Here is a 56,747-nt window from a genome sequence, read left to right on the forward strand (position 1 = left end):
CACTAAACCCCGCTACCGGCACGGTGGGCAGGGGTAATCGCCTATAATCGGCCGGTTCTAGAAACATCCAGGATTCGGCCGATGATCAACGATATCAAGCAAGATGCGCAGGCGCGCATGACCAAGAGCATTGAAGCTCTGCGCCATACCCTCACCACCATCCGCACGGGCCGCGCTTCGCCGGCCCTGCTGGACGGCATCAAGGTCAAGGCCTACGGTACCGACACCCCCTGAACCAGGTGGCCAGCATCAGCGTGTCGGAAGGCCGCTCGCTGGTGATCACCCTGTTCGACAAGAACATGATCAAGGAAGTGGAAAAGGCGATCTACGCCTCCGACATCGGCATCACCCCCACCACCATGGGCACCGTGATCCGCCTGAACCTGCCGCCGCTCACCGAGGAGCGCCGCAAGGAACTGGCCAAGTCGGTCAGCAAGGAAGGCGAGGAAACCAAGATCGCCATCCGCAACATCCGCCGCGATGCCAACCAGGAAGTGGCCAAGCTGCTCAAGGACAAGGCGATCACCGAGGATGATGACCGCCGCAGCCAGGAAGACATCCAGAAGCTGACCGACAAGGCGATCAAGGACGTCGACGAAGTGGTCAAGCTCAAAGAACAGGAACTGATGGCGGTCTGAGGCGTGTCCTCCGTCCCGCATAGCGACACAGCCACCGTGGCCGTGCCGGGGCACATTGCCATCATCATGGATGGCAATGGGCGCTGGGCGCAGCAACGGCGGCGGCCGCGCATGATCGGCCACCGTGCCGGCGCGCGCGCGGTCAACCGCACCATCGATTTCTGCCTTGAACGTGGCGTCGGCGCACTGACCCTGTTCGCGTTCTCCAGTGAAAACTGGGGGCGCCCGCAGGACGAGGTGGATTCGCTGATGAAGCTGTTCCTCGGCGCCCTGGACCGCGAAGTGGATGAACTCCACCGGCGTGGCGTGCGTGTGCGCTTCATCGGCGACCGCAGCCGCTTTGCCGGCGGCATCGCCCAGCGCATGGACAAGGCCGAGCAGCGTACCGCCGGCAATACCGCGATGACTTTGAGCATCGCCGCCAGCTACGGTGGCCGCCAGGATATCGCCATGGCCGCTCGCGCCTTGGCCGAACAGGTCGCTGCCGGCACCCTGCTGCCCGAGCAGATCGACGAACAGGCCCTGGGCCAGCACGTCGCCCTGGCTGACATGCCGCCGCCGGACCTGTTCATCCGCACCGGTGGCGATACCCGCATCAGCAATTTCCTGTTGTGGCAGCTGGCCTACAGCGAGCTGTGGTTCACTGATGTGCTGTGGCCGGATGTTGACGCGGCCGTCCTTCAACAGGCGCTGGACGACTATGCCGGGCGCGAACGCCGCTTTGGTCTGACCAGTGCCCAGATCGCCGCCAACGCGGCCCAGAGCGCACACTCATGACCAAAACCCGTGTGATCGCAGCGTTGATCATGGCCCCCGTGGCGATCTGCGCCATCCTGTTCCTGCCCTCGCAATGGCTTGCCGCCGCTGCCGCGCTGGTGTTCCTGACCGGGCTGTGGGAATGGCTCAGGCTCACCGGCGTCGTTGGCCTGCCGCGCACCGTGCTGGTGGTGCTGAACCTGCTGCTGATGGTGCTGATGGTCTGGGCATCGGCCGGCAGCATGGTGCTGTTCCAGCTGGCGGCGCTGGTCGGCGTCGGCTTCTGGCTGCTGGCGCTGCTGTGGCTGCGCTTTTTCGACTTCGGTGCGCATGATGAAAGCAGCGCACGCATGCTGAAGCTGGCTGCCAGCACCCTGGCGATCATCCCGGCCTGGGCATCACTGGTGCTGATTCATGCCAGCGAACCGAACGGCCACCTGTGGCTGCTGACCGCGCTGACCTTGGTCTGGGCGGCGGATTCGGGCGCCTATTTCGCGGGGCGCACCTTCGGCAAGCACAAGCTGGCGCCACGCATCAGCCCCAACAAGACCATTGAAGGCCTGCTCGGCGGGCTGGTTGCCGGCCTGCTCACTGCCGCGCTGTTCGGCTGGTTTGCCGGGGTGCAGCTGTCGCAGCTGGGCTGGCTGATGCTGGTCGCGGTGGTCGCCGTACTGGCATCGGTGCTGGGCGATCTGTTTGAAAGCCTGCTCAAGCGCCATGCCGGTGCCAAGGACTCGGGCCACATCATTCCCGGCCACGGCGGCGTGCTGGACCGCATCGACGGCGTACTCGCCGCCCTGCCGGTATTCGCGCTGGGCAAGGAAATCTTCGGTTTCTGACCATGTCCTCCTCTTGCTTACGTCAGGTCGCCATTCTTGGCGCCACCGGCTCCATCGGCACTTCGGCGCTGGATGTGATCGCCCGCCACCCGCAGCAGATGCGCGCCAGCGTGCTGGCCGCGGGCAGCAATGTGGATGCGCTGTTGGCGCTGTGCCACCAGCACCGGCCCGACCATGCCGCCATCGCCGACCCCGCGCTGTTTGCGCGCCTGCGTGATGGGCTGAAGGACGCAGGCCTGGCAACCCAGGCCCACGCCGGCCACGACGCGATCGATGCGCTGGCCGCCAGCGACCACTGCGACACCGTGATTGCCGCCATCGTCGGCGCCGCCGGCCTGTCCTCGACCCTGGCCGCCGCCCGTGCCGGCAAGCGCCTGCTGCTGGCCAACAAGGAATCGCTGGTCCTGGCCGGCGAACTGTTGACCCGCGAGGCGGCCAACGCCGGCGCCGAGATCATTCCGATCGACAGCGAACACAACGCCATCTTCCAATGCCTGCGCTCACGCGACGCGCGGCTGGAAGCCGGCGTGCGCCGCATCATCCTGACCGCCTCCGGCGGCCCCTTCCGCGGGCGCAGTCGCGCAGAGCTGGAAGCGGTGACCGTGGCGCAGGCCGTTGCCCACCCGAAGTGGTCAATGGGACCGAAGATCTCGGTTGATTCGGCGACGTTGATGAACAAAGGCCTGGAAGTCATCGAGGCCCACCATCTGTTCAACGTGCCTGGTTCGCGCATCGATGTGCTCGTGCACCCGCAGAGCCTGGTGCATTCGCTGGTGGAGTTCATCGACGGCTCAACCCTGGCCCAGCTGGGCCTGCCGGACATGCGCACCACCCTGGCCGTTGGCCTGGGCTGGCCACAGCGGATCGAATCCGGCGTGGCCGGGCTGGACCTGCTCAGCCAGGGCCGGCTGGATTTCGAAGCCCCGGACATGGATGCCTTCCCCTGCCTGCGCCTGGCCTGGCAGGCGATGGAGGCTGGCGGCAGCGCCCCGGCCATCCTCAATGCCGCCAATGAAGTGGCCGTTTCAGCGTTTCTTCAGGGGCGCATAGGCTTTCTGTCGATCCCGGCGCTGGTGGAGCACACCTTGTCCACCCTGCCTTACGTGGCGGCCGATACACTGGACGCCCTGCTGGCAGCCGATGCCCAGGCCCGCCATATCACCGAAACCGCCATTGCCCACCTGCCGAATGTCTGAGCCCACCCTACAACCGAGCTGCGCCCATGGCTGACTTTTTGGGGTCCGTGTGGTGGATGATCGTCAGCCTCGGCGTGCTGGTGACCTTTCATGAATTCGGCCACTACTGGGTTGCCCGCCGCTGCGGGGTAAAGGTATTGCGCTTCTCGGTGGGCTTCGGCAAGCCGCTGTGGAGCCGCCGCAACCGCAACGGCACCGAATTCGCCATCGCCGCCATCCCGCTGGGTGGCTACGTGAAGATGCTCGACGAGCGCGAGGTCGAGGTCCCGGCCGGTGAACGCGCGCTCGCCTTCAACAACAAGACCGTCTGGCAGCGCATCGCCATCGTCGCTGCCGGCCCGATCGCCAACCTGATCCTGTGCATCGCCCTGCTCTGGGCGATGTTCGTGATTGGCCGCCAGGACTACTCGGCCACGATCGGCCGCACCACCGGCATGGCCGCGCAGGCCGGCTTTGTTACCGGCGACCGCATCCTGGCGGTCGAAGACCGCAGCGTCGACACCTGGGCCGAGGCCAGCATGGCCATCACCACCGCCGCCATGGACCGTCAGGACGCGCATGTGCGCGTGCGCGACGCGCTCGACAACGAGCGCACCCGGGTGCTGCCGCTGTCGCAGCTGCCGGCTGGCTTCGATGAACGCCAAGTGGCGGTGCAGGCCGGTTTCATCTGGCAATTCTGGCTGCAACCGGCGCGGGTCGACTCGGTGTCGCCGGATTCGGCCGCTGCCAACCTGTTGCAGCCGGGTGATCTGATCCTGGCCGTAGACGGCCAGCGCGTGGACAGCGCCGACCAGGTAACGCCCCTGATCCAGACGCTTGGCCAGCGCGGCGGCCCCGGTATGGTCGAGGTGGACCGAGGCGGCGACCGGCTTGCGCTGGAACTGACCCCACAGACCGGGCAAGGCCCGGATGGCAAGCCGCGCTGGCTGATCGGGGTTGGTTTCGCCACCGGTCAGACCCCCGCCTACGACGCCCGCCAGCAATACGGCGTGCTGGCCGCGCTGCCCGCAGCGGTGCGCGAAACCGGCAAATTGGCCAGCGATTCGCTGGGTATGATGCGGCGCATGCTCACCGGCGCGGCCTCGGTCAAGAACATTTCCGGGCCCATCACCATTGCCCGGGTGGCCAACGCCTCGGCTGAACGCGGGGTGGACTGGTTCCTGTATTTCCTGGCTTTGCTGTCGCTGAGCCTGTGCATCATCAACCTGTTGCCCATCCCCGTCTTGGACGGCGGGCACCTGCTGTATTACCTTATCGAGTTGGTCAAGGGCAGCCCGCTTAGCGAGCGTGCCATGGCTGCCGGCCAATACATCGGTCTGGCGCTGTTGGCCGGGTTGATGGGACTGGCGTTCTACAACGACATTCTCAGCCTGGTCCCGCGATGAACTTTTTCCCGTTGTCGTCGTCTTACGCCGGCACCCACGCATTATCGAAATCGACTCCAACCGGACGTGATATGACGCGACTTCCCAATCGCCGCTTGCTGGCCCTCGCACTTGCTGCTGGTCTGGCCCTGCCTGTGCTTGCACAGGCGGCCGAGCCCTTTACCGCCAGCGACATCCGCGTGGACGGCCTGCAGCGCATTTCCTCCGGCACCGTATTCACCTACCTGCCGGTGGAACGCGGCGACGTGGTTGACGACGCCAAGGTCGGCGACACCATCCGTGCGCTGTACAAGACCGGCTTCTTCGAAGACGTGCAGCTGGACCGCCAGGGCGACATCCTCGTCGTCACCGTCAAGGAACGCCCGGCGATCAACAAGTTGACCGTCACCGGCAACAAGGACATCAAGAGCGAGCAGCTGCTCAAGGGCCTGAGCGACATCGGCCTGAGCGAAGGCGGCACCTTTGACCGCCTGAGCCTGGACCGGGTGACCCAGGAGCTGCGCCGCCAGTACAACGACCGCGGCAAATACAACGTGGAAATCACCCCGACGGTGAGCCCGCTGGACCGCAACCGCGTCGACGTTGCCATCGCCGTCAAGGAAGGCAAGGCGGCCAAGATCCGCCACGTCAACCTGATCGGCACCGAGAAGTTCCCGGCCAAGGACATCCTGGACCTGTGGGAATCCAAGGAGCACAACTGGGCCTCGTGGTACCGCCGCGACGACCAGTACTCCAAGGAAAAGCTGTCCGGCGACCTGGAAAAGCTCAACTCCTGGTACCTGGACCGCGGCTATGTCGATTTCAGCATCGACTCCACCCAGGTCTCGATCAGCCCGGACAAGCGTGACATGTTCGTCACCGCCGGCGTGACCGAGGGCGAGCAATACAAGATTTCCGACATCAAGGTCACCGGCGACACCGTGCTGCCGCAGGAAGACGTCGAGAAGATGGTCATCCAGAAGGCCGGCGATACGTTCTCGCGCGCGTTGCTGGAATTCAGCGCCGACGGCATCACCAACAGCCTGTCCAACGTTGGCTATGCCTTCGCCAAGGTCAACCCGATCCCGACCAGCAACCGCGCCGACCGTACCGTGGCGGTGAACATGCAGGTCGTGCCGGGCCCGCGCGTATCCGTGCGCCGCATCGTGTTCAAGGGCAACTCGCGCACCAGCGACGAGGTCTTGCGCCGTGAAATGCGCCAGTTCGAGAACAGCTGGTACTCGCAGGCTGCGATTGACCGCTCCAAGATCCGTCTGCAGCGCCTGGGCTACTTCGAGTCGGTCGACGTCGAAACCCAGCCGGTCACTGGCAGCAACGACCAGGTCGACGTGGTCTACAACGTCAAGGAAACCACCTCGGGCAGCTTCGTGTTCGGCCTGGGCTATTCGCAGTCCTACGGCATGACCACCTCGGTGCAGCTGTCGCAGAACAACTTCCTCGGCGGCGGCAACCGCGTGTCGGTGGAAGCATCGCGCAGCAGCTACCTGCAGCGCTATGGCTTCAGCTACACCAACCCCTACTTCACCGACGACGGCGTTTCGCTGGGCTACAACCTGTCCTGGCGCGAGCTAGATTACTCGGACTTCAACACCGCCCAGTACAACAGCACCAACGGTTCGGCGCAGGTCGTGTTCGGCATTCCGATTACCGAAAACGACGCGTTCTCGCTGATGTTCGGCATCGACAGCAACCAGATCACCACGTATCAGGGCTATACGCCGAAGGCGATCATCGATTACATCGACGCGGTCGGCACGCGCACCTTCCACTCTTGGCGTTCGGAGCTGGGCTGGGCACGCGATACCCGCAACGACTACTTCATGCCGACCCGCGGCACCTACCAGCGCCTCGGCCTGGAAACCACCCTGCCGGGTTCGACGGTGGAGTACTACAAGCTCAGCTACCAGTTCTCCAAGTACTGGCCGATCATCCCGTCGCTGGTCATCAATACGCGCCTGGAACTGGGTTACGGCGATTCGTACGGCAGCGACAAGGTCCGTGACATCTGCTGGAACGACATCCCGGGCACCCCGGGCACGCCTGCCAACGGCACTACCCCGGCCGTACCGGGCACGGCTCCCACCACCCAGGTGGTGGATTGCGGCACCAACCCGACCGCCAACCATCGTCAGGTCCGCGCGACCGGCCTGCCGTTCTTCGAGAACTTCTACGCCGGCGGCACCAATTCGGTGCGCGGCTTTGAAGACAACACCCTGGGCCCGCGCTCGGAAATCATCGGCGGCTATTACAACGGCCAGCCGCTGGGTGGTTCGGTGAAGACGGTCGGCTCGATCGAAGCCTACTTCCCGAAGCTGTTCGACAGCCCGTCTGCACGCGTTTCGGCGTTCTTCGACTTCGGTAACGTCTACGACGGCACCAAGAACTTCAAGGCCAACGAACTGCGCGCCTCGGCTGGTGTAGCCCTGTTGTGGCGTGCCCCGGTCGGCCCGATCTCGATCAGCTATGCCTTCCCGCTGAAGAAGGAAGATGGCGATGAGATCGAGCGCCTGCAGTTCACCTTTGGTGGTCAGTTCTGACGAACTGACCCGCTGATCCGGGGCTTAGCCCCGGGTACCGAAGATTGCGCCTTGGCGCAATCTTCGGGCGCGCCCTGGTCTACCGGCTTCAACCTGCAAGTCCCCCGCGCCTGTCGGCGCGCCCCCTTTACCAAGGGGGCTCTTCACCAGAATTACTGCATCAACCTGCCCCGGGACGCGATTCACTCCCGGGGTTTGCTTTTACCGGGCCTGCGTCTGCGCTTCGCGGAACGAGACCTTCCCGTCAAAGCCATCCCGTCCCCTCGGAACACCTGCACTTCGGGCTCCTCGCCCACCCCGCTGTCCTTGCCTGGCAAGGGTGATAACGTCCGCCCGCATGACCGCCATCGGCGCACACGGTAAACTTGCTGCGTGAATACTCCTACCTATACCGCTCAGGAACTTGCCGACCGCTTCGGCCTGCAGGTACACGGTGACCCGTCGGTTGCCATCCATGGCGTTGCCACGCTGGCCCATGCCGGCCCCGGGCAACTGACCTTCCTGGCCAATCCGCGCTACCGGGCACAGCTGGCCGACAGCCACGCCTCCATCGTGCTGCTGCGTGCAGACGATGCCGAGGCTGCGCCGGGTACCGCGTTGGTCGCCAAGGACCCCTACACCACCTTCGCCAAGATCGGTGCGCTGTTCGAGACGGTGCCGCTGCGCGAACCCGGCATCCACCCCAGCGCGGCCATCGACGCCAGCGCCACGGTGGCCGCCAGCGCGCATATCGGCCCGCATGTCTGCATCGGCGCGCGCAGCGTGATTGGTGAAGGCTGCATCATCGGCGCCGGCAGCATCATCGGTGACGACTGCGTGGTCGAGGCCGGCAGCGAACTGCTGGCCCGCGTCACCCTGGTGGCCCGGGTCAAGCTGGGCAAGCGGGTGCGCATCCATCCCGGCGCCGTGCTCGGTGCCGAGGGCTTCGGCCTGGCCATGGACAACGGCCACTGGATCAAGGTGGCGCAGCTGGGCGGCGTGCGCATCGGCGACGATTGCGAGATCGGCGCCAATACCTGCATCGACCGCGGCGCACTGGAAGACACCACGCTGGACGAAGACGTGCGCGTGGACAACCTGGTGCAGATCGCACACAACGTACAGATCGGCGCGCACAGCGCCATCGCCGGCTCCACCGGCATTGCCGGCAGCGCCAAGATCGGCCGTTACTGCCTGCTCGGCGGCGCGGTCGGCGTGGTCGGCCACCTGGAAATCTGCGACCACGTCGTGATCACCGGCAAATCGGTGGTCCGCAACTCAATCACCGAACCTGGCGAATATTCGTCCGGCACCCCATTGACCGACAACCGCACGTGGCGCAAAAACGCCGCGCGCTTCAAGCAGCTCGATGCACTTGCACGTCGCATCCTGGCTGTGAGCAAGGAGAAGGAATGAACGCACCACTGCAGATGCCCGTCGACGTCAACACCATCCAGACGTTGATCCCGCACCGTTATCCTTTCCTGCTGGTCGACAAGGTCGTCGAGCTTGATGTGGAAGCCAAGCGCATCGTCGCGCACAAGAACGTCACCATCAACGAGCCTTATTTCCAGGGCCATTTCCCCGGCCAGCCGATCATGCCGGGCGTGCTGATCATCGAAGCCCTGGCCCAGGCCGGTGGCGTGCTGACCCAGCTCAGCCTGGGCCGCGATGCGCAGTCCAAGCTGTTCTACCTGGTCAAGGTGGACAACGTGCGCTTCATGAAGCAGGTCGTGCCCGGTGACGTGCTGGAACTGCACGTGCAGGTCAAGCGCATGATCCGCAACATGGCGGTCTACTACGGCGAGGCCAAGGTGGACGGCGAAATCGTTGCACATGCCGAAGTGCTGTGCGCCGGCACCCGCGAATAACCAGGCTGGAGCAACCGATGAGCGACAGCGCCCCTCTGATTCACCCGACAGCAGTCATCGATCCTTCGGCCAAACTGGGCCAAGGCGTGCGCGTGGGTGCATTCACCCTGATCGGCGCCGATGTTGAAATCGGCGACGGTACCGAAGTGGGCCCGCATTGCAGCATCCATGGTCCGACCCGGATCGGCCGCGACAACCGTTTCATCGGCCATGTCGCTGTCGGTGGCGAGCCGCAGGACAAGAAGTTCGCCGGTGAGCGCACCGAGCTGGTGATCGGCGACCGCAATGTATTCCGCGAGTTTGTCACCCTCAGCCGCGGTACCGCTGGCGGCGGTGGTGTCACCAGCATCGGCAACGACAACTGGATGCTGGCCTACGTGCATGTCGCCCATGACTGCCATGTGGCCGATCACTGCGTGTTCTCCAACAACACCACGCTGGCCGGGCATGTGTCGGTCGGCAACTGGGTGATCATCAGCGGCTTCGCCGGTGCGCACCAGTTCTGCCGCATTGGCGACCATGCCTTCCTCGGCATGGGTGCACTGGTCACCGGCGACATCCCACCCTTCACCATGGTCGGCATCGACGGCCACGGCCGTCCGCGCGGCATCAACAGCGAAGGCCTGAAGCGTCGCGGTTTCGATGCCGAACGGATCAGCGCGATCAAGCGCGCCTACCGCACCATCTACGTGGCCGGCGTGCCGCTGGCCGAAGCCAAGCTGGCACTTGCCGAACAGGCGCAGAGCAGCGATGACGTCAAGCAGATGCTGGACTTCATCGAGCACGGCGAGCGCCCGCTGCAGCGATGACAACGGCCGCAACCCGCAATGCGGACGGCGCGCGTGGCCGCAGGCCACGCATCGCACTGGTGGCGGGTGAAGCCTCCGGCGACCTGCTTGGCGCGGGCCTGATCAAGGCCTTGCGTGCACGCTACCCCGATGCCGAATTTGCCGGCATCGGCGGCGATGCGATGCGCAACGCCGGCTGCGAAACCTGGTTCGATGCCAGCGAACTGGCGCTGATGGGTTTGGCCGAGATCCTGCGCCACCTGCCGCGTCTGTTGAAACTGCGCAAGGCCTTCCGCCAGCGCGTGCTCGACTGGCAACCGGATGTATTCATCGGCATCGACGCACCGGATTTCAATCTGGGCGTGGAGAAGTGGCTCAAGCAACGCGGCCTGCGCACCGTGCATTACGTCAGCCCGTCGGTCTGGGCCTGGCGCGAGAAGCGTGCGGAGAAGATCGGCGCCAGCGCCGACATGGTGCTGTGCCTGTTCCCGATGGAACCACCGATCTATGCCCGTCACGGCATTGATGCACGCTTCGTCGGTCACCCGATGGCCGACGAGATCCCCTTGCACAGCGACCGCGAGCAGGCGCGTCAGGCCTTGGGCATTCCCGAACAGGCCAAGCTGCTTGCGGTGCTGCCCGGCAGCCGGCTTGGCGAAGTAAGCCGGCTCGGCCCGCCGTTCTTCGCCGCGGCCTGGCAATTGTGCGAGCACGACCGCAACCTGCACATCGTCGTACCGGCGGCCAATGCCAAGTGCAAGGCGATGATCACCGAGCAGATCCGCGCTGCAGCCCTGCCCAGCGCGCGCGTCCACCTGCTCGATGGCAAGGCACGCGAAGCGATGACCGCCGCCGATGTGGTGATGCTGGCCTCCGGCACCGCCACCCTGGAAACCATGCTGGTCAAACGCCCCATGGTGGTGGGTTACCGGGTGGCCGAACTCACCTACCGTATCGTCAAGGCGCTGGGCCTGATCAAGGTCAACCGCTACGCCCTGCCCAATGTACTGGCCGGCAAGGATTTGGCGCCGGAGCTGATCCAGCACGACTGCACCCCGGACAAACTTGCCGCAGCAGTGAGCCACTGGTTCGAACATCCCGAGCTTGTCAGCGGCCTGCAGGCGGACTATCGCCAACTGCACCAGCAGCTGCGCCAGGATGCTTCGGCACGTGCTGCCGTTGCCATCGCCAGCCTGTTGCAGCCTGCGAACCGGCCCGCCAAGGAACCTGCACCGTGAAGCGCACGCGCCCGACGCCGGGTGAGCCGCTGACCGAGCAAGCCTCACTGTTTTCCACTGCAGCAGTCGCCGAACCCGAATTGCGCCTGCATGCCGGCGTCGATGAAGCCGGTCGCGGACCGCTGGCCGGCCCCGTCGCCGTAGCGGCGGTGGTATTCGATCCGCAGCGGCCGCGCCTCAATGGCCTGGATGACTCCAAGGCGCTGACCGCACTGCGCCGCGAGCAGCTCTACGACCGCATCATCGAGCGCGCCCTGGCCTACAAGATCATCATGGTCGACGTGGCCGAGATCGACAGCCTCAACATCTTCCAAGCCACCATGCAGGGTATGCGCCTGGCGGTGGAAGGCGTGGCGCACGTGGCGCGGTTCGCCCGCATCGACGGCAACAAGATTCCCAAGGGCCTGCCCTGCCCGGCCGAGGCGCTGGTCGGCGGCGACGCCCTGGACCGCAGCATCATGGCCGCCTCCATCCTGGCCAAGGTCAGCCGCGACCGTTACATGCTGGAACTGCACCAGCAGCATCCCGCCTACGGCTTCGACCAGCACAAGGGCTATGGCACGCCCCTGCATATGGCGGCACTGCGGGCACATGGCCCGTGCCCGCAGCACCGCCGCAGTTTCGCCCCGGTGCGAGCCTGCTTCGAGGCCTCCTGAGCCAGCCACTGCCGCTCAACGCGGCATGATCTTGATACCCGGATCCAGATGCCGTGAGCCGATCCGCACGTCGTAATCGATGCGACTCTCGCGGCTCACCTCCTTGGCGATGATCTGCACTTCCTGGCGCCTTCCCAAGCGTTGGGACCGGAAATCCTTCGGCGGTCCATCCGCTGCTCCGCGCTGATGTGCAGGATCGACCGGAGACTCGGCGAACGCCAGTTCGAACGGATCCAGCACGTCCTGCGCGGTACGCCACAGCACCACGGTTCCGCTGCGCACCACGCACAGCTCGGGTCGGATGACCGGGCCGTTGGCGCCGGCTGCCACATCGACGTAAACCACTTTGACAATCCGCACCGGCACGCTGTCTGTGCACTGCACAGGTTCGCCCGGTGATGTTGTCGGCAGCGTGCAGCAAGCCGCGACACCCACGGAAAGAACAACACCGACCCACAGTCTGTAGTTCATGACGACAACTCCTCGATGAGGTCCGCCGCCCCGGACAGGAAAACCCCGCTCACTCCCGCCGCCCCCCATTGCCCACCATGGCAAAGCGCTGCAACGACAGCAGTGCATCGATGCGCTGCTGCGGAATACCCTGTTTCAATGCGGTTTGAACGCAGCCCTGCGCACCCGGCCGGTCGCCGAGCAGGGTCAGTGTCTGCGCGCACCACAGTGCGACCTCGGCCGCCTGCGTGCCCAGCGCGCGTGCAGCCTGCAGATCAGCAAGCGCGCGGCCACGCTCGCCCAGGTTGGCGCGGTACCAGGACAGCAACGCCAACGCATAGGCATCGTCGCGGCGTACATCCACATACTGCTGCGCCAGATGGGCTGCGCGCAGATACGGCGCCTGCGCCTGCGCGGCGGTAGCCGGCGCTGCGGCCAGCGCGTCGGCCAGGTTGCCCCAGTGCAGATAGTCTTCCGGTTCCAGCACCGTTGCCTGCTGGAACAGTTCGGCAGCGAGCGCATATTCGCCCTGATCGAATTTCATCGAGCCCAGGTTGGTCAACGCACCGGCATTGGGTTCGATCGACAGCGACATGTTGAACGCGTGCCCTGCCTGCGCGGTGTCGCCCTGCGCAAGATACAACCCGCCCAGGCTTCCCCATAGCCGGCTGTCTTCGGGCTGCAGCACGGTGGCGGTGACAAAGGCCTCGATCGCCTTGGGCACATCACCGCGCAGCCAATGGTGGTAGCCGAGCAGGCGATAGATCTGCGCATCGCTGGGCCGCGCCGCGATCGCGTGCTGGAACGCCTGCAGCGCCTTCGCCTCCTGGCCGAGCGCGGCATAGGTGCGGGCCTGCCCGACCAAGCCATCGGCACGCAGTGCCGGATCATCGATGACCTGCTGGTAAAGCTGCAGCGCTTGTTCGTTCTGGCCACTGACCCGGGCGATTTCCGCCATTGCCAGGCTCACCTCGCGCAGGCCCGGGTCCATTGCCTGCGCGCGTGCGCAGGCCTGGCGTGCGCGGGTAAATGCCTCCGCATCGCTGACCCCTTCCAGCCGCGCGATCTGCGCGCGGCAGATGCCCGCCTGCGCCCGCGCGAAGTGGGGATCAAGCGCCAGCGCCTGGCCGAAAGCCGCCATTGCCCGCGCATTGCCGGCCTCGCCAACCGGGCGTTGCAACAACGCCAGGCCACGCAGATAGGCATCGTAGGCGTTGACGTCGTTGGTCGGCGTAAGCCGCTGCGCGATCCCGGCTGTTTTCCCCGGCAGATGACCCAGCAAGGCGTGCACCACCTTGTTGGCTATCTCGCCCTGCAGCGCGAACACATCGTTGATCTCGCGATCATAGGTTTCCGCCCACAGGGTGAAACCGGTGCTGGTATCGGACAACCGTGCACTGATCCTCACCCGCCCACCCTCGCGTCGCACGCTCGCATCCAGCAAGGTCGCCACTCCCAGTCGCTGCCCGATGCGGCGCACGTCTTCCCCGTCAGCATCACTGCTGGCCGCGGTGGTGAGCTGTCGCGCCGCCACCTTCAGGCCCGGCACGTTGGTCAGCGCATCGTGCATCTCCACCGCCAGCCCATCGGCGAAATAGCGGTCAGCCGCATTGTCGCTGAGGCTGCTGAATGGCATCACCGCGATCGACGCATTTGCCACAACCGGGCTGCGGCTCCACCACCAGACAGCCACGGCCAACAGCAGCAACAGCACTCCGGCGCCGATCAGCAGCGCCCGCGACCGCAGCCACGCCGGCAGCGGCAGCGTGAGCGCCGCCCGCCACCGGTCTGAAAACCAAACGCGGGGCGGCGGTTCGGCCGGGCCGGAAGGCGCCATGGCCTCGTCTTCGAGATCATTTGCGGCAACGAATGGCTCCACCGCGTCTGAACCGGCAAGCGGCGGCGCAGGCAGGGGCTCGGTGACAGCCGGCTCATCCGGCAGCAGCGTGCCGATGAAGCGGTAACCCAGCCCATGCTGGGTCTGGATGTAGCGCGGCGCATGTGCGGGGTCTTCCAGCGCCGAACGCAGCTGCGCGATGGCCCGCGTCAGGACCCCGGGGGTTACATGCCGGTGGCCCCACACCGCATCCAGCAGCTGGTCGCGCACCAGCAATTCATCTGCATGACGCAGCAGCAGCAACAGCACCGCGAACGCCTTAGGCTCCACCGACAGGAACCTGCCGTCACGGCTGAGCGTATGCGCCACCGTGTCCACCACGATGCCGTCAAAACGATAGCGGTGGCGCAACTGACCTGTGTCTCCCGGGTCTTCGACCGCACCCATCGGCAAGCCCTCATGAATTCCTCAGAAACCAGCGCAATGACTGTCTGAAGGCTCCGCCCGCCATCATGACCCATGCTACGCCCAAGCCGATGCTGGCGCTGCGCCCTGCCTTCACGGGCGCACCTTCCCCACAGGAGCCGCATCATGTACGCCATTCCCGCCCCCCGCCTTCCGCTGCCGCAGGTACTGGACCACGCCGCGACCGGCGCCCCGTTGCGCCGCCACCACATCAACGATTACCTGCTGGTGCCCCGTGAAGTGGAGTACTTCAATGGTGTGCTGGCATTGCTCGGCCGCGCCGCGCCGCCGCTGCAGACCGACCAGCTCGCCACTGCCGCCCGCATGCTGAACGACGACACTGCGGACGACGCACCATCAGCGTGCATCCAGCAACGCATCGAACACGCGCAACTGCTGGAACAGCTGCTGCAGGACCGCGACTGGGAACCCAGCCCCCAGGTAAGCCGCGAACTCACGCTGGTGGTGGCCTATCTTCACGCCAGCCGGCAACTGATCCCCGACACCGTCCCCGGCGTAGGCCAACTGGACCTGGCCATCGTGATCGACACGGTCTGGCCGAAGCTGACCGCCGAGGTTGCAAATTTCCTCGATTACCGGCGCCTGCGCCATGTCGAGGCCCAGCGCCAGGGACGCAGCGACGAGGAGATCGACTTCAACCGCAGCCGTTGGCTGGAGCTTCGAGAAATCGAAGCCCGGCTGCATGAGCACCAGCGCAGGGTGCGTGAAAGCAGTTATGCACCTGAACCGCTCACCTACTTCCGCGTCCACTGAAGCCTTACGCTGACAACGCCGCAGCCAGTACCGCCAGGACCATGCCGAGGCAGCGGGGCCGGGGGCTTGAGGGACGCTCCCGGTCGCCCTCGGGGAAAGCCGACGCGCGGCGGATGCCCGCGCCGGCCACCGCCGGGGGCATGTCAAGCCTTGCCCCACCCCGCCCCCGTCGCTACCCTGCATCGGCATAACTCTGGCCCCGCATGTCTACTTCTTCCCGTTTCGTCCATCTCCACGTCCACACCGAATTCTCGATGGTGGACTCCACCATCCGCGTGCCCGCCAAACCGGATCAGGCTGATCCGAAGAAGGCCAAACAGCCCAACCTGCTCAGCCGCTCGGTCGAGATGAAGGCGCCTGCACTGGCGGTCACCGACCTGAACAACCTGTTCGCGCTGGTGAAGTTCTACAAAGCCGCAGAAGGCGTAGGCATCAAGCCCATCGCCGGCGCCGACCTGCTGATCACCGAGGACGGCCAGGACCCCTGGCGCATGACCTTGCTGTGCCGTGACCGCGAAGGCTACCTGAGCCTGTCGCGGCTGCTGACCCGCGCCTGGATGGAAGGCCACCGCAACGAAGGCGGCGTCGCCGTGCATCCGCAGTGGCTCAAGGACGGCTGCAAGAACCTGTTTGCCCTGGCCGGCCGTCACAGCCTGGCCGGGCGCCTGGCCAGCGAAGGCCGCCACGATCTGGCCGAGCAGCAGCTCGCCGACTGGCAGCGCGTATTCGGCGATGGCCTGCACCTGGAACTGACCCGCACCGGTCGCGAAGGCGAGGAAAGTTTCAACCAGTTCGCGCTGATGGCCGCCGGCCAGCGCGGCCTGCCGGTGATTGCCAGCAACGACGTGCGCTTCCTGTCGCCCAATGATTTCGAGGCCCACGAAGCACGCGTCTGTATTTCCACCGGCCGCGTCCTCGACGACCCCAAGCGGCCACGCGAGTACAGCCGCGAGCAATACCTGAAAACGCCGGAACAGATGTGCGAGCTGTTCGCCGACATCCCCGACGCGATCGACAACACGCTGGCGTTGGCCGAGCGCTGCAACGTGGAGATGCGGCTGGGCACCTACTTCCTGCCCAACTACCCGGTGCCGGACGACGAAACGCTGGACACCTGGATCCAGAAGATCTCGCGCGACGGCCTGGAAGAGCGCCTGCAGGTGCACCCGCTGGCTGCCGGCATGACCCGCGAGGATTACAACGCGCGGTTGGAGTTCGAGCTCGACACCATCATCAAGATGGGCTTCCCCGGCTACTTCCTGATCGTTGCCGACTTCATCCAGTGGGGCAAGAACCAGGGCATCCCGATCGGCCCCGGCCGTGGTTCCGGTGCCGGCTCGCTGGTGGCCTGGGCGCTGAAGATCACCGATCTTGACCCGCTGCCCTACAACCTGCTGTTCGAGCGCTTCCTCAACCCCGAACGCGTGTCGATGCCCGACTTCGACATCGACTTCTGCATGGACCGCCGCGACGAGGTGATCGACTACGTCGCGCGCAAATACGGCCGCGAGCGCGTCAGCCAGATCATCACCTACGGCACCATGGCGGCCAAGGCGGTGGTGCGCGATACCGGCCGCGTGCTGGGCTTCCCGTACGGTCTGGTAGATGGCGTTTCCAAGCTGATCCCCAACATCCTCGGCATCCACCTGAAGGATGCGCTGGGCAAGGGCAAGGACGGCGAAAATTCGGAAATGGCCTCGGCCGAGCTGATCCAGCGCTACGAATCCGAAGACGACGTCCGCGACCTGATCGATCTGGCCCTGCAGCTGGAAGACCTGACCCGCAACGCCGGCAAGCATGCCGGTGGCGTGGTGATCGGGCCGGAGCCGCTGAGCGAGTTCTGCCCGCTGTACGCCGAACATGACGAAGGCGGCATCGGCCGCAATCCGGTCACCCAGTTCGACAAGAACGACGTCGAAGAAGTCGGCCTGGTGAAGTTCGACTTCCTCGGCCTGCGCACGCTGACCATCATTGACTGGGCGGTGAAGGCGATCAACAAGCGCCATGAGCGCGCCGGCATTCCACCGGTCGATATCGCCCACATCCCGCTCGACGATGCGCCCACCTACAAGGACATCTTCGCCAACGGCAATACCGGTGCGGTGTTCCAGTTCGAATCCTCGGGCATGCGCCGCCTGCTGAAGGACGCGCGCCCTGACCGCTTCGAAGACCTGATCGCACTGGTGTCGCTGTACCGCCCCGGCCCGATGGACCTGATTCCCTCCTTCAACGCGCGTAAGCACGGCCAGGAAGAAATCATCTACCCCGATCCGCGTACCGAAGCCATCCTGAAAGACACCTACGGCATCATGGTGTACCAGGAGCAGGTGATGCAGATGGCGCAGATCGTCGGCAACTACTCGCTGGGCGGCGCCGATCTGTTGCGCCGCGCGATGGGCAAGAAGGTGCCGGCGGAAATGGCCAAGCACCGCGAGATCTTCCGCGAAGGTGCAGCCACCGGCGGCGTTGATGGCCCCAAGGCCGACGAAATCTTCGACTTGATGGAGAAGTTCGCCGGCTATGGTTTCAACAAGTCGCATGCTGCGGCCTACGCACTGGTCAGTTACCAGACCGCCTGGCTCAAGCGTCACTACCCGGCCGAATTCATGGCTGCGACGCTGTCCTCGGACATGGACAACACCGACAAGGTGGTGGGGTTCCTGGCCGAGGTGAAGAACCTCGGCCTGACCGTGCTGCCACCGCGCGTCAACAACTCCGCGTACATGTTCGAGGCGGCCAACGCCGACACCATCCGCTACGGCCTGGGTGCGATCAAGGGCGTCGGTCAGGGCGCGTGCGAAGCCGTGGTCGAACAGCGTGAGCGCGGTGGCGAATACGCCTCATTGCTGGATTTCTGCGCACGCGTGGAAACGGGCAAGCTCAACCGCCGCACGCTGGAAGCGATGATCAACTGCGGTGCCTTCGATGGCATCGGCAAGAACCGCGCAACCCTGGCGCTGCAGCTGCCCGAGGTAATCAAGGCCACCGAGCAGATCGCGCGCGAAAAGGCCTCCGGGCAGAACTCGCTGTTCGGCGCGCCCGACCCTGTCACCACCGCCAGCCAGCTTGACCTGCCCGAGAGCAAGGAATGGCCGCTGGCGCAGCTGCTCAACGGCGAACGCGAAACGCTGGGCTTCTATCTCAGCGGCCACCCGTTCGACCCCTATGCCGATGACGTCAAGGAGCTGGTCGGCACCGACCTTGGCGGCCTGGACAAGCTGATTGCCCCGGCCTTCCCCTCCAAGGACGGTGAGAAGCGCGCCTGGCGCCAGGAATCCCCGGTGATCCTGGCCGGCATGGTCATTGGTGTACGCCGCAAGGGCGACAGCCAGGTCTTCGTGACCCTGGAAGACGGCAAGGGCCGGGTTGAATGCAGTGCGTTCTCCGATGGTCTGGCCGAGTTTGGCCACTTGATGACCAAGGACCGCATCCTGGTGGTCAAGGGAGGCCTGCGCGAGGACGAGTTCAACGGCGGTTATGCCCTGCGCATGCGCCAGTGCTGGGACTACGAGCAGCTCTGCGCCGACCACGCCTTGCGCCTGTCGATGCGTGTCGACGGCCGTGGCGGCCCGATCTGGCAGCGTATCGACGCCCTGCTGGCTGCCCACCGCCCCGGCCGCACGCCGTTGCGGCTGGACCTGCTGCTCAACGGCAAGCCCGGCAGCATTGCCGGCATGCTGGACCTGGGCAGCAGCGGCTCGGTGCGGGTCACGCCCAAGCTGCTGGACGCCCTGCGTGAAGACCCGGCCGTGCGCCGGGTCAAGGTCAAGTACAGCCCGCCCTGGGCCAACTGATTGTCCGGACGGACGCGTACGGGTTGATACGGCGCGTTCGGCTACACTTCCCCCCTTTCATTGCTGACGGTTTCCGATGAATCCGAATTACCTCGATTTCGAGCAACCCATCGCCGATCTGGAATCCAAGATCAAGGACCTGCGCAGTGCCAGCGCCGGGCCGGCGGTCAATGTCGATGCCGAGGTCAAGGCGTTGGAAGACAAGCTGCGCCTGCGTACTGCCCAGATCTTCCGCAACCTGTCCTCCTGGCAGGTGCTGCAGGTGGCCCGCCACCCGTCGCGCCCGTACCCGCTCGACTACATCCGCATCTTCTGCGACGAATTCCAGGAGCTGGCCGGCGACCGCGCCTTCTCCGACGACAAGGCCATTGTCGGCGGCCTGGCCCGTATCGGCGGCCGTTCGGTGATGCTGATCGGGCATCAGAAAGGCCGCGACACCAAGGAAAAGGTGCGCCGCAACTTCGGCATGCCCAAGCCCGAGGGTTACCGCAAGGCCCTGCGCCTGATGAAGATGGCCGAGCGCTTCGGCCTGCCGGTGCTGACCCTGATCGACACCGCCGGCGCCTGGCCGGGCATCGATGCCGAAGAGCGCGGCCAGTCCGAAGCCATTGCCCGCAACCTGATGGAGATGGCCGAGCTGAAGGTACCGGTGATCTGCACCGTGATCGGCGAAGGCGGTTCCGGCGGCGCGCTGGCGCTGGGCGTCGGTGACCGTACCCTGATGCTGGAATACAGTGTCTACTCGACCATCAGCCCGGAAGGCTGCGCCTCCATCCTGTGGAAGGATGCCGGCAAGGCCAAGGACGCCGCCGAACAGCTCGGCATGACCGCCCCGCGCCTGAAGAGCCTGGGCCTGATCGACAAGGTGATCCGCGAACCGATCGGCGGCGCCCACCGCAACCCGACGCAGATGGGCAAGCGCCTGAAAGCCGTGCTGCTCAACGAGATGGACGCGCTGGAGAAGCTGTCGGTGGACGAACTGCTGGCCAAGCGTTACGCCCGCCTGCGCAGCTACGGTGCCTACGAAGCGGCCTGAGCCGCTTCCACATCGGGGACACAGGGATGAGTCCGATCATTCTGCTTTCGTTGGTGCTGCAGGTTGCCTGCTGCGTACACGTCGTGCGCACCGGGCGGCCGCTGTACTGGATCTTCATCATTCTGGTGTTCTCGTACCTGGCGGTGCTGATCTACTTCATCGCCGAGGTGCTGCCTGAGCTGCGCAACAATCCCAACGCACGCCGCGGCCTGCGCCAGGTGCGCGACCAGATCGATCCGCAGCGGCGCAAGCGTGAGGCTGACCGGCGCCTGCGCGGTTCCGACACCGCCGACAACCGCCGGCGCCTGGCCCAGGAACACCTGGACCGTGGCGAATACGCCGAGGCAGCATCTTTGTACGAAGGTGCGCTGCGCGGACTGTACAGCGAAGACCCCGACCTGATGCTGGGCCTGGCCAAGGCCCAGTACGGCCTGCAGCAGCCGGCACAGGCACGCAGAACACTCGAAGCGCTGATCGCCGCCAATCCCAATTTCCGCTCGCACGACGGCCACCTGCTGTATGCACGCACCGTGGAAGACAGCGCCGACATCGCTGCCGCACTGCACGAATACGAGGCCTTGATCGGCGGTTATCCGGGCGAAGAAGCACGCCTGCGTTATGCCCTGCTGCTCAAGCGTGCCGGACGCGACGATGAGGCTGCCAAGCAGCTGCAGAACATCCTCGACCGTGCCGAAACCTCACCGCGCTATTACCAGCAGGCGCAGCGCGCGTGGATCGACGCTGCGCGCAAGGAATTACGGCAACTGGCGCCGGCGGGCTGAGAATCGAGAAGAAGGCCGGCAATGCCGGCCTCTTCGTTTTCCGGCCAAGAGCCCCCCTCTCCCCAACCCCTCTCCCGCAAGGGGAGAGGGGCTCGAAGCTGCAGTTGCGCAAATTGCTGGCGCATGCAGGGTTCTAAGCCCCTCTCCCCTTGCGGGAGAGGGGTTGGGGAGAGGGGTGCTTCAAGCAGCACCAGAACGAAGTGATTCCGAATACAAGTTCTTTGCGCTTGCTACGCGAATTCCGGCCAGGCATGGCGCAGGCAGTGACCATCAACGGGGCCGACCACAATGATGTGTCCGCTTACCCGGCATTCGCAGAAGCATTACGGGAGCGTAAGGATCACTCACGCCCTCCCCGACCCTACCCGCAAGAGAGGGCAAAGTTTGAGCCCTCCCTTTGGCGCAGCCAAGGGGAGGGTTGGGAGGGGTGCCGTTGCTCTTCGCAGCACCCAAAAAAACTCAGAACGGCTTGGCCAGCACCAAGTAGACAATCGCAATGAACAGCACCAGCGGCAGCTCATTGAACCAGCGCAACGCGCCCGAAGACGGCAAGGCCTTGCCCTTGATCGTGCATTTCAGCCAGCGGCCGGTGAAGATGAAATACACCAGCAGCAACACCACCAAGCCCAGCTTGGCGTGCAGCCAGCCGGCTGCTCCCGGCGCCACCATGGTCGGAAACTCCGGCAGCACCTTGTAGCCCAGCCACAACACCAGTCCAAGAATGAAGGCAATGCCAAACATGACATGGCCGAACCGGTACAGGCGCTTGCCCATCAATTGCAGCCGTTCCACCACCGCTGGCTGGCCTGCGGCCTCGGCGATGTTGACCAGGATCCGCGGCAGGTAGAACACCGCCGCCATCCACGCCACCACGAAAACAAGGTGGAAGGTCTTTACCCAAAAGTAGGACTGCATGCACTGGCTCCAGCGGCGGCGTAGGATGTGCCCCATTTTCGCTCATCCGCACAAGACACGCACATGCAGGACAAGCAGTACGACGCCGACTACTTCCAACGCTGGTACCGCCGCGACGATATCGGTGGCCCGGCGCGGCTGGCGCGCAAGGTGCAACTGGCCGTGGCCGCAGCCGAGTACTACTTGGAACGCCCGATCCGCAGCGCGCTCGACATCGGCGCCGGCGAAGCGGCCTGGCGCGCGCCGCTGCTGAAGCTGCGGCCCAAGCTGCAGTACATGGGCTTTGACAGCAGCGAATATGCAGTGCGCCGCTACGGCCGTACCCGCAACCTGCACCTGGCCACCTTCGGCGACTTCCAGTGGCTGCGGCCCTGCGCGCCGGTGGACCTGCTGGTCTGCTCGGACGTGCTCCATTACGTGCCCAGCCGCGAGCTGCGCCAAGGCCTGCCCGGCCTGGCCGAGCTGTGCAGCGGGGTCGCCTTCCTGGAGCTGTTCACCGCCGAGGACGAGTTCCATGGCGACCATGATGGGTTCCAGCAGCGCCCTGCCCGCTGGTACAAGCGCCAGCTGCGTGAAGTGGGCTTCCGCGCGGTTGGTTCGCACTGCTGGCTGGCGCCGGCATTCAGCGAAGACATCGCCGCACTGGAACGGGCCGACTAAAGGCCAATACCTCGCTTAACGCCTGATCGGCCATAGTGCGTTATGCTGCACAGCATCATATGACTGTACATATTGGGAAATCATGCTTTATCAACTGCATGAATTGACCCGCAACCTGCTCGCGCCCTGGGTTCACCAGGCGCAGGCCAATGCGGCGTTCTTCAATAATTCGGGCCACTGGTGGTCGTCGATGCCGGGCGCTGACCGCTTCGCGGCAATGAACGAGCTGTTCCACCGCCTTGGCAAGGATTACGAGAAGCCCGAGTGGGGCATCCACGAGCTGGAGCTTGACGGCGAAATCGTGCCGATCGCCCAGCTCACCGAGGTCGAGAAGCCGTTCTGCAAACTGCTGCGCTTCAAGCGCCACAGCAACGAAACCTCCAAGGTAGAAGCGCTGCTCGCCCAGCCCATCGTGCTGGTGGTGGCGCCGCTGTCCGGCCACCACGCCACCTTGCTGCGCGACACCGTGCGCACCCTGCTGCGCGACCACCGTGTCTACGTCACCGATTGGGTCGATGCGCGCATGGTGCCGGTGGAACAGGGCGAGTTCGGCCTGGACGACTACATCGAATACGTACAGGAATTCATCCGCCACCTCGGCGCCGACAATGTGCACGTGGTCAGCGTCTGCCAGCCCACCGTGCCGGTGCTGGCCGCAGTGTCGCTGATGGCCAGCCGTGGCGAAGCCACGCCGCGCTCGCTGGTAATGATGGGCGGCCCGATCGATGCCCGCTGCAGCCCCACCGCGGTCAACAACCTTGCCACGCGCAATCCGATGTCGTGGTTCGAGAACAACGTCATCCACACCATCCCGGCGCCGTATCCGGGCCAGGGCCGCCGCGTCTATCCGGGCTTCCTGCAGCACGCCGGTTTCATGTCGATGAACCCCAGCCGCCACCTGATGTCGCACTGGGATTTCTATACCGACCTGGTCAAGGGCGACCTTGACGATGCCAATGCGCATCGCCGTTTCTACGACGAATACAACGCCGTGCTGGACATGCCGGCGCAGTTCTACCTGGACACCATCCGCGTGGTGTTCCAGGAATTCCTGCTGCCGCGCGGCGAGTGGTATGTGCGCGGTGAGCACGTCGATCCGTCGGCCATCCGCGACACCGCCCTGCTGAGCATCGAAGGCGAGCTGGACGATATCGCCGGGCTCGGCCAGACCGAAGCCGCACAGGCACTGTGCACCGGCATCCCGGCCTCGCGCCGCGACCACTTCATCGTTGAAGGTGCCGGCCACTACGGCATTTTCAGCGGCCGCCGCTGGCGCGAAGTGGTCTACCCGAAGATGCGCGACTTCTTCAGTGCGCAGTCCGCACAGCCGGCCGCCAAGAAGCCGAAGAAAGCCAGCAGCAACGTCACCCCGCTGCGCCGCCGCGCCCAGCGCTGACAAGCGTAATGCCGAGCCATGCTCGGCATCAGCCTTACCGGTAACGCCGAAAAAGCCGCCCTCACCCCAGCCCCTCTCCCGCGAGCGGGAGAGGGGCTAGCACCGGTAGTGCCGAGCCATGCTCGGCAGCGGCTTTACCGCGAAGGCCTCTGCCGAGCATGGCTCGGCACTACAAAAAAACAAGGGCGCCAGCGGCGCCCTCGCCTGCTTTCACTCACTGCAGCTGGCTTACAGCCGCACCAGCAACTGCTTGGCCATGGCGCCGTGCAACTTGCCGATGCCGCGCGCCAGATGCAGGGTGCCGAATAGCAGCAGCACACCCACGCCAACCGATACCGGCCACAACCAGAACGCATCGCCGACGTTCACGCCATCGATCCATATCCCGACCGGCAGATTGGTCACCAGTCCCACGACCGGGGCAAATACCAGCGCCAATGACGTCGACAGCAAGGTCGTTGCCAGAGTGAAGTACAGAATGCCCAGCGGCAGCATCAGTACGAAGTACAGCATCGTCAGCAAAGTGCGCCCATCCGAGAACATTGCGCCGATGCGCTGCAGCCAACCCTGGCTGCGATCGGTATAGGCCGGCCGGCGCGGCATGCGCACCCCGAGCATGGTTTCGATGATGCGTCCTTCAACCAGCGACAACACCCGCACCGAGCCCAGGAACAACAGCAGGATCGGGATGCCGATGATCAGGATCAGCAGCGATACCGACAATGACAAACCAGTCACCACCCAGGTGAAGAAGAACGTGCCGGTGGCGAGCGACAACAGCATGTAGAACAGCGCGCCGTAGGTATGCGGGTCCAGCGCCACACCGAAGAAGCGGGCAAACAGGGAACGCGGTGCAGGCGCGCGGACCGGCGCAACCGCGCTCGGCTCGACAGGCGAGGCAATGGCGTCGGCAGCCGCCACTGACACCGCCGGCGCCGGCCGTGCGGCTGGCCGCGGCGTACGCAGTGCGCGGTTCACCGTCACTTCGGTTTCGCGGTAAATCTCGGCAACTTCCTCCGGCGCGCCATAGCTGCCGGCAACCCCGGCAATCACGTCGGCCTCGCTCTTGCCCGGCTGCTCGGCCAGCTCCGAACGCAGGTATTCCTCCGCGTCGTATAGCGCATCCTGGATCATCGCCGGGTCCGCCCCGCTCAAGGCAGCACGCAGTTGCTCCAGGTACTCGGGGATGGTCGTGGGCAGCGGTCGTGCGTTGTATTCGGTGTTCATCACTTGATTCCTTCCAGTACCGACTCGACCGAGTCGCGGGTGGCATTCCAGGCAGCGATCCACTGCCGCAGCGCGGCGCGACCGTCGTCATTGATGCGGTAGTAGCGCCGTGGTGGTCCCGCCACCGATGGCTCCACATGACTTTCCAGCAGGCCGGCACCCTCCAGGTTGCGCAATACCGGGTACAGCGCGCTCTGCTTGCCGCTCAGCACCCCATCGCCGACCCGCTCCAGCTCCTTGGCGATCAGATAGCCGTACAGCGGCTCCGGCGCCTTGGCCAACACCGCCAGCAAGGCCAGCGACACCGTGCCTGTGCTCAATTCCTTCTGGAACTTGCGCAGATGCGCATCCAATTCAGTCATGGCCTTCGCTCCTGCCAACTAGCCTGAAGCAAACACTAGTGTTTAGTTCGCTATAGCGAATGTGCCGGTAGTCACCCTTACCGCCGTCACGGCGCTGGCCGGCACGCCGCGCAATCGCGCAGAATCGGGCTACACCCAACTGGAATGCGCCCGATGACGCTACGCCCCTGCCTGCTCGCGCTGGCCCTGTCGCTGTCCCCGCTGCCGCTGCTGGCCGCTGACGCCCCCGCCAAGTACCGCAGCGCGCAGGAGATCATCGACGCCGCGCCGACCAGCGACTGGCACAGCCCGGCCGCCGAAAACACTGTGTACATGGACCTGGAAGGCGGCCGCGTCATCATCGAACTGGCCCCGCAGTTCGCGCCCGAACACGCTGGCAACATCCGTACCCTGGCCAAGCAACACTTCTGGGATGGCCTGAGCATCTATCGATCGCAGGACAACTTCGTGGTCCAGTTCGGCGACGCCGATGCCGACGATGCGGCCAAGGCAAAGTCGATGGGCGGCGCCAAAACCCACCTGCCGGCGGAATTCCAGCGTCCCGCAGCGGGGCTGGATTTCACTGCGCTGCCCGACCGCGACGGCTGGGCTGCCAGGACCGGGTTTGTGGGTGACTTCGCCGTTGGCAGCGACGGCCAGAACGCCTGGCTGGCGCATTGCTATGGCGCCGTCGGCGCGGGCCGCAACAACGAGGAAGACAGCAGCCTGGGCGCCGAACTCTATGTGGTCACCGGCCAGTCGCCACGCCAGCTGGACCGTAACATCACCCTGGTTGGTCGCGTGCTCAAGGGCATGGAACTGCTCAGCACGATCAAGCGTGGGCCCGAGCCGATGGGCTTTTATGAGGACGCCGCGCAGCGTACGCCGATCAAGGCGATCACCCTGGCCAGCGAATTACCGGAAGCGCAGCGGGTGAAACTGCAGGTGCTGCGCACCGACTCCAAGACCTTCGCCGACGCGGTGGAAGCGCGCCGCAATCGCGTCGACGGTTTCTACAAGCGCGCGGCTGGCCACATCGATCTGTGCAACATCCCGTTGCCGGTGCGGATCATCAAGTAAGCCGGCAACCGCACCTGTAGTGCCGAGCCATGCTCGGCAGGGGCTTGCCCGGTACAGCCCCTTGCCGAGCATGGCTCGGCCCTACACGTGCTTGGCTTGACGTGACTGGATATCCATGCAATTAATTAATTAACGAATTAGTTAATTGATTGACCATGCCCGCTGACCAGATCTTCGAAGCCCTCGCCTCGCGCCCACGCCGGGAGATCTTGGCCTATCTGTCGGCGCAGGAGCTCACCGCCGGAGAGATCGGCCAGCGCTTTGCAATGAGCGCACCGGCCATCTCGCGCCACCTGTCGGTTCTGGCAGCTGCCGGGCTGGTGATCAGCGAGCGTCGCGGCCAGTTCGTTTTCTACCGGCTGACCCCCGACAACCTGGTCAATACACTCAGCCGTTTCGCCTTCGAGGTGTGCCCAACGGCCGGCCCGCTGCAGCGCGAATCCCGCAGCAACGCCAAGCGCAAGACCAAGCCCGCTACCTGATCGAACCGAGGCCCCGCATGGAACGCAGTTGCCGCAGTGAACCCGGTTTTCCTCATGTTTCACTCCACAGCAGCGACGGTCGTCGTGCTGTGGAAGTCACCTTGCTGAGTCCGCTCGACGCCGGTGCCGGTGACGCGGTGGCAAGCACCGCAGGCGCGATGCAGGCGCGGCACCCGCACTTCAATGACGCGCTGGATGAGCCGTCGGCGCGGTTGTCAGCGCCCGATCTTGATGTGGGCGACCCGGCGGCGCTCTATACGTTCTCCGTTGGCAGCAACGGCCATCCCTTCCACCGGCACGCGGCACCGCGCCTGTTCACCGCCATCAGTGGCAGCGGCGGCGCACGCCTGCGCTTCATCGCCGCCGATGCCCGCATGGACAGCGCCGAAGAAACCCTCGCCGGCCTGCAGCACGTCGAGGTGCCCGCTGATTGCCTGTTCACCGTGCGCATGGCTGCCAACACCTGGCACCAGTTCCAGCCACTGCATGGCAATGGCCTTCACCCGGCGCTGTTCGCGGTTTCCTGCCATCCGGACGAAACCGCCGGTGCGCTGGATCCGGCCTTGCATGCGCAGGTGATGCGCGGCGACGCGGATCTGGCCAGCCTCACCGAACTGATGCCGGAAACACTGCTGCAGGCATTGCAGCGCACCCAGCAAAGCGCTGCGATACGCACCACCACGCTCGGCTTCGCGCCTGTTCCGAGGCGCACATGGGTGGCCGCCACCTGCACGCAGCTTCGTCAGCCTGCCGAGCGCCTGCGGCGGGCGCTGCTGCAGCGTTTTCGACGTGACGCCAGTGCGCGGCAAGAACTGCCAGCGTTGTCCACACGAAGCATGCTTGCACTGCCGGACGACTCACTGCTGGCCGCGCAACTGACGCAACATCATCACCAGGACTGTGTGCAACTGCAGATCGATCAGCGCTGGCTCCCGGCCATTGGCACCGAGCAGCTGCTGGTACTGCTGCTGACAGCTTTCATGAACCAACCCGCCAGCAGCATCAGCGGCCTGATGCGGCTGCGCAACCTGCTGGCGCGCCCACTGCGGCTGCGCACATCGCCGCTGGGTTGTCCGGTTTCCTCACTGCTGAACGACACACCCGGGCAACGCTTCGCACAGCGCTTCCCGGTATTGGCCAGCGCGTGCAGCGCAGACACGCAGCAGGTGTTGCTGGGCGCCGATGACCGCCACCTGCAGTTCCGCTCCTGCGTCGCGGTGCGTCGCCAGCACGACCAGATCATTTTCAGCCTGTCCACGCGTGTGCGTTGCCACAATGCGTTCGGGCACCTGTACATGGCAGTCGTTGACCCGGTGCATCGCCACTTCATCGCCCCCAAGATGTTGAGGACCGCAGTGGGAGAGCTGCTGGAGGATGCATTGGCGGGCCGCTCCAGCACCGCGACAGCGGTGGTACCGGGCTAGCTGCAGGCCCGTATCCACAACCGCCATCGTTCAGGCAATGGGACAATGAGGGCAATAATCAGCATCTACCGCCACTGCTGATCTGCAGTTACTTTGATGGCTTATTGCACAGGAATTCGCCATGGCCCAGGTCACCATCGAGTCAACCGCCGACAACTACGCCCATCTCATCAGCAACGGCCTGCACACGCTGCTGGCCGACGAGCCACCGCGCCTGGGTGGCAAGGACGCGGGCATGGCACCGTTCGACCTGTACCTCGCATCGCTGGCCGCATGTACCGCCATTACCCTGCGCATGTATGCAGAGAAAAAAGGCTGGGACCTGGGTCAATTCAACGCCGAGCTTACATCCAGCCGCAATGAAGCCGGTAAGCTGCAGGTGCACCGCATTCTTTCCGCTACCGGCACGCTGAGCAGCGAACAATGGGAGCGTTTGTTGGATGTCGCCAGCCGTACACCGGTTACCAAGGTGATGAGCGAAGGTGCAACCATCACCAGCGAACACCGCCCTCCGAAGAGTTGAGACGCCATGTTTACAATTGTTGTGCTGTGGGACGCCAAGAACGCCGAAGTGACGCAATGGGAAGAAATCCCTGCGTTGATCACCTGGAAGGACAGGGAGCTCTCCCTGCGTGCAGGCCCACGCGAGCGCGTGGATGCGGATGGCAACAGCAGCCAGGTGGCGGTGTATCTGCCTGATGAGCTGAACGAAGAAGAGTTCCAGGAACTGTTCGCCGCGCATGAGAAACGCATTCCGGAGCTGCATCTGCACGGCTGATGCAGGCCTTTGTGGGAGCGGCGTCAGCCGCGAAGCTGACACCCTTTCAGGTCATCGGCTTCGCGGCTGACACCGCTCCCACAAAGCCGAGGATTACTTCTTGCGGCGGCGACGCCACCACAGGCGCAGCAACCACGCCAGCACGCCGCCGACCAGCAGCACCGGCAGCAAGCCGGCGGCGATGCGGATCACATACGCCAGGCTGGTGGTGAAGATTTCACCGAAGTCACCGAACGCCTGGCCGATTTCGCTGCGGTTGCGTTGGCTGTTGGTGGATTCGATGTTGATGGTGACCAGCTGCGTATCGATGCGCCGGTGCTGCTGGGCGGCATCGCGGTTGGCCTGCTGCAAGCCGGCTTCAATCTCGGACAGCCGCTGGGAAATCGTCAACAAATCCGCCACAGCCAGATCGCGACGCTGCTGGTATTCGATCAGCCGCGCGTGCTCGGCCTTCAGCCGGTCCTGCATCAGCTGGGTATCGGCAACCTGCTGCGCCAGGTCCTCGGCCTCGGTATTGCGCGTGGTCACCTCGCCCTTGTCACTGGCCAGCGCAATCAACGGCTCCACGCCCTTGGGCGCGACACGCACCTTGATCAGGCCGCTCGGCGTATCGCCGCCCTGCTGGGAGACATTGAGCACCGCACAGTCGCCGTACTTCGCGCTCTGGCAGGCATCGGCCACCGCTTTCACCCGGGGGGCGATGTCCTTGCCCGGCAGCTGCAGCTGCACGGTGTGCTCGTAGGCCAGGAAGGCGCCCTCCGGCGACTGCACCGCATCGGCGGCAACGGCCGCGCTTTCGGCCGACATCTCATGCTTGGCGCAGCCTGCCAGCGCCAGCAACGCGCCCAGTGCCAAGGCCAAGGTCCTTCCGTGCAATTGCTTCATGCTTCCCTGAATCCGGTATGGGGTGGCGGCAGCATAACGACATGGCTGAATACGAAGGCTAAATTTTTGTGCAGGGCGCTGTAGCCCGGGTAAGCGCAGCGCACCCGGGGTTGTAGTTCCTCTGCCGGGCCACTTCCCCGGGTGCGCTGCGCTTACCCGGGCTACACGTATTGGGCCGACTTTGCGGTGGCTGCGTCCACCTGGCGCAGCTTCGGCGCTGCCAACCGCCCAGGTCGGCAAGCTGCCACCAACCAACGGCATGTGCGGCACCGGCCCGCTCCGCCTATGCTCGTCGATTCCCTCAGTAACAGGATCACCGATGCGCAAGCACCTGCTCGCCGCCGCCCTGCTCGCCAGCCTCGCCGGCTGCCAGAGCGGCGAGGCCCCGACCGCTCCGTCCACTTCCGCCGAGCAGGCCGGCCAAGGCCAGGCCGACGCCCAGTTCGCCGAGCTGTCGAAGAAGGCACTGGACACCTGGATGCAGCTATCCCCGGTCAGCGCCACCCAGATCGGCGACCACCGCTACGACAGCCGGCTCGATGACCTCAGCGCCGCCGGCCAGCAGAAGAGCCTGGAGGCCAGCAAGGCCCTGCTCGCCGAACTGGACAAGCTCGATGTCAGCAAGCTCGGCCGCGAGAACCAGGTGGACGCCGCCATCCTGCGCAACCAGCTGCAGTCGGACATCTGGTCCAACGAAACCATGCAGTCCTGGAAGTGGGACCCACAGGTCTACAACGGCTTGGCCGGCAGTGCCATCTACGGCTTGATGGCGCGCGAGTTCGCGCCGCTGCCCGAGCGCCTGAAATCGGCCACCGCACGCATCGAGCAGATCCCGCAGATCTTCGCCGCGGCCCGCGCCAACCTCGACCCGGCACGCGTACCGAAGATCCATGCCGAGACCGTTGCCAAGCAGAACCGCGGCATCCTCAGCCTGGTTGAAACCTTCATCGTGCCCAACATCGGCCAGCTTGAAGCCGCTGACCAGGAACGCCTGAAGACCGCCATCGCCAACCTCACCAAGGCGGTGGAAGAGCAGCAGACCTGGCTGGACAAGACCCTGGTGCCCAACGCCAAGGGCGAGTTCCGCATCGGCGCGGAAAAGTACGACCAGAAGCTCAAGTTCTCGCTCAACTCCTCGCTGTCGCGCGCCGAGATCGGCGAGCGCGCCCGCGCCGAACTGAGCCGCGTGCGCAAGGACATGTACGGCATCGCCCAGGTGGTGCTGAAGGACAAGCCGGGCGCGCCGGAAATGCCGGCCAACCCGACCGATGACCAGCAGCAGAAGGCCATCGAAGCCGCGCTGGAACTGGCCTATGCCGACAAGCCGGCCCGCGACAAGGTGGTTGACGACGCCAAGTCGGCGCTGGACCAGTCCACCGAATTCGTGCGCAAGCACGACCTGATGACCCTGCCCGACGCGCCGGTCGACATCATCCTGATGCCGGAATTCCAGCGTGGCGTGGCCGTGGCCTATTGCGACTCGCCGGGTCCGTTGGACAAGAACCTGAAGACCTTCTACGCGGTCTCGCCGATTCCGGACGACTGGAACGACAAGCAGGTGGATTCCTTCCTGCGCGAATACAACAGCCGCATGATCCACCTGTTGTCCATCCACGAGGGCACTCCGGGCCACTACCTGGAAGGCTGGCACTCGGGCAAGTTCCCGTCCACGTTGCGTGCCGTATTGCGCTCTGGTCTGTTTGCCGAAGGCTGGGCGGTCTACACCGAGCGCATGATGCAGGAACAGGGCTACCTGGATAACGACCCGCTGTTCCACCTGGTGCAGCTGAAGTTCTATCTGCGCACCATTGCCAACGCCATCCTCGACCAGGGTGTGCACGTGGACAACTGGAGCCGCGAGCAGGCCATGCAGCTGATGACCCACGATGCCTTCCAGCAGGAAAGCGAAGCCTCGGGCAAGTGGGTGCGCGCGCAGCTCACCTCGGCCCAGCTGCCGACCTACTTCGTCGGTGCGCAGGAGCACTTCGACACCCGCAAGGCGGTGCAGGACAAGCAGGGCGCCAACTTCAACCTGAAGGCCTACCACGACCAGATCCTGTCCTACGGCGCGCCGCCGGTGCGCTTCGCACGCCAGCTGATGCTGGAGCAGCCGATCGAGTAAGCAACGGCGATTCTGTAAGCGAAGAGCCCGGGCATGTCCCGGGCTTTTCTCTACCCCATCGTTCACCGCAAGCAGGGGATGCCACCACGCAAACGGTCACAGTGAGACATCGCTGGTACTTGTCGCCCCGTTCATACCGCTACAAGATTGCGACATACCGTTCATTGATACGGGAAACACCTCACAACAGCGACAGGGCTGGCAGACATTTGCCACACCCACTTTGGTAAATCAACACGCTGTCCAACCAATGGCCGCACATGGCGAAACTAACCAACGACCTTCCGATGCACGCCGACCATCTTGCCTACTTCAAGATCCTGCTGGAGGGCCGGGCTGACATTTCATGGAACGCGTGGTTCAAGCGCAACGAAGCGGATCTGGCTGCGCGAATGCCGCGTGCCGATTTTCTACGCTTGAAATTCAACAAACTGGACGAAGCCGAACGCTTGCTGCGGCTGGCCGGCATCGACCCTGTCATCTCGCCGCTGGCGAAACGCGAGCGGTACTATGCCTCGCTGCACGACAACGTGCTCGATGCACAAGGCCGTCCGTTGCTGTCGGTCCGCCGCGGCGCCTACGACGGCGCACTGGGGCAGGCCCTAGACGGCCATCTGCAACAGGCCGCCACAACCCTCGGCGGGTTTCTGGAAAAGCTTCAGCAGCAGCCTCGCAACACGCGTCCAGAGATCCTCGCCGATCTATGCTTTGACGGCGAGATGGAACGTGATTTCGGCGACTGCGCCACTGGCGATCTAATGCTCAAGGCGGTAGCAGCGTTTGCCAGCGATGATGACCTGCTCGCCCCCGCAATGGAACGCGCGAAGGCACTGCTTGCGGATGACAGCGACACACGCTGAGCCATGTCCTGCCCCGGCAGGTCGCCCCATTGGCTGGATGCTTGCCGGAACTTCCGGTCGCCGCAAGCAGTCACTGACAAGCCACTGCAATCCAGATCGCACATGCCTACATACAGCAGATAAATTCATATGCACGTTCGTGCCTGCGAACCGGGCCGAACGTTATTGTCGAAGCCTTCGACCCTCACGCTGTCGCAGGCCCGATGAAGATCCCCGGCACGATGCAGTTGATCCAGCTGTCGGCAACAGGTGATGCCAACAATCTACGGCTTGCACACGGTCCAACGCCGAAGCCGCGCAGCGGTGAAGTGCTGATCCGCGTTGCGGCCGCAGGCATCAACCGCCCCGATCTGCTGCAACGGCGCGGCCTCTATCCGCAACCGCCGGGCGCGTCGGAAACACTGGGGCTGGAAATTGCAGGCACCGTGGTCAGGACCGCCGCAGGGATACCGTGGCCGCGCGTGGGCGAGCAGGTCTGCGCCCTGCTGAGCGGAGGTGGATATGCCGAATATGCGACCGCGCCGGCGACGCAGTGCCTGCCCATTCCCGCCCGCCTCGCTCTGCTGGAAGCCAGCGCGTTGCCGGAGACCTTCTTCACGGTGTGGTCGAACCTGTTCATGGCCGGCAACCTGGGCGCGGATGAAAGCATCCTGATCCATGGCGGCAGCAGCGGCATCGGCACCACGGCCATCGCCATCGCCCATGCCTTCGGTGCGCGCGTCATCGTCACCGCCGGCAGTGAGCTGAAGTGCCAGGCCTGCCTGCGGCTGGGTGCAAACCATGCCATCAACTACCACACCCAGGATTTCGTCCAGCAGGTGCGCAACCTTCAGGATGGCAACGGCGTGGATGTGGTGCTGGACATGATCGGCGGACCCTACTTCGCCAGGAACCTGGACGTATTGAACATGCGCGGGCGCATCATCCAGATCGGTCTGCAGCAGGGCTCGGAAGTCATGCTGCCCTTGCTTACGCTGATGCGCAAACGCGCCTCGGTGACCGGCTCAACCCTGCGCCCGCGCAGCGTCGGCGAAAAGGCCGTCATCGCCCAGCAGCTGCGCCAGCAGGTATGGCCGTTGATCGAGTCCGGCAAGATCCGCCCGCCGCTGATCGACAAGGTGTTTGATCTTGCCGACGCAGCGCAGGCACATGCGTGGATGGAGCGCGGCGAGCATATCGGCAAAATCGTCCTGCAGGTAGCGCACTGAAGGCTGCGCAGGGCGCCCACAGCGCCCCACCGCCTGTGTTGCCAACACGCCGCCACCACAGCCGCGCGTGCTAGGTTTCGCCCCAGACAGCGGCGGCGTGCCGCCAGGAGCGGACGATGGGCAAGGGTCGGCTTGAGGCATTCAGTGACGGTGTACTGGCCATCATCATCACCATCATGGTGCTGGAGATGCGGCCCCCGGAAGGCGCCTCGCTGGACGCGCTGCGGCCGCTGCTGACCACCCTGCTCAGCTACATCCTGAGCTTCGTCTACGTCGGCATTTACTGGAACAACCATCATCATCTGCTGCAGGCTTGCCAGAAGGTCACCGGCAGCGTGTTATGGGCCAACCTGCACCTGCTGTTCTGGCTGTCTCTGCTGCCCTTCGCCACGCACTGGATGGATGACTACAACACCCAGCCGTTGCCCACCGCGCTGTACGGCTGCGTGCTGCTGGCGGCAGCAATCGCCTATTGGATCCTGCAGCGCCGCATTGTCGCCGCTGACGGCACGAACTCCCGTCTACAACACGCCCTTGGCAGCGACTGGAAAGGCAAGCTGTCGCCGCTGCTGTACATCAGCGGCATCGCGCTGAGCTTTGTCGAGGTGCATCTGGGGCAAGCGCTGTATGCCATCACCGCCTTGCTGTGGCTGATTCCGGACCGGCGCATCGAACGCGAGCTCGAGCGACGCGATTGATCCGCCAGCGCAGCCGCGCTGTCGCGGCTGCCAGCTGCGACCGCACCGCCATGCTTGCCGCCTGCCATGCCAGCCGGCAGATGCGACGGCCGCCTCGGTTTCACATCTGGCGCCTCTCTGCACGGTATAAACCCAACTCCGCCAGCCCGAGCCGCCGCCATGCCCGACACCAAATCCAAGGCCAAATCCACTGGGTTCACTGCCGCAGAACAGGCCGCGATGAAGGAGCGCGCGCGCGAGCTCAAGGCCGAAGCCAAGACCGGCAAGCTGAAGGCCGATGGTGAGGCCGAACTGCTGGCCAAGGTCGCCGAAATGCCGGCTGCCGAGCAGCAGATCGCGCGCCGCCTGCATGCCATCGTCACCGCGACCGCACCGTCGCTGCTGCCCAAGACCTGGTACGGCATGCCCGCCTATGCGCGCGACGGCAAGGTGCTGGTGTTCTTCCAGGGGGCAAGCAAGTTCGGCTCGCGCTATTCCACCTTGGGTTTCAACGACAGCGCAGTGCTCGATGACGGTCCGATGTGGGCCACGGCGTATGCACTGGCCGAGCTCACGCCCGAGGTGGAGAAGAAGATCACCGCCCTGATCAAGAAGGCCATGCGCACTGCGGGGTAGCAGCCTGCAATAGCCAGCGCCTTGGTGTGCGGCTATCGTGTCCTGCCCGGCAACGATAGAACGCATGTCTCCCTGGACCTGGTTGTTCCCCCGCACACCCGTCGTGTTCAGCAGCCCGCTGCCGCGCGATCAGGCCGTGCAGGCGCTACGCGCCGCCACCGCCCGCGGCAACCTCACCGCCACCGGTACCATCGCCGGCTCGGTGAATGCGGACAAGGTGCTGCTGTATCACCGCCGGACCATGCGCAACTCGTTCAAGCCTCATTTCCGTGGCCGCTTCGTTGCCAGTGCACAGGGCTGCGAACTGCGAGGCGTATTTGCGCCGCCATTGCTGGTCGTCGTGTTCCTGTCGTTCTGGGTGGGTTTCTGCCTGCTGTGGACAGTGGTAAGCGCGACGCAGTTTGGCGAGCAGAATTCGCTGCAGCTGGCCGCGGCAATACCGGGGCTGGTGATGGCCGGCTTCGGCGTCGGTCTGCTCCGGCTGGGCCAGCATCTGTCGGCCGATGACCCGGCGATCCTGTCACGGGTGATCCGGCAAGCCTTGCAGTCTCCTTCTGCCTGATCACAACCGCGAGGGTTCCAAGCGTAAGCCGCGAAGCCACGGCTGCAGCAGCCCGCAAAGAGCTTACCCCTCCCCAGCCCTCCCCTTCGCTGCGCGAAAGGGAGGGAGCGTAGTGCCGAGCCATGCTCGGCAGAGGCTTTACCGACAATGCCCTGTAGTGCCGAGCCATGCTCGGCAGAAGCTTTCCCGGCAATGCCTGTAGGAGCGGCGTAAGCCGCGAAGCCACTACTGCATCAGCCCGTAAAAAGCTTCCCCTCCCCAACTTTCCCCGTCGCTGCGCGAAAGGGAGGGAGCGTAGTGCCGAGCCATGCTCGGCACCACAGGGCACTTGCCTCAGCCCTCGGCCGCCACAAACCCACCGGTCTGTCGCGCCCACAGCCGCGCATACAGGCCACCAGCCGCAACCAGTTCGGCATGCGTTCCCGTTTCAACGATACGCCCCTGGTCCATCACCACCAACCGGTCCATGCGCGCGATGGTGGACAGGCGATGGGCAATGGCGATGACCGTCTTGTCGCCCATCAACTCGTCCAGGCTGTCCTGGATGGCGGCCTCCACTTCCGAGTCCAGTGCCGATGTTGCTTCGTCCAGGATCAGGATCGGCGCGTCCTTCAACAGCACGCGGGCGATGGCGATGCGCTGGCGCTGGCCACCGGACAGCTTCACCCCACGCTCGCCGACATGGGCGTCATAGCCCTGCCGGCCCTGCCCGTCCACCAATGAATCGATGAAACCTTCGGCACGCGCCTTGGCCACGGCCGCGCGCAGCTGTTCTTCGCTGGCATCGGGACGGCCATACAGCAGGTTGTCGCGAATCGAGCGGTGCAGCAGCGAGGTGTCCTGGGTAACCACGCCAATCTGCGCACGCAGGCTGTCCTGGGTGACGTGGGCGATGTCCTGGCCATCTATCAGGATGCGGCCGCTCTCCAGGTCGTACAGGCGCAGCAGCACATTGACCAGGGTGGACTTGCCCGCGCCCGATGGCCCGACCAGCCCGATCTTCTCGCCCGGCTTCACCGCCAGGTTCAAGCCCGCCATCACCCCGCCGCGCTTGCCGTAATGAAAGTGCACGTTCTGGAAATCCACCGCGCCGGCAGTGACCACCAGCGGTTTGGCATCGGCTGCATCCTGCACGCTCAGCGGCTGGGCAATGGTTTCCATGCCGTCCTGCACGGTGCCGATGTCCTCGAAGATGCCGTTGATGGTCCACATGATCCAACCGGACATGTTGTGGATGCGGATCACCAGACCGGTAGCCAGGGTGATCGCGCCCACGCTGATCAGATTGTCCTGCCACAGCCATAGCGCCAGCGCGCAAGTACCGACGATCAGGAAACCGTTGAGGATGGCGATCACCATCTCCAGGCCGGTGGTGATGCGGGTCTGCGCGCGGTGCTTCTCCGCCAGCTCCTGGATCGCCTCGGCCACGTAGCGCTGCTCGTGCCCGCTGTGCGCGAACAGCTTGAGCGTGGCGATATTGGTATAGCCATCGACGATGCGACCCATTGCCCGCGAGCGTGCATCGGAGGCAATCCACGCGCGGTGCTTCATGCGCGGCACGAAGTACACGCCGATACCCACGTAAGCCACCATCCAGATCGCCAGCGGCAGCATCAAGCGCCAGTCGACCTGTGCGAACAGGTACAGCGCGGTGCCGGTATAGACCACGATGTACCAAAGCGAATCCACCATCTGCACAGCCGATTCGCGCAGCGAGGTGCCGGTCTGCATCACCCGGTTGGCAACGCTGCCGGCAAAATCGTTCTGAAAGAAACTCAGGCTCTGCCGCACCACATGGTTGTGCATCAGCCAGCGTGAGCGGTTGCTCAGGCCCGGCACGATGGACTGGTTCACCAGCAGGTTGTGCAGGGCCACCAGCAGCGGCCGCGCCAGCAGGGTGATCCCGGCCATCCACAGCAGTTCGCTCGCGTTGCGCTGGAAGAAGCCCGCGCCGGCGCCATCGCCCAGCATGTCGACGATACGGCCAAGGAAGTCGAACATCGCCACTTCCACCAACGCCAGCAGCAGGCCGGCGATCAGCGTGGCCAGCAGCACCGGCCATACCGGGCGCAGGTAATGCAGGTAGAAGCGCACCACGCCGCGCGGCGGCGTGCGCGTATCGACCGGCGGGAAAACAGGAATCAGGGACTCGAACCAACGCAGCATCGCCACGGCCTGTAAAACCAGAACAGGCCGCGATTGTCCCATCGCGGCCTGTGTTGTGTCTGTCTAGGCGATGTCTGGTTGTGGGGACGGTGAGAATCACCGGGTTGTGGGAGCGGCGTCAGCCGCGAAGCTGATGCCGCTTCCCCTCCCTGATCAACTGCAAACTGATGATCCATCTGCTTCGCGGCTGACGCCGCTCCTACAACCCCATCATTCCGCCTTTGGCTTCAGCAGCAGGTCCTGGAAATCGAAGCTGAAATCGGTCAAGGACGACACCGGCTGCATGCGTACCTCGCGAACCTTGCCGTCCGGGTCCAGGCTGAAGTTGACGAAGGCATCGGCATTGAGCGAGCGGTTGTCCCAGCGCACGATGAAGGTGTCGTGCTGCCAGTGCTCCATCGTGCCGACCAGGTCGGCGGTGGCGCCAAAGCGCAGGCGCAGCTTGCCGCCCTGCTGTTCCACAAACACATCGCCGTACCAGGCATCACGATAGGCGCCAGCATAGGAGGACAGCGGCAGCGACGGCTTGCTCCTGGCATCACGCGCGGCCACATGCTTGTCCCAGGCTTCGTCGGCATTACCCTGTGCCTTGGCAACGCCAGCAGCATAGGCGGCCACCCAGTCATTGCCCTGCGCGCCGAGCATGGCATCGAGCACGCTCATGGTGATCGCGTTGAAGGCAGCGCCGGATTCCTGGTTGGTCAGCACAACCACACCCAGATTCTGCTCGGGCACCAGTGTCAACCGCGACACCTGGCCCGGCCAACCACCGGTGTGCCAGACCAGCTTCTGGCCACGGTAATCGCTCAAGCTCCAGCCCTCGCCGTAACCGGCGAAGTTTGGCCGTGCAGCAGCAAGCTCCGGCACCGACGGCTTGGGCACCACCTGCGGGATCTGCATCTGCCACATCTGCTGCTGGGTCTTTTCGCTGAACAGCGGCGTGCCATCGGCGAGCTTGCCCTCGGCCAGCTGCACGTTCATCCATTTGGCCAGGTCATGCACGCTGGAATAGATGCCACCGGCGCCGGCATTGTTGGACCAGGTCAGCGGCGGCACCGGGCGCAGATCCTTGAAATCGAACTTGGCGTGGCCGACGGCGGCCTTGTCGCCCGGCTGCAGGTGATCGGCGTTGTAGCGGGTATCGCGCATGCCGACCTTGTCGAAGATGCGCTGCTGCAGAAAGTCGGCATAGGACAGCCCGGATACCTTCTCGATCACCTGCTGGGCAACCGCGTAAAGAATATTGTCGTAGGCGTAACGGTCGCGGAAGCCGTTCTTCAACGGTACCTGCGCCAGCCGCGCCACCACCTCGGCATTGCTGTAACGCGTGGTCGGCCAGAACAACAGATCGCCCGCGCCCAGGCTCAACCCGCTGCGGTGCGAGAGCAGGTCACGGATGCGCATTTCGCCGGTCACATAGGGATCGGACATGCGGAAAGACGGCAGGTGATCGACCACCCGGTCGTCCATCTTCAGCTTGCCGTCTTCGGCCAGCAGGTTCAGCGAGGTTGCGGTGAACGCCTTGGTATTGGAGGCGATGGCGAACAGGGTATCGGCCTGCACCGGCTCCGGCTTGCCCAGCTCGCGCAGGCCCCAGCCGCGCTCCAGGATCACCTTGCCATCCTTGACCACCGCAACCGCCACGCCCGGCACATCGAACTGCTGGCGTACCCGCTCGACGGTCGCGTCCAGCTGCTGCAGTTCCATCGGCGTCGCCTCCTGTGCCGCCGCCAGTGGCGCCATCACGCCCATCGCGAGCATCAGCCCGCCGCCCAACCAACTATTCAATGCGCTCTCCTCGTGGATCGATGCCAGCACCGGGCCGGCCTTCTCGCGATGGTAACGCGAGCGCGCCCACCCTCGCCTTTCCACCGCTGCCCGCACGCGACCATGGACCTCGCCGCCCGCACCACCGCCACCATCATTCCCTGCCTGCGATACCGCGATGCGCCCGCTGCCATCGACTGGCTGTGCAAGGCCTTCGGCTTCCAGCGCCATGCGGTGTACCAGGACGGCGACGTGGTTCACCACGCGCAGCTGGTGTTCGGCAACGGCATGGTGATGCTGGGATCGGTGCAGCCCGGCGAATGGGGCAGCAACATGATCCAGCCCGACGAGGTCGGCGGCATGGAGACGCAGAGCGCCTGCGTCATCGTCAGCGATGCCGACGCCCACTACCGCCAGGCCAAGGCCGCCGGCGCGGAGATCGTCATCGACATTGCCGACCAGGCCTACGGCGGCCGCGGCTACGCCTGCCGCGACCCCGAGGGCCACCTGTGGTGGTTCGGCAGCTACGACCCCTGGGTCCCGAACATGTAGTGCCGAGCCATGCTCGACAAAGGCGTTACACGTGCCGCTGGTCCCACATGTAGTGCCGAGCCATGCTCGGCAGCAGCATTACACGTACGATTGAGCTTGCTGGTAAAGCCCCTGCCGAGCATGGCTCGGCACTACAAGGGGTAGTTGCTACATTAGTAGCTTCGCGGCTTACGCCGCTCCTACAACAGCCAAGGCGTTGTCTTGAACGATCTTTTTGCCAGCACCGCGCACGCGCCCGGCGTCCACGTCGGTATCGGCGGCTGGACCTATGTGCCATGGCGCGGCGGCACCTTCTACCCGGTCGGGCTCGTGCAGCGCCGTGAGCTGGAATTCGCCAGCCAGCAGCTGACCAGCATCGAGATCAACGGCACCTATTACGGTGCGCAGAAACCGCATATCTACGCCGGTTGGCGCGATGCCACACCCGAAGGCTTCGTGTTTTCGGCCAAGGCGCCCAAGCGGATTGTCGGCACGCGCAAGCTGGCCGGCACCGGCGGGCAGATCGAGGATTTCATCGATGGCATCAGCCACCTTGGCGATCGGTTGGGGCCGCTGGTCTGGCAGTTCGAGAACGGTCGAACCCTGGACCGTGACGATCTGGCCGCGTTCCTGCAGTTACTGCCGCAGCAGGTCAACGGCCGCCGCCAACGGCATGCGCTGGAAGTACGCGACCCCAACTGCTTCGACGCCGAACTGGTTGCACTGATCCGCCAGCAGGGCATCGCGCTGGTATACACGGACTCCCCCGAGTACCCCAATGGTGCGGATCTGTCCGGCGACTTCGTCTATGCGCGGCTGATGCGCAGCCGCGATGAGCATGCCAGCGGCTACCCGGCCGCTGAACTGCGGCAGTGGACCGCGCATGTACACAACTGGCGGGCAGGCAAGGACGTGGCCGAGTTGCCGCATCTGGCCGCGCCACTCGCGCCGGCCAAGCCCCGCGAGGTGTTCCTGTACTTCATCAGTGCCGCCAAGCACCGCAACCCGGCGGCGGCGCTGGCACTGCAGGCGCTGGTCGACAAAAACTGACGCCTGCGGCGCAGCCATTGCCATCGGCATCGGCGACAATATGCCGATGCCTACCAACGACCATCGCAAGGCCCTGTTGCAGATCCACTTCTGCGTGCTGCTATGGGGTGTCACCGCCATCCTCGGCAAGCTGATCACCCTGCCGGCGCTGCCGCTGGTGTGGTGGCGCATGTTGCTGGTGGTGGCGATGCTGGCGCTGCTGCCGCGGGTGTGGCGCGGTCTGTCCAGCCTCAATCTGCGGCTGGCGCTGGGCTACGCCGGCATCGGTGCGCTGGTCGCCTTGCACTGGTTGACCTTCTACGGCGCGGTAAAGCTGGCCAACGCCTCGGTGGCGGCCACCTGCATCGCGCTGGCGCCGGTGTTCACCGCCATCATCGAACCGTGGATAGCGCGCCGCCCGTTCCAGCTGCGCGAGCTGGCGTTGGGCGTGGTGGTATTGCCCGGCGTTGCGCTGGTGGTCGGCGGCGTGCCCGATGGCATGCGCCTGGGCGTGGCGGTTGGCGCGGCATCGGCCTTGCTGGTCGCCCTGTTCGGCTCGTTCAACAAGCGCATGGTCGGGCATGCCGACCCGCTGACCGTCACTGCTGTGGAACTGGGCGCCGGCACCTTGACCCTCACCCTGCTGGCACCGGCCCTGCCGCTGCTGCTACCGGCGTTGGCCAGCGACCTGTGGGTGCTGCCCAACCTGCATGACGGCCTGTTGCTGCTGGCGCTGTCGGGGCTGTGCACGCTGCTGCCGTTCGCCCTGGCACTGGTCGCACTCAAGCACCTGAGCGCCTACACGGTGCAGCTGGTGACCAACCTGGAACCGGTCTACGCGATTCTGCTGGCAATGCTGTTCCTGAGCGAACAGCACGAGCTGACGCCGCAGTTCTACCTGGGCGTGGCGATCATTCTTGGCGGCGTGTTCCTGCACCCGCTGCTCAATCGCCTGCGTCCAGCGGCGGCGAGTACCGGTTCGATCTGATCGGTTGGTTGGCCGGTCGGCCGTTGTAGCCCCGGTAAGCGCAGCGCACCCGGGGTTTGCGTCAGGCATGAGCCAAGGTGTTTCGGCCAGGTAGTCTCACGCGCACAACGCGATGTCTGCGCCACTGTGTGCTTCCCGGGTGCGCTGCGCTTACCCGGGCTACGAAGACGGGTTACACAATGCCGCTCAGTTCGCTACCACCACCCGGTCACGGCCCAGCGCCTTGGCCTGGTACAACGCGGCATCGGCGCGGCGCAGGGTTTCGTCCGAGCTTTCGCCAATGCGGTGTACCGCCAAGCCGATGCTGATCGTGATCGGTAGGCCTATCGGCAACAGGCCGACTGCGGCACGCAGGTATTCGCACTGCAGTTCGGCCTGCTGCAGGGGCGTGTCCGGCATCAGGATCACGAACTCCTCGCCGCCGTAACGGGCGGCCATGCCACGCGCGGAAAACTGCGACTTGAGCACGTTGGCCAGCTCGGTCAGGACCAGGTCGCCTTCACCATGTCCATGGATGTCGTTGACCATCTTGAAGTGGTCGATGTCGACAATCGCCACCGCCGGGGCTACCTCGCCCGCACGCCCGATCGCCTCGGTGAGCGCTGCGGCCAGCGCCCGCCGGTTGGGTAAACCGGTCAACGGATCGGTGCGGGTCTGTTCGGACAGCTCCAGGTTGACCTGCTCAAGCTGCTGGTAATACTCGATCAGATGCGTCTCATACCAGTCGCGCTCGCTCTGGAGGTGGTCGATGTCCAGCCGCAGCAGGCGCATCTCCATCATCCGGCTGACCTGCCGCGACAGCGCGCGCAGGGCCTCGGCCTGTGGGGTACCCAACTGCGCCGGGACCGAGTCGAACACGCATAGCGAACCCAATGCATAGCCGTCGCTACTCAGCAGCGGCGCGCCGGCATAGAAGCGGATATGCGGGTCGCCCAGCACCAAGGGGTTGGCGCTGAAGCGTTGGTCCTGGCGGGCGTCGGCCACCACCATAAGCTCCTCCGGCTTGAGGATGGTGTGGGCGCAGAACGCCTCGTCACGCGGGGTCTGCTCCCCGTCCAGACCCTGCAGCGATTTGAACCACTGCCGATCACGATCGATCAGGGTCACCGCACCCATCGGCGTACCGCAGATGGTGCGGGCGATGGTCACCAGGTCATCGAACTCCTGCTCGCGTGCAGTATCCAGCACGCGGTAGCGCTGCAGCGCGGCAAGACGTTCGGCTTCATTGACAGGCAACGCGGGCTTGATCATGCACGACCCCAAGGCAGCGGATGGAGAGCGCCGCAGAGTCTAGCGGTAGCGCGCGCAAGGCGCGGTGATCACGTCACAGTTCACCACTGCTGCTGAGCACCGGCTCACCACTTCGGTTGCAGCAGCTCACCATTGCTGCTGTTGCGGCAGCAGCCCGCGCAGTTCCTGCTCGCTCAGGTTGCGCCATTGGCCGGGCTTCAACGCACCGATCTTGACGTTGTCGATGCGCACCCGGCGCAGCTGGGTGACGCGGTAGCCGAACTCGGATGCCATCAGCCGGATCTGCCGGTTCAAGCCCTGCTCCAGGATGATGCGGAAGCCGTACTTGGCGATGCGGCTGGTGCGGCACGGCAACGTCATCTCGTTGTGGATGCGTACACCACGGGCCATGCCGCGCAAGAATTCGTCGGTGACCGGCTTGTTGACCGCTACCAGGTATTCCTTCTGATGGCCATTCTCGGCGCGCAGGATCTGGTTGACGATATCGCCGTTGCTGGTCATCAGGATCAGCCCTTCGGAATCCTTGTCCAGGCGGCCAATCGGGAAGATGCGCTGCTCATGGCCAACGAACTCGACGATGTTGTCCTTGACCGCGCTCTCGGTGGTGCAGGTGATGCCCACCGGCTTGTTCAGCACGATATAGACGTGGCGGCGGCCGGTACTCTTCTGCACCGCGCGGGCGCGCAGCGGCTGGCCATCGACCTTGACTTCGTCGCCCTCGCCCACCACCGCGCCAGTACCGGCAACGATGCCGTTGACGGTGACGCGACGGGCAGCGAGCAGGCGGTCGGCCTCACGGCGTGAACAGAAGCCGGTTTCGGCAATGTGCTTGTTGATTCGGATTGTCATCGGCGAATTATCCGCCATCGCCCGCGCTCGGAACAGCCGGCGCAGGCCCGGTGTTCAGGCCACTTCCTGGATATCGCGCGCGTCCACCACCTGATCGCGGCCGCTGCGCTTGGCCTGGTACATGGCGTTGTCTGCCCGCCGCAGCAGCGCGGCCACGTCATTGTCGCGGTATTGCAGTTCGGCCAGGCCGATGCTGGCGGTCACCACCAGGCCCTCGTGCTTGAGCCCACGCGCCTGCGCGGTGACCTTCTCGCGCAGCTGCTCCAGCCGCGGTCGTGCGGCATCAGCGCCGATTCCCGGCAGCAGGATCAGGAATTCCTCACCGCCCATGCGGATCACATCACTGCGGCTGCGCACGCCGGCCAGCAGGGTTCCGGCCACCGACACCAGCACCTGGTCGCCGCCATCGTGGCCATAGCGGTCGTTGATCTGCTTGAACAGGTCGATATCCAGGAAGCCGATGGACAGCGGCTGACCGGCCGCCTTGGCCTGGCTCATGTAATGCTCCAGCTGGCGCAGGCCGGCACGGCGGTTGGGCAGGCCGGTCAAGGTGTCGGTATCGGCCAGCGCACGCATTTCATCACGCTGCTGGCGCAGCTGGCTGAGGCTGCGGTTGAGCGAATAGGCCGACATCATCAGGAACCAGGTAACCGAGACCTGGATGGCCTCGACCCTGAATTCCACCAGCAAGCGGCTGTCCATCAGGTCCGCCAGCGCCATCACCAGCAGCGGAATCACCGCCACCAGGCCATCCAGCGCCTGGAAATAGCCCCGCCTCAACGCGACGATGGCGATACCTACCGACGCAATGCAGATCAGCGTGAACAGATCATCCAGCGCCTCGCCGATCCTTGCCAGCAGCGGCCAGGTCATGAACGGCGCCGCCAATGCCACCAACGCCAGCGCGATCATCAACAGCTGCATCCAGCGCCGCGAACCGCGCAGCACCCAGCGCCCGCCGCACATGCGCCACAGCACCCCGCCCATGACCGCATAACTGAGCGCGGATACCGAAACCATCCACACCGGGGCATGCCCATCCACCGGCAGCCATGGCTCGGGATAGCCGCTGAGTCCGCTGAGCACTGCCTGCCAGACCACCAGCAGTGCACACACCAGGGTGTAGATCAGGAAATCGCGGCCGCGCGTGGTGGCAAACCCCATCAACGCCGACAGCGCCAGCGCCAGGGCGATGGCCACGCAGGCGGTACGCACCACCAGCCGCAAGGTGTCCTGCTGCTGCAACGGACTGGGCGCGCCCAGATGCACGGTGGGAATCCAGCGCGGCTTCAGCGGCGACTCCCAAGCCACCCGGATCGGCTCGACCGTGCCACGCTTGGGCACAACCACCAAGCCCACGCCGGCACGGAAACGCGAATCACGGGTGCGCGCATCCTGCATGTCGCCGCATACCTGGCGATCACCATGGAAGATCATCACTTCGCCGGCAAACACGTTGAACACGCCCACACCCTGCGGCGCACCCGACCAGCCGCCTTCAGGAGCGGGAATCTCGATCGCCGGCCGCATCCGGGCCAGGGCCTCGGCACTGCAGGCACGCAGCGGCGCCTGTTCGGCAGTGGGAGCGCCGGCTATCAGGTAGTCGTGGTCAACCTGCAGCGGCTGTGCCGCGCCAACCGGTGGCCAGACCATGAAGCACATCGACAGCAGCACCAGCGCAACCCATCCACGCCTGAGCCTGCCAGCAACTGCCCCTCCCGCTCCTGCCATGACCTTCCCTTTCGCGTTCCCCGACGCGCACTGGCGGCATTATCGCAATAACCCGGCGCAAGCAGTACGTGAAAGCGGTCCCGGCTTGAAGTTGTCGGCCCGCCCTGTCCTGCAGGCCTGCAAACAGCCAAAACAGACAACCCCGGCAGTGCCGGGGTTGTCTGTTCATGCATTGGACTGACTAGATCAGTAGTTGCGCGGGCCGCGCGGCTTGAAGCCACCCGGACGCGAACCACCGGGGCCACCTGGGCCGCCCGGACGCGGACCGCGCGGGCCACCCGGACGACCGCCCGGCTTGCCGTCGCCCTTGTCGAAGCGCGGCTTGAACGGCGGCGCTGCGCCACCCTGCTCTTCGCCCGCTTCCACCTTGCGCATCTGCAACTGCTGACCGGACACCCACACCTTCTTCAGGTGCTGCAGCACGTCGGTCGGCATGTCAGCCGGCAGGTCCAGCACCGAGTGACCGTCATGGATGTCGATCCGGCCGATGAAACGGCTTTCCAGGCCGGCTTCATTGGCAATCGCGCCAACGATGTTGGCCGGCTTCACGCCATGGGTATGGCCCACTTCGATGCGGTAGGTCTCCATGCCGAACTCCGGCGCGCTGCGCGGCGGCATTTCGCGACGCGGACGCGACTCGAAATCACCTTCGCCACGCGGCGGACGCGGTGCGCGCTCGCCGTCATCCTGGCGCGGTGCACGTTCAAAGCGCGGCTCGAAACGGGCCGGGCGATCACCACGGTCACCGCCACGCTCGTCACGGCGATGGAAACCACCGTCACGGGCCGGGCGCTCGTTGCGGTCATTGCGCTCGAACGACGGTTCGCGGCGCTCGCGCACCGGCGGGGTCAGCAGGAACGGCGAATCACCCTGCAGCAGCTTGGCCAGTGCAGCGGCGATATCGATGGCCGGCACGTTGTGCTCGCCTTCGTAGCGCTGCAGCAGATCGCGGTAGAAATCCATGTCGCCGGCAGCCAGGGTCTGGCTGATGCGGTCCATGAACTTGGTCACGCGGTGATCGTTGACCGCATCCACGGTCGGCAGCTGCATTTCTTCGATCGGCTGGCGGGTAGCGCGCTCGATCTGGCGCAGCATGCCCTTTTCACGCGGGGTGACGAACAGGATCGCCTCGCCGCTGCGGCCGGCACGGCCGGTACGGCCAATGCGGTGCACGTAGCTTTCGGTGTCGTACGGGATGTCGTAGTTCAGCACGTGGCTGATGCGCTCCACGTCCAGGCCACGGGCAGCCACGTCGGTGGCCACCAGGATGTCGAGCTTGCCTTCCTTCAGCATGGCGATGGTGCGCTCACGCTGCGCCTGCTGCATGTCGCCATTGATGGCGGCAGCGGCCATGCCGCGCGCCTGCAGCTTGCTGGCAAGTTCTTCGGTACCGGCCTTGGTACGCGCGAAGATGATCATCGCATCGAAGGTTTCCACTTCCAGGATGCGGGTCAGCGCATCCAGCTTGTGCATGCCGGCCACCCACCAGTAACGCTGGCGGATGTTGGCCGAGGTGGTGGTCTTGGACTGGATGGTCACTTCCACCGGATCGCGCAGGTAGGTCTGCGCGATGCGGCGGATCTGCTGCGGCATGGTGGCCGAGAACAGCGCCACCTGACGGCTTTCCGGCAGCTTCTTGAGCACGGCTTCGACGTCGTCGATGAAGCCCATGCGCAGCATTTCGTCGGCTTCGTCCAGCACCAGCGTCTTCAGCTCGGACAGATCCAGGGTGCCGCGATCAAGGTGATCGATCACACGGCCCGGGGTGCCAACCACGACATGCACGCCGCGGCGCAGGGCCGACAGCTGCTGGCCGTAAGGCTGGCCACCGTAAACCGGCAGCACGCGGAAGCCCGGCATCGATGCGGAATAGGTCTGGAACGCCTCGGCGACCTGAATGGCCAGCTCGCGGGTCGGCGCCAGCACCAGCACCTGCGGCTTGGTGGCGGAAAGATTGATATTGGACAGCACCGGCAGCGCGAAGGCGCCGGTCTTGCCGGTGCCGGTCTGCGCCTGGCCGAGCACGTCACGGCCTTCCAGCATGGCGGGAATGGTGGCAGCCTGGATCGGTGACGGGGTCTCGTAACCGACATCGGCCACTGCCTTCATCACAGGCTCGGACAGGCCGAGATCTGCAAACAGCAGCGGCGCGGGGGTATCTTGGGACATGGGTAACTCCGGGGGCACCGCCGCGAACGGGCGGGCGAAAAGACGTGTATTGTGCGCTCTAAAGCGCCCTGCTGTCGCGGGGGGCGTGATTTCTGTTCAGCTGGCGAACACAGCAACGGCTTCGCCCAGCAGCCTTACGCCCCCGGGCGGCCACTGTTTAGCGCACAATAGTGCCCGTTTTTACCGGCAATCACCATGCAAACCATCGATTTCGAACTAGACCGCGACTACGTGGAACTGAAGCAGTTGCTGAAGCTGACCGATCTGGTCACCAGTGGCGGCGAGGCCAAGATGATCATCAGCGAGGGCCAGGTCAGTGTCGATGGCGTGGTCGAACTGCGCAAGGCCTGCAAGATCCGCGGCGGCCAGCAGGTCCAACTGGGCGATATACGCATCAACGTGCTTGCCGATCCGGACCCGGACGGCGACCACGATGATGACGAAGACGAAGACGAATGATGCAGGCGCGGCTGTAGTGCCGAGCCATGCTCGGCAGGAGCTTTCTACGCCCCCACCAGCCCTGTAGGAGCTTCTGTAGTGCCGAGCCCATGCTCGGCAGGAGCCTTCCCCCGGCGCCCCATCAGCGCAACGGGAACTGCGTGAACGGTAGGGGCGGCGTAAACCGCGAAGCCAGCATCACCCAACAGGCCCCAAAAGCTACCCCTCCCCCCCTTCGCTGCGCGAAAGGGAGGGAGTGCAGGCTACGCACTCGCCTGCGTCAGATGCCCGGCGATCAACTTCCTGAACGGGACCACGCCCTGCGCGGCGCGCAACGCCGCCCCGCGCAGCAACCGCGCCGGCAGACGGCTGTCGTTGTAGAGCCCGGCAATGGCGTTGGTCACCTCATACAGCGGTCGCGTCGCCAGGCGGTGGCCGCGCTGGTAACGCGCCAGCAGGCTGTCCGCGCCGATATCGCCGCCGCCGCGCACAGCCTCCAGCAGCAGCCGCGCCAGCCGTTGCTGGCTCTGCAGGCCAAAATTGAAACCGTGCGCGGTGACCGGATGCATGCCCACCGCGGCATCGCCGATCAGCGCATAGCGCTGGCCGACAAAACGGTGCGCGTACACCCCCACCAGTGGATAGGCGTGGCGCGTACCGACCGGCGTCATCGCCCCCAGCCGCCGCTCGAAATAGCCGCTGACGGTGCGGCCGAAGTCAGCATCATCCAGTGCCAGCAGATGCTGCAGCTGCTGCTGCGGCATCGTGATCACCGCCGAGGCCTGGTTACCCGGCAGCGGCAACATCGCCAAGGTGCGCTCGTAACCGAACCACTCCCAGGCCGCGTGTTCATGCGGCCGCTCGCATTGCATCCGGCAGACCAGCATCGACTTGCCGAAGTCACGCATCTGCGCGCCGATGCCCATCATCCGCCGGGTCGCCGAGAAACGGCTGTCGGCGGCCACCACCAGGCGTGCGCCGAGCTGACTGCCATCGCTCAGGCTGACCGTGCTGCATGCATCACCGGCGTCGATCGCCGTCACCGACCGGCCATCCACCAACTCCAGCCCAGCCTGCCCCTGCACCGCCTCCCAGGCCGCGCGCCGGATCAGGTGGTTGGGGATCAACCACCCCAGTTCATCGACACCCTCGCCCTGCGCCGCAAATCCCAGCGCGAAGGGCGAGCTGCCGTTCATCACCTTGGCACTGCGTAGCGGCGATATGTGTGCCGGATCGATGCGCTGCCACAGGCCCATGCCGCGCATGATCTGCCGCGAGGCATGGGTCAAGGCGATCTCGCGGCCGTCGAATGCCGGCTCAGCCAACGCCGCCAGCGGCTGCGGCTCCACCAGCGCCAGCGACAACCCGCTGCCGGCCAGACTGCGGGCCAGACTCAACCCCGCCGGCCCCGCTCCCACCACCACCACATCCACCTTGCGCATGTCCTGCTCCGTTTGCCCAACCGCAGGCAGCGTAAGCAGGGCGAGGTAAGGATTCATTGATCCAGATCAGCGCCATGGCCGGGTGTCCATAAACACGACGGGCGCCTCGCGGCGCCCGTGTGCAAAGCATGCAACCGGGTTGTTCAGTTGGCCGAGGCCGCACGCACGCTGTAACCCGACGCCCGCCACACCTTGTCCTCGTCCAGACGGAACGACACCAGTTCGCGCACCGGCTGCGCGTTGTTGGCGAAACGGGTGGGGAAACTCACATTCAAGTAGATGCCTTCCGGCACCGACGCGCCGGCTGGATACTGCACGCGCGTGATCGACGGCTTGCCGCGCGATACCAGCGCGCCCAGCTTGGCGCGGTCGGCGTTGACATTGTTGGCGAATACGTCGCGCGTCACCGCCTTGCGCGCGACCGCCGAAGCACCGTCCCACACCGACGCGGCCTGCTGGTTGTCCACCAGCTGTGCCACGCGTTGCGCGGCAGCGGTCATCTCCGCGTCCTGCTTGGTCACCTGCGCCTGCTGCGCCGCGCTCAAGGCCGGTGCCGGCCGCGCAGCAGCCGATGTGGCCGCAGGTGCAGCCGGCCGCGCCGGAGCAGCGGCAGGTGCGGGCGCTGCTGCCGGGGCCTGCGCGAAAGCGCCTGCGGCCGGCAGGGCCAGGGACAACGCCATCAACAAACAACTGGATCGCATAGCTCTCTCCATGACGCTTCAGTGGAACGGAATGCCAATCCAATCACGGTTTGCAGCTGCCCGCATCCCCCGATTTATTCATTTTCGTGCAACCGGGCCACCCACCTGCACGGCCGCGGCCGGCGGTGTTGCCGCGGCCGGTTCGGACTGCGCGGCGGCACCGGTCGGGATGGCGGCCGGCATTGGCTCCAGCATGGCGGTGTCGATTTCCGACAACGGGCTTTCCTCCGGGCAGGTCTCATCGGGGAAGCCAAACCGTTGCTTGAGGGCCTGGCCACACCGGTTCACCGCTTCCAGATCGGCCCCTTCGGCCTTGCACTCACGGTCGAAGGCAATCAGGAACGCGTCCTTGCGGCGCACGAAATCATCGCCGCATTTACGCATCTGCTTGATCCGCTCCAGATCGTCCTGCACCGCGTTGGTGCCATCCAGGCCGTACTGTTTGAGCTCATCGTTGGTCAGCACGCGCAGGCTGCGGTTGGGCACGGTCATCATCAGGTCGGCCACACCCACCGCCACGCCGTTGCGTTGCAGGTAATCCTTCACGTTGTCGTAGACCTCGTGCAGTTCCTTGTTCAACTCCGCACGCGAGGTGGCACTGGAGCTGATCCGCATCATGCGATGGATGCCGACCTTGCCGGAGATCAACCGGTTGTCGCCGGCCGCCAGCACGAACACGCAGGCGCTGTGGCAGACCGAACCTTCGCGCACCCAGATGGTCCAGCCCGACTCGCCGATGCTGTCACCGGCGACGATCGCCGCTTCCACCTGGCCGCCGCTGGAATCCAGGTCCAGGATCCGCTTGCTGATTTCCATCGCGTCGGCCACCACCGCCAGGCGCGTCACCAGCGCGGCAAACGAAGGATTGATCTTGCCCGCATACCGCACCCGCAGCAGGCCGCGCTCCTTGCAGGGCTCCAGCGCCACATCCAGGCCGGCGCGGTCCAGAGCGGTCAACTCGGCGCCATCACCATTCTCACCGGCGTAATCGGTGCCGCAACTGACCCAGGCCTTGCCGTTCTCCAGCACCAGTTCCGGCCACGGTTTGTCCTTGGCCGGCAACGGCGGTGCGGGCGGATTCGGCGCATCGGCGGCATTGATCGACACCATGTGGTCGCCATCGGCAGCCAATGCGGTGGCTGGGTCGGCCACGGGCTTTTTGTCCCCGGCCTGCGGATTGCAGGCCAACAGCCCGATGCATAACAGCGGCGACCACCAGAACTTGGGCAACATGGAGAGCAATCAGGTCCATACAACGGCGCAGCCGCGCCAGGAAGGTGAACAGTCTAGTGCGCAACGCCCACCCTGCTGCAACGCCCGGTGAATCAACACAGTGTCGCGCGCATTGATGTCCGAAAATGGCCAGTCCCGGCCCGCGTCCAGGCCTAGACTGGGCCCATGCAAACTTTCCTGATGCCCGCACACGTTCAATGCGAACAGGCCCGCCTGGCCCGCGACGCGCGCTTTGACGGCCTGTTCTATACCGCCGTGCGCAGTACCGGCATCTATTGCCGCCCGGTGTGCCCTGCCCCGCCGCCCAAGCCGGAGAACGTCAGCTATTACCCCAGCGCCGCGGCCGCCAGCGCCGCCGGCTACCGGCCGTGCCTGCGCTGCCGCCCCGAACTGTCCCCGGATGACGCCAACCTGCTGCAGGACCAGACCCTGCACCAGGCCTTGGCACTGCTCAACGAGGGCATCCTGCAGGAGCAACCGGCCACCGCCCTGGCCGACGCGATGGGGCTCAGCGCTCGCCAGCTGCAGCGCCTGTTCGTCGCCAGGCTGGGCGCCACACCTGCCCAGTTGCACACCACCCGCCGCCTGCTGCTGGCCAAACAGCTGCTGACGGAAACCGCCCTGCCGGTGACCCAGATCGCACTGGCCGCTGGCTTCAACAGCCTGCGCCGCTTCAACAGTGCCTTCCTCGAGGGCTGCGGCATGCCGCCCAGCGCGCTGCGCAAGCAGCACAGCGCGGTCGCCGGCGGCGAACCGGTGCTGCGCCTGGCCTACCGGCCGCCGCTGGATTTCAGCCTGATGCTGGGCTTCCTACGCCGGCGCTCGTTGCCAGGCATCGAATGCATCGATGACGACAGCTACCAGCGCGTGGTTGTGGCCAATGGCGTGGCCAGCCTGATCCGGGTTACCGCCGACCCCAAACGGCCGGAACTGCGCCTGCAACTGGGCACCACCGATCCGCGCGCCATCCCGGCCATCGTCGCCAAGGTGCGCCGCGTGTTCGACCTGGATGCCGACCTGCGCACCGTGCATGCCAGCCTGGCACAGGAGCCCCTGCTGGCCCGCGGCCTCGTCGAACGGCCCGGCCTGCGCATTCCCGGCGGCTGGGACGGATTCGAAGTTGCCGCGCGCGCCGTGCTTGGCCAGCAGGTCAGTGTTGCTGCCGCCACCACGCTGGCGCGCCGCCTGGTTGACCGTTTTGGCGAACACCTGGCGGGCATGCCCGAAGGCCTGGACCGGCAGTTCCCGGCCCCCGCCACGCTGGTCGAGGCCCCACTGGAAAGCATCGGCCTGCCACGTACGCGCGCCGCTACCCTGCGCGCCATCGCCCGCGCCTGCGCCGAAGACCGGCTGGACTTCAGCCGCGCGCAGACGCTGGAAAGTTTCGTGCAGAAGGCCACCGCCCTGCCCGGCATCGGCCCATGGACAGCGCATTACATGGCGCTGCGCGCGATGGGGCTGCCCGATGCCTTCCCCGCTGGCGACCTGGTGCTGCAGCAGGTACTGGGCGAAGGCCAGCGCCTGAGCGAGCGCGAGACCGAACGCCGTTCACAACTCTGGCGGCCATGGCGTGCCTACGCCGTGCTGCACCTATGGCACCTGGCAGTGCCGACGGAAAAAAAGAATCCCAAGACTGCAACGGAGGCCAGCGCATGAACACCCTGTATTACGACCGCTTTGACAGCCCCATCGGCGCGCTGACCGTCGCCGTCGACGACGCGGGTGTCCGCCACATCCTGTTTGCCGAGAACCGCCACGACGCCAAGGGCCGCGAACACTGGCAGCGTGACCCGGATGCGGTGGCCGAACCGCGCCGGCAACTGCTGGAATACCTGCGCGGCGAACGCCAGGATTTCCAGCTTGAGCTGGCGCCGGTGGGCACCGACTTCCAGCTGGAGGTCTGGCACACGCTGGCGCAGATTCCGTTTGGCGCCACCTGGAGCTATCGACAGCTCGCCGAACAGATCGGCCGGCCCACCGCGACGCGTGCCGTAGGTGCCGCCAATGGCCGCAACCCGCTGCCCATCGTGCTGCCCTGCCATCGCGTGATCGGCAACAACGGCACGCTCACCGGCTTCGGCGGCGGGCTGCCAACCAAGGCGGCGCTGTTGAAACTGGAAGGCGTGCCCTGCGAAAACGAACGCGTGCCGGATCTGTTTGGCTGAGCCAGTCGGCCGCCCGGGTGCGCTTCGTCCGCCCGGGCTACAGGGTCGATCAGCCGGAGACAACATGCCGAAGGTTGTATTTGTACGGTCACCGGTGCGGCCTATCATTGCGGCATGACTTTCCTACGTATTTCGGCCAGCGCGCTGGCCTGCGCGTTGCTTGCCGCCTGCGCCAGCACGCCCTCCCCGGTCGCCGCACCGGCCGTTCCACCCACCGTGCTGATGATCTCCATCGACGGCCTGCGCGCGGACAAACTCAGCGAAGCGGACAGCCCCAACCTGATGCGGCTGGCCCGCGAGGGTGTGCGCAGCATCGGCATGCGCCCGTCCTACCCCGCGCTCACCTTCCCCAATCACTACACCCTGGTCACCGGCCTGCGTCCGGATCACCACGGTCTGGTCCACAACGCGATGAGCGCCGACGCCCTGGGCGAGTTCAAGGTCAGTGACCGCGCCGCCGTGCAGAACGCCGCATGGTGGGACGGCGGCGAACCGATCTGGGTCAGCGTGCGCAAGGCCGGCCTGAAAAGCGCCACCTGGTCCTGGCCCGGCAGTGAAGCGCCGGTGCGCGGCCTGCACGCCAACCAGTGGCGCATGTATGACGAAAGCGTGCCCTTGCCCGAGCGGATGACGCAGGTGCTGGCCTGGCTGCACGGCGAACCGGACGCGATCAAGCCGCGCTTCGTCGCCACCTACATGGAACAGGTCGACAAGGCCGGCCACGCTCACGGCCCCGATTCGGCCGAATACACCGCGGCATTGCAGCAGGTGGATGCGGCGGTGGGCCAGCTGATCGATGGCATGCGCCGCGATGGGTTGCTCGATGCCACCAATGTGATCGTGGTTTCCGATCACGGCATGGCAACGGTCAAACACGGCAACACGGTCGCCATCGAAGACATGGTGCCGGCCGACATCGCCAAGGTGGTATCGGTGGGGCAGTCGGTCAGTTTCGCGCCGCTGCCGGGCAAACAGGCCGACGCCGAGAAGGCATTGCTGGGCGAGCACGCGCACTACCAATGCTGGAACAAGGCGGCGTTGCCGGCACGCTGGCACTACGGCAGCAATCCGCGGATTCCGGCCATCGTCTGCCAGATGCAGGAAGGCTGGGATGCCATCACCCGCGACGGCATCGCCAAGCGCGCGCCCGGTGACCGCGGCTCACACGGCTACGACCCGGCGCTGCCGTCAATGCAGGCGGTGTTCGTGGCGCGCGGCCCGGCCTTTGCACAGGGCAAGCAACTCACCGCCTTCGACAATGTGGATGTCTACCCCTTACTTACCCGGCTGATCGGCATCCCGGCCCAACCCAACGATGGCGACGCGCAGGCCCTGCAACAGGCACTACGCGGCTCCAAGTAGGCGTCAAAGGGGCGTAGCCCGGGTAAGCGAAGCGCACCCGGGAACCCGCACCCGGCAAGCCCGCGCACCCGGATCAAGACACAAAAAAAAGCGGCGCAAAGCGCCGCTTTTTCGTAACCACTACCAGGCTGGGATCAGCCGGCCTTGGCGACGGTCTTCTTGGCTACAGCCTTCTTGGCGGCGGCCTTGGCGACGGTCTTCTTGGCAACCGGCGCAGCTGCGCCCACGGCCACCTTGCTCACGTGCGAACGCGAAATGCCATAACTGGCGTTGAAGCGCTTGCCCTTGGCGGTCTTACGGTCACCCTTACCCATGTCGTCAACTCCTTGGTTTGTAATCAGTTACCCCGTGCATGCACGGGTTTGGCCAGGCCGCTGCAAGCGCCCTCGCGCATGGACAGGAAGCCTACCATGCGCCCCTCAATGTGCGCAGCTTGCGTCATGTATATGAACGTGATTCAAGCGCAGATTGGCGATATGCGCCAAGCCCACCAGTACACCGCCCAGGGTCATCACCACCGCATGCGGCACGGCCGAATGGTGCAGCTCCGGGTGCAGTAAACCGGCCCACAGCAACAGCAAGCCCGGCACCAGCAACAGCAGGGCCATCATCGCGCGGTGGCGCAGATAGCCCCAGATAAGGCTGAAAAGA

At 65.2% G+C, this 56,747-nt stretch carries 53 protein-coding genes and 1 pseudogene (2 of these 54 only partly in view); 37 read left to right on the forward strand and 17 right to left on the reverse strand.

Translation table 11 applies throughout. The features are described 5' to 3' along the window. The 12 genes and pseudogenes from pyrH to BCV67_RS03375 form a co-directional block, all read left to right on the forward strand. Positions 1–6: the final stretch of a UMP kinase gene (pyrH, locus tag BCV67_RS03320; protein ID WP_062166465.1), read on the forward strand. Its footprint begins 723 nt before the window's first position; the window shows 6 of its 729 coding nt (coding positions 724–729); its start codon lies off the left edge, out of view; its stop codon occupies positions 4–6. A gap of 75 nt (positions 7–81) precedes the next feature. Next, positions 82–638, forward strand: a pseudogene (gene frr / locus BCV67_RS03325) (ribosome recycling factor). A gap of 3 nt (positions 639–641) precedes the next feature. Continuing rightward, a complete protein-coding gene (gene uppS, locus BCV67_RS03330) occupies positions 642–1,415 on the forward strand; it encodes a polyprenyl diphosphate synthase (protein WP_428999498.1) in 774 nt (257 codons plus the stop codon). Then, the gene (locus BCV67_RS03335; RefSeq protein ID WP_062166466.1) at positions 1,412–2,233 is read left to right on the forward strand and encodes a phosphatidate cytidylyltransferase; all 822 of its coding nucleotides are present in this window, start codon (positions 1,412–1,414) and stop codon (positions 2,231–2,233) included. The genes uppS and BCV67_RS03335 overlap by 4 nt, the downstream gene beginning before the upstream one ends. Before the next feature lie 2 nt (positions 2,234–2,235). Next, positions 2,236–3,429 (forward strand): 1-deoxy-D-xylulose-5-phosphate reductoisomerase, encoded by a 1,194-nt coding sequence (locus BCV67_RS03340; protein ID WP_062166467.1) that lies wholly within the window; start codon positions 2,236–2,238, stop codon positions 3,427–3,429. 26 nt (positions 3,430–3,455) lie between these two features. Next, entirely contained in the window at positions 3,456–4,814 is a 1,359-nt protein-coding gene (gene rseP, locus BCV67_RS03345; protein WP_062166468.1) for an RIP metalloprotease RseP, read from the forward strand. 71 nt (positions 4,815–4,885) lie between these two features. Next, entirely contained in the window at positions 4,886–7,351 is a 2,466-nt protein-coding gene (bamA, locus tag BCV67_RS03350; protein WP_062166469.1) for an outer membrane protein assembly factor BamA, read from the forward strand. 372 nt (positions 7,352–7,723) lie between these two features. Beyond that, entirely contained in the window at positions 7,724–8,746 is a 1,023-nt protein-coding gene (gene lpxD, locus BCV67_RS03355; protein ID WP_062166470.1) for a UDP-3-O-(3-hydroxymyristoyl)glucosamine N-acyltransferase, read from the forward strand. Then, on the forward strand, positions 8,743–9,201 hold the full coding sequence (gene fabZ / locus BCV67_RS03360; RefSeq protein ID WP_062166471.1) for a 3-hydroxyacyl-ACP dehydratase FabZ: 459 nt from the start codon (positions 8,743–8,745) through the stop codon (positions 9,199–9,201). Before lpxD ends, fabZ begins: the two co-directional genes overlap by 4 nt. 17 nt (positions 9,202–9,218) lie before the next feature. Beyond that, positions 9,219–10,010: an acyl-ACP--UDP-N-acetylglucosamine O-acyltransferase gene (gene lpxA / locus BCV67_RS03365; RefSeq protein ID WP_062166472.1), complete on the forward strand. Its 792-nt coding sequence runs from the start codon at positions 9,219–9,221 to the stop codon at positions 10,008–10,010. After that, a complete protein-coding gene (gene lpxB / locus BCV67_RS03370; RefSeq protein WP_062166473.1) occupies positions 10,007–11,227 on the forward strand; it encodes a lipid-A-disaccharide synthase in 1,221 nt (406 codons plus the stop codon). Before lpxA ends, lpxB begins: the two co-directional genes overlap by 4 nt. Positions 11,228–11,256: 29 nt before the next feature. Then, the gene (locus BCV67_RS03375) at positions 11,257–11,883 is read left to right on the forward strand and encodes a ribonuclease HII (protein ID WP_428999508.1); all 627 of its coding nucleotides are present in this window, start codon (positions 11,257–11,259) and stop codon (positions 11,881–11,883) included. A gap of 15 nt (positions 11,884–11,898) precedes the next feature. Here the strand turns inward: BCV67_RS03375 and BCV67_RS03380 are convergent, their stop codons facing one another. Both BCV67_RS03380 and BCV67_RS03385 read right to left on the reverse strand, forming a co-directional pair. Further along, positions 11,899–12,354, reverse strand: coding sequence for a hypothetical protein (locus BCV67_RS03380; RefSeq protein ID WP_156775309.1), 456 nt, complete (start codon positions 12,352–12,354; stop codon positions 11,899–11,901). A gap of 49 nt (positions 12,355–12,403) precedes the next feature. Beyond that, positions 12,404–14,617 (reverse strand): winged helix-turn-helix domain-containing tetratricopeptide repeat protein, encoded by a 2,214-nt coding sequence (locus tag BCV67_RS03385; protein ID WP_065868028.1) that lies wholly within the window; start codon positions 14,615–14,617, stop codon positions 12,404–12,406. 144 nt (positions 14,618–14,761) lie between these two features. Here BCV67_RS03385 and BCV67_RS03390 point away from each other — a divergent pair, with 144 nt between their 5' ends. The 4 genes from BCV67_RS03390 to BCV67_RS03405 all read left to right on the forward strand — a co-directional run bounded on the left by BCV67_RS03390 (position 14,762) and on the right by BCV67_RS03405 (position 21,021). Then, positions 14,762–15,409: a hypothetical protein gene (locus tag BCV67_RS03390; protein WP_062166476.1), complete on the forward strand. Its 648-nt coding sequence runs from the start codon at positions 14,762–14,764 to the stop codon at positions 15,407–15,409. A 203-nt stretch (positions 15,410–15,612) separates the two neighbouring features. Beyond that, on the forward strand, positions 15,613–19,203 hold the full coding sequence (dnaE, locus tag BCV67_RS03395) for a DNA polymerase III subunit alpha (RefSeq protein WP_062166477.1): 3,591 nt from the start codon (positions 15,613–15,615) through the stop codon (positions 19,201–19,203). A 76-nt stretch (positions 19,204–19,279) separates the two neighbouring features. Further along, on the forward strand, positions 19,280–20,239 hold the full coding sequence (locus BCV67_RS03400) for an acetyl-CoA carboxylase carboxyltransferase subunit alpha (protein WP_062166478.1): 960 nt from the start codon (positions 19,280–19,282) through the stop codon (positions 20,237–20,239). 26 nt (positions 20,240–20,265) lie between these two features. Then, on the forward strand, positions 20,266–21,021 hold the full coding sequence (locus tag BCV67_RS03405) for a tetratricopeptide repeat protein (RefSeq protein WP_062166479.1): 756 nt from the start codon (positions 20,266–20,268) through the stop codon (positions 21,019–21,021). A 459-nt stretch (positions 21,022–21,480) separates the two neighbouring features. Here BCV67_RS03405 and BCV67_RS03410 read toward each other — a convergent pair whose 3' ends face one another. After that, positions 21,481–21,936: a CopD family protein gene (locus BCV67_RS03410; RefSeq protein ID WP_062166480.1), complete on the reverse strand. Its 456-nt coding sequence runs from the start codon at positions 21,934–21,936 to the stop codon at positions 21,481–21,483. Between the two features lie 63 nt (positions 21,937–21,999). On the opposite strand from BCV67_RS03410, the gene BCV67_RS03415 reads away from it, so the two are divergent. Together BCV67_RS03415 and BCV67_RS03420 are read left to right on the forward strand one after the other, a co-directional pair. After that, the gene (locus BCV67_RS03415) at positions 22,000–22,596 is read left to right on the forward strand and encodes a class I SAM-dependent DNA methyltransferase (RefSeq protein WP_062166481.1); all 597 of its coding nucleotides are present in this window, start codon (positions 22,000–22,002) and stop codon (positions 22,594–22,596) included. Between the two features lie 82 nt (positions 22,597–22,678). Next, entirely contained in the window at positions 22,679–23,992 is a 1,314-nt protein-coding gene (locus BCV67_RS03420) for a polyhydroxyalkanoate depolymerase (protein WP_062166482.1), read from the forward strand. 228 nt (positions 23,993–24,220) lie between these two features. On the opposite strand, the gene BCV67_RS03425 is transcribed toward BCV67_RS03420, so the two are convergent. Both BCV67_RS03425 and BCV67_RS03430 read right to left on the reverse strand, forming a co-directional pair. Next, positions 24,221–25,219 carry a sensor domain-containing protein gene (locus tag BCV67_RS03425; RefSeq protein WP_062166483.1) on the reverse strand — a complete coding sequence of 333 codons (999 nt, stop codon included), beginning with the start codon at positions 25,217–25,219 and terminating at the stop codon, positions 24,221–24,223. After that, positions 25,219–25,581 (reverse strand): PadR family transcriptional regulator, encoded by a 363-nt coding sequence (locus BCV67_RS03430; protein ID WP_057628513.1) that lies wholly within the window; start codon positions 25,579–25,581, stop codon positions 25,219–25,221. Before BCV67_RS03430 ends, BCV67_RS03425 begins: the two co-directional genes overlap by 1 nt. A 153-nt stretch (positions 25,582–25,734) precedes the next feature. Here BCV67_RS03430 and BCV67_RS03435 point away from each other — a divergent pair, with 153 nt between their 5' ends. The 5 genes from BCV67_RS03435 to BCV67_RS03455 all read left to right on the forward strand — a co-directional run bounded on the left by BCV67_RS03435 (position 25,735) and on the right by BCV67_RS03455 (position 29,324). Continuing rightward, complete coding sequence (locus BCV67_RS03435) at positions 25,735–26,640, forward strand: peptidylprolyl isomerase (RefSeq protein WP_062171376.1); 906 nt, start codon at positions 25,735–25,737, stop codon at positions 26,638–26,640. Between the two features lie 155 nt (positions 26,641–26,795). After that, entirely contained in the window at positions 26,796–27,122 is a 327-nt protein-coding gene (locus BCV67_RS03440; RefSeq protein WP_057628515.1) for a metalloregulator ArsR/SmtB family transcription factor, read from the forward strand. Between the two features lie 101 nt (positions 27,123–27,223). Beyond that, positions 27,224–28,546: a DUF2867 domain-containing protein gene (locus BCV67_RS03445; RefSeq protein ID WP_231732446.1), complete on the forward strand. Its 1,323-nt coding sequence runs from the start codon at positions 27,224–27,226 to the stop codon at positions 28,544–28,546. A gap of 121 nt (positions 28,547–28,667) precedes the next feature. Next, entirely contained in the window at positions 28,668–29,069 is a 402-nt protein-coding gene (locus tag BCV67_RS03450) for an OsmC family protein (RefSeq protein WP_062166485.1), read from the forward strand. Between the two features lie 6 nt (positions 29,070–29,075). Then, positions 29,076–29,324, forward strand: a complete 249-nt coding sequence (locus BCV67_RS03455) for a hypothetical protein (RefSeq protein ID WP_065868030.1) — start codon at positions 29,076–29,078, stop codon at positions 29,322–29,324. A 93-nt stretch (positions 29,325–29,417) separates the two neighbouring features. Here the strand turns inward: BCV67_RS03455 and BCV67_RS03460 are convergent, their stop codons facing one another. Beyond that, the gene (locus BCV67_RS03460) at positions 29,418–30,209 is read right to left on the reverse strand and encodes a DUF4349 domain-containing protein (protein ID WP_062166487.1); all 792 of its coding nucleotides are present in this window, start codon (positions 30,207–30,209) and stop codon (positions 29,418–29,420) included. A gap of 319 nt (positions 30,210–30,528) precedes the next feature. Between BCV67_RS03460 and BCV67_RS03465 the strand changes: the two genes are divergently transcribed. The 6 genes from BCV67_RS03465 (at position 30,529) to BCV67_RS03490 (ending at position 36,274) form a co-directional block, all read left to right on the forward strand. Beyond that, positions 30,529–32,331 (forward strand): DUF885 domain-containing protein, encoded by a 1,803-nt coding sequence (locus BCV67_RS03465; protein WP_062166488.1) that lies wholly within the window; start codon positions 30,529–30,531, stop codon positions 32,329–32,331. A gap of 260 nt (positions 32,332–32,591) precedes the next feature. Next, a complete protein-coding gene (locus tag BCV67_RS03470) occupies positions 32,592–33,191 on the forward strand; it encodes a hypothetical protein (protein WP_084743376.1) in 600 nt (199 codons plus the stop codon). Positions 33,192–33,394: 203 nt separating this feature from the next. Beyond that, positions 33,395–34,399: an NAD(P)H-quinone oxidoreductase gene (locus BCV67_RS03475; protein ID WP_062166490.1), complete on the forward strand. Its 1,005-nt coding sequence runs from the start codon at positions 33,395–33,397 to the stop codon at positions 34,397–34,399. A gap of 116 nt (positions 34,400–34,515) precedes the next feature. Next, positions 34,516–35,097 carry a TMEM175 family protein gene (locus BCV67_RS03480; protein WP_062166491.1) on the forward strand — a complete coding sequence of 194 codons (582 nt, stop codon included), beginning with the start codon at positions 34,516–34,518 and terminating at the stop codon, positions 35,095–35,097. Positions 35,098–35,256: 159 nt separating this feature from the next. Then, complete coding sequence (locus BCV67_RS03485; protein WP_062166492.1) at positions 35,257–35,712, forward strand: iron chaperone; 456 nt, start codon at positions 35,257–35,259, stop codon at positions 35,710–35,712. 64 nt (positions 35,713–35,776) lie between these two features. After that, positions 35,777–36,274, forward strand: coding sequence for a hypothetical protein (locus tag BCV67_RS03490; RefSeq protein WP_156455748.1), 498 nt, complete (start codon positions 35,777–35,779; stop codon positions 36,272–36,274). A 333-nt stretch (positions 36,275–36,607) separates the two neighbouring features. Here the strand turns inward: BCV67_RS03490 and BCV67_RS03495 are convergent, their stop codons facing one another. Together BCV67_RS03495 and BCV67_RS03500 are read right to left on the reverse strand one after the other, a co-directional pair. Continuing rightward, the gene (locus tag BCV67_RS03495) at positions 36,608–38,440 is read right to left on the reverse strand and encodes an ABC transporter ATP-binding protein (protein WP_062166494.1); all 1,833 of its coding nucleotides are present in this window, start codon (positions 38,438–38,440) and stop codon (positions 36,608–36,610) included. A gap of 210 nt (positions 38,441–38,650) precedes the next feature. Beyond that, complete coding sequence (locus BCV67_RS03500; protein WP_428999499.1) at positions 38,651–40,228, reverse strand: serine hydrolase; 1,578 nt, start codon at positions 40,226–40,228, stop codon at positions 38,651–38,653. Between the two features lie 102 nt (positions 40,229–40,330). On the opposite strand from BCV67_RS03500, the gene BCV67_RS03505 reads away from it, so the two are divergent. The 3 genes from BCV67_RS03505 to BCV67_RS03515 all read left to right on the forward strand — a co-directional run bounded on the left by BCV67_RS03505 (position 40,331) and on the right by BCV67_RS03515 (position 42,755). Then, a complete protein-coding gene (locus BCV67_RS03505) occupies positions 40,331–40,759 on the forward strand; it encodes a VOC family protein (protein WP_062166495.1) in 429 nt (142 codons plus the stop codon). 201 nt (positions 40,760–40,960) lie between these two features. After that, entirely contained in the window at positions 40,961–41,788 is an 828-nt protein-coding gene (locus tag BCV67_RS03510) for a DUF72 domain-containing protein (protein ID WP_062166496.1), read from the forward strand. A gap of 46 nt (positions 41,789–41,834) precedes the next feature. Further along, the gene (locus tag BCV67_RS03515; RefSeq protein ID WP_062171381.1) at positions 41,835–42,755 is read left to right on the forward strand and encodes a DMT family transporter; all 921 of its coding nucleotides are present in this window, start codon (positions 41,835–41,837) and stop codon (positions 42,753–42,755) included. Positions 42,756–42,941: 186 nt separating this feature from the next. On the opposite strand, the gene BCV67_RS03520 is transcribed toward BCV67_RS03515, so the two are convergent. From BCV67_RS03520 to BCV67_RS03530, 3 genes are all read right to left on the reverse strand, one after another. Next, positions 42,942–44,006 carry a GGDEF domain-containing protein gene (locus BCV67_RS03520; RefSeq protein WP_062166497.1) on the reverse strand — a complete coding sequence of 355 codons (1,065 nt, stop codon included), beginning with the start codon at positions 44,004–44,006 and terminating at the stop codon, positions 42,942–42,944. 126 nt (positions 44,007–44,132) lie between these two features. Next, complete coding sequence (locus tag BCV67_RS03525) at positions 44,133–44,855, reverse strand: pseudouridine synthase (RefSeq protein WP_062166498.1); 723 nt, start codon at positions 44,853–44,855, stop codon at positions 44,133–44,135. Positions 44,856–44,909: 54 nt separating this feature from the next. Next, on the reverse strand, positions 44,910–46,508 hold the full coding sequence (locus BCV67_RS03530; RefSeq protein WP_231732447.1) for a sensor domain-containing diguanylate cyclase: 1,599 nt from the start codon (positions 46,506–46,508) through the stop codon (positions 44,910–44,912). On the opposite strand from BCV67_RS03530, the gene BCV67_RS20315 reads away from it, so the two are divergent. Then, positions 46,507–46,767, forward strand: a complete 261-nt coding sequence (locus tag BCV67_RS20315; protein WP_172837707.1) for a hypothetical protein — start codon at positions 46,507–46,509, stop codon at positions 46,765–46,767. The two genes, BCV67_RS03530 and BCV67_RS20315, sit on opposite strands and share 2 nt — an antisense overlap. Positions 46,768–46,772: 5 nt before the next feature. On the opposite strand, the gene BCV67_RS03535 is transcribed toward BCV67_RS20315, so the two are convergent. Beyond that, positions 46,773–48,755: a DEAD/DEAH box helicase gene (locus tag BCV67_RS03535; RefSeq protein ID WP_062166500.1), complete on the reverse strand. Its 1,983-nt coding sequence runs from the start codon at positions 48,753–48,755 to the stop codon at positions 46,773–46,775. Between the two features lie 195 nt (positions 48,756–48,950). On the opposite strand from BCV67_RS03535, the gene BCV67_RS03540 reads away from it, so the two are divergent. Then, positions 48,951–49,214 (forward strand): RNA-binding S4 domain-containing protein, encoded by a 264-nt coding sequence (locus tag BCV67_RS03540; RefSeq protein ID WP_062166501.1) that lies wholly within the window; start codon positions 48,951–48,953, stop codon positions 49,212–49,214. Between the two features lie 242 nt (positions 49,215–49,456). Here the strand turns inward: BCV67_RS03540 and ubiM are convergent, their stop codons facing one another. The 3 genes from ubiM to BCV67_RS03555 all read right to left on the reverse strand — a co-directional run bounded on the left by ubiM (position 49,457) and on the right by BCV67_RS03555 (position 52,569). Next, entirely contained in the window at positions 49,457–50,635 is a 1,179-nt protein-coding gene (gene ubiM / locus BCV67_RS03545; RefSeq protein WP_062166502.1) for a 5-demethoxyubiquinol-8 5-hydroxylase UbiM, read from the reverse strand. A gap of 143 nt (positions 50,636–50,778) precedes the next feature. Next, positions 50,779–51,336, reverse strand: coding sequence for a DUF4019 domain-containing protein (locus BCV67_RS03550; RefSeq protein ID WP_062166503.1), 558 nt, complete (start codon positions 51,334–51,336; stop codon positions 50,779–50,781). A gap of 78 nt (positions 51,337–51,414) precedes the next feature. Continuing rightward, on the reverse strand, positions 51,415–52,569 hold the full coding sequence (locus tag BCV67_RS03555) for a hypothetical protein (RefSeq protein ID WP_062166504.1): 1,155 nt from the start codon (positions 52,567–52,569) through the stop codon (positions 51,415–51,417). Positions 52,570–52,734: 165 nt separating this feature from the next. Between BCV67_RS03555 and BCV67_RS03560 the strand changes: the two genes are divergently transcribed. The 3 genes from BCV67_RS03560 to BCV67_RS03570 all read left to right on the forward strand — a co-directional run bounded on the left by BCV67_RS03560 (position 52,735) and on the right by BCV67_RS03570 (position 56,096). Next, positions 52,735–54,225: a DNA-3-methyladenine glycosylase 2 family protein gene (locus BCV67_RS03560; RefSeq protein WP_062166505.1), complete on the forward strand. Its 1,491-nt coding sequence runs from the start codon at positions 52,735–52,737 to the stop codon at positions 54,223–54,225. After that, positions 54,222–54,734: a methylated-DNA--[protein]-cysteine S-methyltransferase gene (locus BCV67_RS03565; RefSeq protein ID WP_062166506.1), complete on the forward strand. Its 513-nt coding sequence runs from the start codon at positions 54,222–54,224 to the stop codon at positions 54,732–54,734. Before BCV67_RS03560 ends, BCV67_RS03565 begins: the two co-directional genes overlap by 4 nt. A gap of 114 nt (positions 54,735–54,848) precedes the next feature. Beyond that, the gene (locus BCV67_RS03570; RefSeq protein ID WP_062166507.1) at positions 54,849–56,096 is read left to right on the forward strand and encodes an ectonucleotide pyrophosphatase/phosphodiesterase; all 1,248 of its coding nucleotides are present in this window, start codon (positions 54,849–54,851) and stop codon (positions 56,094–56,096) included. 134 nt (positions 56,097–56,230) lie between these two features. Here the strand turns inward: BCV67_RS03570 and BCV67_RS03575 are convergent, their stop codons facing one another. Together BCV67_RS03575 and BCV67_RS03580 are read right to left on the reverse strand one after the other, a co-directional pair. Further along, on the reverse strand, positions 56,231–56,410 hold the full coding sequence (locus BCV67_RS03575) for a 30S ribosomal protein THX (RefSeq protein ID WP_057630568.1): 180 nt from the start codon (positions 56,408–56,410) through the stop codon (positions 56,231–56,233). 105 nt (positions 56,411–56,515) lie between these two features. Next, positions 56,516–56,747, reverse strand: partial view of a MerC domain-containing protein gene (locus tag BCV67_RS03580; protein WP_062166508.1) — the 3' portion only. Its footprint extends 185 nt past the window's final position; only the last 232 of its 417 coding nucleotides appear in the window; its start codon lies beyond the right edge, outside the window; the stop codon is at positions 56,516–56,518.

Origin of the sequence: Stenotrophomonas nitritireducens (genome assembly GCF_001700965.1) — a bacterium.
GTDB classification, from domain to species: Bacteria; Pseudomonadota; Gammaproteobacteria; order Xanthomonadales; family Xanthomonadaceae; genus Stenotrophomonas; species Stenotrophomonas nitritireducens_A.

Excerpts from the sequence above, each read along its gene's own strand:
- BCV67_RS03335 (WP_062166466.1), top strand. The coding sequence starts at position 1,412 with ATGACCAAAACCCGTGTGATCGCAGCGTTGATCATGGCCCCCGTGGCG.
- BCV67_RS03340 (WP_062166467.1), top strand. The coding sequence starts at position 2,236 with ATGTCCTCCTCTTGCTTACGTCAGGTCGCCATTCTTGGCGCCACCGGC.
- rseP (WP_062166468.1), top strand. The coding sequence starts at position 3,456 with ATGGCTGACTTTTTGGGGTCCGTGTGGTGGATGATCGTCAGCCTCGGC.
- bamA (WP_062166469.1), top strand. The coding sequence starts at position 4,886 with ATGACGCGACTTCCCAATCGCCGCTTGCTGGCCCTCGCACTTGCTGCT.
- fabZ (WP_062166471.1), top strand. The coding sequence starts at position 8,743 with ATGAACGCACCACTGCAGATGCCCGTCGACGTCAACACCATCCAGACG.
- lpxA (WP_062166472.1), top strand. The coding sequence starts at position 9,219 with ATGAGCGACAGCGCCCCTCTGATTCACCCGACAGCAGTCATCGATCCT.
- lpxB (WP_062166473.1), top strand. The coding sequence starts at position 10,007 with ATGACAACGGCCGCAACCCGCAATGCGGACGGCGCGCGTGGCCGCAGG.
- BCV67_RS03380 (WP_156775309.1), bottom strand. The coding sequence starts at position 12,354 with ATGAACTACAGACTGTGGGTCGGTGTTGTTCTTTCCGTGGGTGTCGCG.
- BCV67_RS03385 (WP_065868028.1), bottom strand. The coding sequence starts at position 14,617 with ATGGGTGCGGTCGAAGACCCGGGAGACACAGGTCAGTTGCGCCACCGC.
- BCV67_RS03390 (WP_062166476.1), top strand. The coding sequence starts at position 14,762 with ATGTACGCCATTCCCGCCCCCCGCCTTCCGCTGCCGCAGGTACTGGAC.
- dnaE (WP_062166477.1), top strand. The coding sequence starts at position 15,613 with ATGTCTACTTCTTCCCGTTTCGTCCATCTCCACGTCCACACCGAATTC.
- BCV67_RS03400 (WP_062166478.1), top strand. The coding sequence starts at position 19,280 with ATGAATCCGAATTACCTCGATTTCGAGCAACCCATCGCCGATCTGGAA.
- BCV67_RS03405 (WP_062166479.1), top strand. The coding sequence starts at position 20,266 with ATGAGTCCGATCATTCTGCTTTCGTTGGTGCTGCAGGTTGCCTGCTGC.
- BCV67_RS03410 (WP_062166480.1), bottom strand. The coding sequence starts at position 21,936 with ATGCAGTCCTACTTTTGGGTAAAGACCTTCCACCTTGTTTTCGTGGTG.
- BCV67_RS03415 (WP_062166481.1), top strand. The coding sequence starts at position 22,000 with ATGCAGGACAAGCAGTACGACGCCGACTACTTCCAACGCTGGTACCGC.
- BCV67_RS03420 (WP_062166482.1), top strand. The coding sequence starts at position 22,679 with ATGCTTTATCAACTGCATGAATTGACCCGCAACCTGCTCGCGCCCTGG.
- BCV67_RS03425 (WP_062166483.1), bottom strand. The coding sequence starts at position 25,219 with ATGAACACCGAATACAACGCACGACCGCTGCCCACGACCATCCCCGAG.
- BCV67_RS03430 (WP_057628513.1), bottom strand. The coding sequence starts at position 25,581 with ATGACTGAATTGGATGCGCATCTGCGCAAGTTCCAGAAGGAATTGAGC.
- BCV67_RS03435 (WP_062171376.1), top strand. The coding sequence starts at position 25,735 with ATGACGCTACGCCCCTGCCTGCTCGCGCTGGCCCTGTCGCTGTCCCCG.
- BCV67_RS03440 (WP_057628515.1), top strand. The coding sequence starts at position 26,796 with ATGCCCGCTGACCAGATCTTCGAAGCCCTCGCCTCGCGCCCACGCCGG.
- BCV67_RS03450 (WP_062166485.1), top strand. The coding sequence starts at position 28,668 with ATGGCCCAGGTCACCATCGAGTCAACCGCCGACAACTACGCCCATCTC.
- BCV67_RS03455 (WP_065868030.1), top strand. The coding sequence starts at position 29,076 with ATGTTTACAATTGTTGTGCTGTGGGACGCCAAGAACGCCGAAGTGACG.
- BCV67_RS03460 (WP_062166487.1), bottom strand. The coding sequence starts at position 30,209 with ATGAAGCAATTGCACGGAAGGACCTTGGCCTTGGCACTGGGCGCGTTG.
- BCV67_RS03465 (WP_062166488.1), top strand. The coding sequence starts at position 30,529 with ATGCGCAAGCACCTGCTCGCCGCCGCCCTGCTCGCCAGCCTCGCCGGC.
- BCV67_RS03470 (WP_084743376.1), top strand. The coding sequence starts at position 32,592 with ATGGCGAAACTAACCAACGACCTTCCGATGCACGCCGACCATCTTGCC.
- BCV67_RS03475 (WP_062166490.1), top strand. The coding sequence starts at position 33,395 with ATGAAGATCCCCGGCACGATGCAGTTGATCCAGCTGTCGGCAACAGGT.
- BCV67_RS03480 (WP_062166491.1), top strand. The coding sequence starts at position 34,516 with ATGGGCAAGGGTCGGCTTGAGGCATTCAGTGACGGTGTACTGGCCATC.
- BCV67_RS03485 (WP_062166492.1), top strand. The coding sequence starts at position 35,257 with ATGCCCGACACCAAATCCAAGGCCAAATCCACTGGGTTCACTGCCGCA.
- BCV67_RS03490 (WP_156455748.1), top strand. The coding sequence starts at position 35,777 with ATGTCTCCCTGGACCTGGTTGTTCCCCCGCACACCCGTCGTGTTCAGC.
- BCV67_RS03495 (WP_062166494.1), bottom strand. The coding sequence starts at position 38,440 with ATGCTGCGTTGGTTCGAGTCCCTGATTCCTGTTTTCCCGCCGGTCGAT.
- BCV67_RS03505 (WP_062166495.1), top strand. The coding sequence starts at position 40,331 with ATGGACCTCGCCGCCCGCACCACCGCCACCATCATTCCCTGCCTGCGA.
- BCV67_RS03515 (WP_062171381.1), top strand. The coding sequence starts at position 41,835 with ATGCCTACCAACGACCATCGCAAGGCCCTGTTGCAGATCCACTTCTGC.
- BCV67_RS03520 (WP_062166497.1), bottom strand. The coding sequence starts at position 44,006 with ATGATCAAGCCCGCGTTGCCTGTCAATGAAGCCGAACGTCTTGCCGCG.
- BCV67_RS03525 (WP_062166498.1), bottom strand. The coding sequence starts at position 44,855 with ATGACAATCCGAATCAACAAGCACATTGCCGAAACCGGCTTCTGTTCA.
- BCV67_RS20315 (WP_172837707.1), top strand. The coding sequence starts at position 46,507 with ATGAAGCACATCGACAGCAGCACCAGCGCAACCCATCCACGCCTGAGC.
- BCV67_RS03530 (WP_231732447.1), bottom strand. The coding sequence starts at position 46,508 with ATGGTCTGGCCACCGGTTGGCGCGGCACAGCCGCTGCAGGTTGACCAC.
- BCV67_RS03535 (WP_062166500.1), bottom strand. The coding sequence starts at position 48,755 with ATGTCCCAAGATACCCCCGCGCCGCTGCTGTTTGCAGATCTCGGCCTG.
- BCV67_RS03540 (WP_062166501.1), top strand. The coding sequence starts at position 48,951 with ATGCAAACCATCGATTTCGAACTAGACCGCGACTACGTGGAACTGAAG.
- ubiM (WP_062166502.1), bottom strand. The coding sequence starts at position 50,635 with ATGCGCAAGGTGGATGTGGTGGTGGTGGGAGCGGGGCCGGCGGGGTTG.
- BCV67_RS03550 (WP_062166503.1), bottom strand. The coding sequence starts at position 51,336 with ATGCGATCCAGTTGTTTGTTGATGGCGTTGTCCCTGGCCCTGCCGGCC.
- BCV67_RS03555 (WP_062166504.1), bottom strand. The coding sequence starts at position 52,569 with ATGTTGCCCAAGTTCTGGTGGTCGCCGCTGTTATGCATCGGGCTGTTG.
- BCV67_RS03560 (WP_062166505.1), top strand. The coding sequence starts at position 52,735 with ATGCAAACTTTCCTGATGCCCGCACACGTTCAATGCGAACAGGCCCGC.
- BCV67_RS03565 (WP_062166506.1), top strand. The coding sequence starts at position 54,222 with ATGAACACCCTGTATTACGACCGCTTTGACAGCCCCATCGGCGCGCTG.
- BCV67_RS03570 (WP_062166507.1), top strand. The coding sequence starts at position 54,849 with ATGACTTTCCTACGTATTTCGGCCAGCGCGCTGGCCTGCGCGTTGCTT.
- BCV67_RS03575 (WP_057630568.1), bottom strand. The coding sequence starts at position 56,410 with ATGGGTAAGGGTGACCGTAAGACCGCCAAGGGCAAGCGCTTCAACGCC.